Here is a 56,574-nt window from a genome sequence, read left to right on the forward strand (position 1 = left end):
TTGATCGACTGGCCACGGGCGGCCGGGGCACGCCAGCAGATATTGCAGGCGCTGTACCAGGGCTTTATCAAGGGCGAGCAACCGCAGCGCGCCGACTTCGACAGCTTTCGCCACGCCGGCGGCCAGGCGCTGGAAGACCACTGCCGCTTCGAAGCGCTGCTCGATGCCGCCGCCGAACGCGGCGAAAGCCAGGACTGGCGCCAGTGGCCGGCCGCCTGGCTCGACCCGCGCAGCGCCGAGATTGCCGCGTTTGCCGCCGACCACGTCGAGCAGATCGGCTTCTATGCCTTCTGCCAGTGGCTGATCGCACGCAGCCTGGAACGTGCCCAGGAAGCGGCGCGCGGCAGCGGCATGGCGGTGGGCCTGATCGCCGACCTCGCGGTGGGGGCCGACGGCACCGGCAGCCAGGCCTGGAGCCGCCAGGACGAGCTGCTGGCCGAGCTGCACGTCGGCGCCCCGCCCGACATCCTCAACCGATCGGGGCAAAGCTGGGGCATCTGCGCGTTCTCCCCCGAGGGCCTGCGCCGCAACGGCTACCGCGCCTTCATCGAGATGCTGCGGGCCAACTTCGCCCACGCCGGGGGCCTGCGCATCGACCATGTGATGGGCCTGCAGCGCCTGTGGCTGATCCCCCAGGGCGCCGCCCCCAGCGAAGGCGCCTACCTGCACTACCCACTGGACGACCTGCTGCGCCTGCTGGCCCTGGAGTCGGTGCGCCACAAGGCCATCGTGCTCGGCGAAGACCTGGGCACGGTGCCCGAAGGCCTGCGCGAAAAGCTCGCGGCCCGCGCGATCCTGGGCATGCGTGTGCTGCTGTTCGAGCAGGACCCGCCCGGGCAGTTCACCCCCATCCTCGACTGGCCCGACAACGCCCTGGCCACCACCAGCACCCACGACCTGCCCCCGCTGGCAGGCTGGCTGCAGGCCCGCGACATCGACTGGGGCCAGCGCCTGGGGGCGATCGACGCGATCACCGAGCGCGACTGGCGCGACAGCCGCCAGCATGAAATCCAGGGCCTGCGTCGCCTGCTGCACAGCAGCTACGGCGACACCAGCAGCGAAGCCGACACCCTGATCGACGCCAGCCTGCGCCTGCTCGGGCATACCCGCGCGCCGCTGGTGCTGGTACCGCTGGAAGACCTGCTGGGCGTGGACGAACAACCCAACCTGCCCGGCACCGTCGACACCCACCCCAACTGGCGCCGCCGCTTCGCGTTGCCCGCCGCACAGCTGCTGGACGACAGCGATGCGGCGCGACGCCTCGAGCTGCTGGCCCAGGCCCGTGAACAAGCCTTCGAGCGTGACCGATGAACAGCCTCACCGCCACACTGCGCCTGCAATTTCATGCCGACTTCAGCCTCGACGATGCGGTGCCGCTGGTGCCCTACTTCGCCCGGCTGGGCATCAGCCACCTGTACGCCTCGCCCCTGTTGCAGGCGCGGCCCGGTTCGCGCCACGGCTACGACGTGGTCGACCCGACCCGGGTGAGCCCCGAACTGGGTGGCGAGGCGGCGCTGGAACGCCTGGTGGCCGCGCTGCGCCAGCACGGCATGGGCCTGATCCTGGACATCGTGTCCAACCACATGGCCGTGGGCGGCGCACACAACCCCTGGTGGCAGGACCTGCTGGCCTGGGGCCGGCGCAGCCCCTACGCCGAGTTCTTCGACATCCAGTGGCATTCGCCCGACCCGTTGCTCAAAGGCCAGTTGCTGTTGCCGTTCCTGGCCAGCGACTATGGCGCAGTGCTGCAGGCCGGGGAAATCCCGCTGCGTTTCGACGCCCGCCACGGGCGCTTTCACATCGAGCACCACGAGCACCGCTTCCCGATCAGCCCGCCGGACTATGCGCGCATCCTGTGCGTCAGCGGCCACCCCGAGCTGAGCGAGCTGGGGGCACGCTTTGCCGCCTTCGAGGGCCAGCGCCACGCCCCGGCCAACGTCGAGGCGGTGCACCAGGCCCTGGCCGAACTGGCCCGCGAGCTGCGCATCGGCCAGGCCATCGACCAGGTACTGGCCGCCTTCGACGGGCGCACCCCCAGCGGTTTCGAGCACCTGCATCAACTGCTCGAACAGCAGCACTACCGCCTGGCCAGCTGGCGCACCGCCGGTGACGACATCAACTGGCGGCGCTTTTTCGACGTCAACGAGCTGGGCGGCCTGCGCGTGGAGCGCCCGGCGGTGTTCGAGGCCACCCATGCCAAGGTGTTCGAGCTGATCGAGCGCGGCCTGGTCGACGGCCTGCGCATCGACCACATCGACGGCCTGGCCGACCCGCGCGGTTACTGCCGCAAGCTGCGCCGACGCGTCGACGGCCTGCTCCCACGCCGGCCGCTGAGCGCTGCGCTCGAGCACTTTCCGATCTACGTGGAGAAGATCCTCGGCCCCGGCGAGCGCCTGCACGACGACTGGCGGGTGGACGGCAGCACCGGCTACGAATTCATGAACCAGGTCTCGCTGCTGCAGCATGACCCGCAGGGCGAAGCCGAACTGACCGCGCTGTGGCACGACCTGAGCGAGCGCCCGGCGTTCGTCGAGGAACTGCGCCTGGCCCGCCAGCTGGTGCTCAATGCCAGCCTGGCCGGCGACTTCGAATCGGTGGCCCAGGCCCTGCTGCAGGTGGCGCGCAACGACATCATGAGCCGCGACCTGACCCTGGGCGCCATCCGCCGCGCGTTGCAGGCGCTGGTGGAGCACTACCCGGTGTACCGCACCTACATCAATGCCTGCGGGCGCCCGGCGATGGACGAGGGGTTCTTCCAGCAGGCCCTGGCCGATGCGCGTTCGAGCCTGGGCGAAGCCGACTGGCCGCTGCTGGACTACCTGCAGCGCTGGCTGGGCGGCCAGCCCTGGCGCGAGCTGGGCCCGGGGCGGGCGCGCAAGCAGTTGCGCCACGCCTGCGTGCGCTTCCAGCAGCTGACCTCGCCCACCGCCGCCAAGGCCGTCGAAGACACCGCCTTCTATCGCTCGGCGGTGCTGTTGTCGCGCAACGACGTGGGCTTCGACGCCGAGCGCTTCAGCGCACCGGCCGAGGCCTTCCATGCCAGTTGCCAGCAACGCCTGGCGCACTTCCCCGACAACCTGCTGGCCACCGCCACCCATGACCACAAGCGTGGCGAAGACTGCCGCGCACGCCTGGCGGTGATCAGCGAACGCAGCCACTGGTTCTGCCAGCGCGTGGAGCTGTGGCGTGAACTGGCCTCGCCCCTGCGCACACAACTGGCCGATGGCGTGGCACCGAGTGCCGGCGATGAACTGCTGCTGTACCAGACCCTGCTCGGCAGTTGGCCGATGACGCTGCGCTGCGATGACACCCAGGCCTTGCGCGGCTACGCCGAACGCCTGCGCCAATGGCAGCGCAAAGCCCTGCGCGAGGCCAAGCTGCGCAGCAGCTGGAGCGCCCCCAACGAGGCCTACGAGCAGGCCTGCGCACGCTTCATCGACGCCCTGCTGCTGGAGCCGCAATGCCAGCAGCTGCGCCAGTCGGTGGCCCAGGCGGCGCAGGCCCTGGCCTGCCCGGGCGCGCTCAACAGCCTGGTGCAGAGCCTGCTGCGCATGACCGTGCCGGGGGTGCCCGACCTGTACCAGGGCAACGAATGCTGGGACCTGAGCCTGGTCGACCCGGACAACCGCCGCGCGGTGGACTACGCCGCGCGCCGCCAGGCCCTGGACGACAGCCTGCCCCCCACCGAACTGCTCGGGCACTGGCAGGACGGGCGGGTCAAGCAGGCCCTGATCGCCCAGGTGCTGGAGCAGCGCCGGGCCTACCCCGAGCTGTTTCGCCACGGCCGCTACCAACCCCTGGAGGTACGCGGCAAACACGCCGAGCGGGTGCTCGCCTTTGCCCGTATCGGCGAGGCGCAACGTGCGGTGGTGGTGGTACCGCGGCTGGCCTCGGGCCTGCTGGGCAACGCCACGCAACCCTTGATCCCGGCACAGAACTGGGACGATACCCGTGTGCTTTTACCGTTCGCCTTGTGCGCTGCCAATTGCACGGGACTTTTCGCCCAGGGCGCAGTCACACCCTCTAACGAGCTGTGGCTGAGCACTGCGCTCAAAGCCTTCCCCGTCAATCTCTTCATAGAACAGACTGAGTCATCAGGAGCGTCGAGATGAGTGCTGAGGAAAAACGTATCCGCGAATTCGCCTACCAGATCTGGGAGTCGGAAGGTAAACCCGAAGGCCAGGAGGAGCGTCACTGGGAGATGGCACGCAAGTTGGCCGAAGCCGAGGCCATTGCGCCCAAGGCCGCCCCGCGCAAGCCCCGTACCACCCCGCCAGGCGCACCGCCGGTAGCCCCTGGCGCCAAGCCAAAGCCCGGCGCCGCCGCGTCCAAGGCCAAGCCGCCGGCCCCTGCGGCCAAGCCCGACCCGGCAAAGAAGCCGCGTACCGCGAAGAAGCCCGCCACGCCCTGACGCCGCCGTACCTTGCGTCACTACCGCCCCGGGGCAGCGCAACGCTGCCCCGGCGCCCAGTGCGTCGCCTTTCGCCCCCCAAGGATCGCTACAAGGATTGCCATGACCCAGCCCAAGTCCAAACACAACACCCAGCCCGACGCCATTGAACCTTCGCGCATCCGCGAGGGCCTGCCCTTCCCCCTGGGCGCCACCTGGGACGGCCTGGGTGTGAACTTCGCACTGTTCTCGGCCAACGCCACCAAGGTCGAACTGTGCCTGTTCGACGCCAGCGGCGAACATGAGCTCGAGCGCATCGAACTGCCCGAGTACACCGACGAGATCTACCACGGCTACCTGCCCGACGCGCACCCGGGGCAGATCTACGGCTACCGCGTGTACGGCCCCTACGAGCCGCAGAACGGGCACCGTTTCAACCCCAACAAGCTGCTGATCGACCCGTATGCCAAGCAGCTGGTCGGCGAGCTGCGCTGGTCCGAGGCGTTGTTCGGCTACACCATCGGCCACCCCGATGGCGACCTCAGTTTCGACGAGCGTGACAGTGCGCCGTTCGTGCCCAAGTGCAAGGTCATCGACCCGGCCTACACCTGGGGCCGCGACCAGCGCGTGGGCGTGCCGTGGGACCGTACCGTGTTCTACGAAGCGCACGTGCGCGGCATCAGCATGCGTCACCCGGCGGTGCCGGAAGCGGCGCGCGGTACCTTCGCCGGGCTGATGAACGACGAGCTGCTGGGGCACATCAAGGGCCTGGGCGTCAGCTCCATCGAGCTGCTGCCGATCCACGCCTTCGTCAACGACCAGCACCTGCTGCAAAAGGGCCTGAACAACTACTGGGGCTACAACAGCATCGCCTTCTTCGCGCCCCACCCGCGCTACCTGGCCAACGGCAAGATCGCCGAGTTCAAGGAGATGGTCGCGCACCTGCACGACGCCGGCCTGGAGGTGATTCTGGACGTGGTCTACAACCACACCGCCGAAGGCAACGAGCAGGGCCCCACGCTGTCGATGCGCGGTATCGACAACGCCTCGTACTACCGCCTGATGCCCGACGACAAGCGCTACTACATCAACGACTCGGGCACCGGCAACACCCTGGACCTGAGCCACCCCTGCGTACTGCAACTGGTCACCGACTCGCTGCGCTACTGGGCAGGCGAGATGCACGTTGATGGCTTTCGCTTCGACCTGGCGACCATCCTGGGCCGCTACCACGAAGGCTTCGACGAGCGGCACAGCTTTCTGGTGGCCTGTCGCCAGGACCCGCTGCTGAGCCAGGTCAAGCTGATTGCCGAACCCTGGGACTGCGGCCCCGGTGGCTACCAGGTGGGCAACTTCGCGCCGGGCTGGGCCGAATGGAACGACCGCTTTCGCGACACCGTGCGCGCCTTCTGGAAAGGCGACGAAGGCCAGCTGGCAGACTTTGCCGCGCGCATGACCGCCTCCGGCGAGTTGTTCAATCGCCGCGGCCGGCGCCCCTATGCCTCGGTCAACTTCATCACCGCCCACGACGGCTTCACCCTGCGCGACCTGGTGTCGTACAACGACAAGCACAACGAGGACAACGACGAGAACAACCAGGACGGCAGCAACAACAACATCTCCTGGAACCACGGGGTCGAGGGGCCCACCGACGACCCCGAGATCAACAGCCTGCGCCAGCGCCAGATGCGCAACTTCTTCGCCACCCTGCTGCTGGCCCAGGGCACGCCGATGATCGTGGCCGGCGACGAGTTCAGCCGCACCCAGCACGGCAACAACAACGCCTACTGCCAGGACAGCGAGATCGGCTGGATCAACTGGGACCTGGACGAGCAAGGCAGCGCCCTGCTCAAGTTCGTCAAGCGCCTGACCAAGCTGCGCCTGGCCTACCCGATCCTGCGCCGCAGCCGCTTCCTGGTGGGCGACTACAACGAGGCGATCGGGGTCAAGGACGTGACCTGGCTGGCGCCGGACGCCAGCGAGATGAGCGTGGAACAGTGGGAAGACCCGCAAGGGCGCTGCCTGGGCATGCTCATGGACGGGCGCGCGCAGGTCAGCGGCATCCTGCGCCCGGGGGCAGACGCCACCTTGCTGCTGATCGTCAACGCGCACCACGACGGCGTGGACTTCACCCTGCCCGACGTGCCCGAGGGCGAGTACTGGAACTGCCTGATCGACACCGACCGGCCGCAGCTGCGCAAGGCCCAGCGCCTGGAATTCGGCAGCGTGTTCAACGTCACCGGACGCTCGTTGCTGCTGTTGGAACTGCAACGGGACGAGGACGCCTGACGCTTTAGCAATCATTCGAAATAGCCAGCCGCGTTGTCATTCGCAACGCGGCTATGCCCATTCAGTAACCGCTATTTTTCAACCGCTTACCCCCTCCAACACGGCCATCACAAAATAATCACACAATCTTGACGCCTGCCTGCGACTCTCCTTAGCTACACCTAGAACCACCGTGTTCAACTTCATTCCGGGCCTCTGGCACGCGGCTTTGCGCGCGCCATGGGGCAGGTTTGCTGGTTTGGGTCGCTCTCTGTTCCTGCCTTACAGCCCGTGACATCAGGCCAGACCTTTGGCTGTAACACACAGAGGAGATCGGCCATGAAAAGCGCACCCTGCCCTTCGGGGCTCGAGTATGTTTTCTACGCACTGTCGACGTCGCTGCTGCTGGCAACCCCGCTCGAAAGCCTGGCGGCGGGGCTGGAAGACGACGACCCGATGTTCAACCCGGCACACGGCCTGGCGCTGCCGTCGCTGGTCCCGGCCAGCGTGTCGGGGCTGAGCCTGGGCACGCTGGGGGCGTTTTCCGAGCGCCTGGCAGAGCGCACGGCGGTACTCGGCGACGAAGGCATTGCCAGCCAGTGGGCGCAGTTCTTTCCCACCCCGGTCAGGACCGCCCCGCAACGCTTGGATGCCCCCAACCAGAACCTGCAGATCGCCCCCGACCTGTTCGTGCGGGAAACCGCCGGCGGCAACACCCACCGCGCCGGGATCTTCATGGGCCACAGCAACCTGCAGGGCGGTCTGGACAATCGCCGGCCACAGCTGGGCGACAAGCAGAACGCCGTGCGCCTGGAAGGGCAAAGCCTGGGCATGTACTGGAGCCTGCAGCATGACCAGGGCTGGCATGTGGATGCGGTGGCCATGGGCACCCGTTTCGACGCCAGCGGGCGCGGCAGCGACGGCGAACGGCTCGATGGCAACGGCCACGCGCTGACCTTCTCGGTGGAGGGCGGCTTCCCCATCGGCCTGGGCAAGCACTGGGTGATCGAGCCCCAGGCGCAGTTGATCAACCAGCAGTACTACCCCGGCAACGACGCCCAGGCCCAGACCCTGCAGGCCTATGACAGCCAGCCGAGCTGGACCGGCCGGGTGGGGGCGAAGCTGTCGGCCCGCTACGAGGTGCGCGGCATGCCCATCGAACCCTATGTGCGCACCAACGTGTGGTACGACTTCTCGAATGCCGACACGGTGAGCCTGGACAAGGTCGACAAGATCAGCAGCGGACGCAACGCCACCACCGTGGAGGTGGGCCTGGGCCTGGTGGCACGGGTGACGCCCAAGGTGGCGCTGTTTGTCAGTGCCGATTACAGCAGCGACGTGGACGACAACGACTTGAACGGGTTGATCGGCAACCTGGGGGTGCGTGTGCGCTGGTGAGCGGCGCTGAATGCATCGCGGGTCAGGCCCGCGATGCGACACGCATACCCCCGTCAACCTGAGGTTGACAGCTTATGTATACTGGCCGGCCATGCCCTCGCCAAGGACACCCCAGCGCATGACCGAAAACAGCTTCGCCTTTCGCCTCAAGGAACTGCTCGAACACCACAAGCTGACGCTGCAGGCGGTAGGCACGGCCCTGGGGATCTCGCGCACCGCCGTGCACAAATGGACCCGCGGCGGCGAGATCGACTACGCCAACCTGCGCAAGCTGGCCGACTTTCTCAAGGTCAACTGGATCTGGCTGCGCTACGGCGAAGAAGCCCTGCAGGACGTGCAGCAGACCCAGGTGGTGGAGCTGCCGATGACCGACCTGCGCCGGCGCTACACCGCCGAGATCATGGAGAGCGAAACCCGCATGAAGCTGGCCCAGGAAGGCGCCCGCATCGTGACCTGGGAATGGAACCTGATCAGCGACGAACTCACCTACTCGCCCAACGTCGAGGCCGTGTACGGCTGGCAGGTGATCCGCAACGAAGACTTCTGGGTGCACCTGCCCCCCGAGGACGTCGAGATGCTGCAGGCGCTGTACAGCAAGACCCTGCTCGAAGGCGAAGGCTGCGAGTGCGACTTTCGCATCTATCGCCCCGACGGCGAGATGCGCTGGATCGCCTCCCGCGCCACGGTGGTGCGCGACAGCGCCGGGCGCGCGGTGAAGATGGTCGGCATCAGCATGGACAACACCGAGCGCAAGGTCGCCGAAGAGCAACTGCGCAACAGCGAGGAACGTTTTCGCGCCATCTTCGAACTGGCCTGGGGCGCGCTGGCCTACATCGACCCGGACGGCACCTGGCAGCGGGTCAACGGCAGCTTCTGCGAGCTGCTGGGCTACAGCGCCGAAACGCTGTACGGCATGACCTTCCAGCAACTGACCCACCCCGACGACCTGGCCGCCAACCTGCAGTTGCTGCAGCGCCTGCTGGCCGGCGAGATCGAGCGCTACGAAGTGGAAAAGCGCGTGCGCCACAAGCAGGGCCACTACATCTGGGTACGTGCACGTACCGCCCTGCAGCGCCGCCAGGACGGCCAGCCGCAGCATCTGATCAGCGTGTTCGAGGACATCGGCGCCGAACGCCTGGAACGCGAACGCCTGCAGGCACGTATCGAGGCGCTTGAAGCACAGCGCGGGGCTTCGCAGGCATGAGCCGCTTCGTGGGGGTGTTTCACCTGCGAAGCCGGCATGCCGTGGACAGGGGCTTCAAGGTGCACGCGCTACACAGCGACAATCATGCCGATGCGCACCTTGAAGCGGGCGACATACGCAATGAACAGGGCTACCAGGACGATCAGACCTGCGACTTCACCGTGATCGAGATTGCCAGCACTGCCCAGGCGCCCAGGCGCCTGAGCTGGCTGGAGCGCATCACGGGCAAGCTGCATGCATGACCCCATCCCTGATCTGACTGCGGGGCGCACATGAGCCGCTTTGTCGCTGTGTTTCACCACTGGCATATCACCAAACGCAACCTTGGCTTCGAGGTGCACAGCCTGGCAGGTCGCGATCAGGCACAGGCGCACCGCGAAGCCTGCGCACGGTTGGCCGATCAGGAAGTGAGCGATATCGTGCGCTGCGCCTTCACCCTGGTTGAGATCGGCGCGCATGAACACGTTGCGCGCCCGCTGAGCTGGCGCGAGCGCATCACCGGGCGTTTCGAGGGGCGTGGCTAGAGGCAGGTGGCCAACGCCGCCATGCGCCGCTGGGCCAATGCATCGTCCTTGAGGGTGTAGAACTTGACCACCGTGCCGCCGGCTTCGGCGCGCACATCGGCGAAGTATTCGGCATCGCGTGTCGACACCGTGGCCCCACCGTTGGGGCCGGCGTCGAGGTAGCCGCTGGCATCCACGCCGAAGACGGCTTCGTCCTGCCAACCGAACTGGATGCACTCGGCCACCAGCGGCTCGGCCTTGGCCGAGGTGAAGGTCTTGTGCGGTGCGCCCAGGCGAGCCTGGTTCATCGTCGACGAGGCGCATCCGGCCAGCACCAGTGCCGTACCCAATAGCATTGCTGCGCGCATGGTTGTCTCTCCCGTTGGTTGTGTGTCGGCAGTACCGGGCTCTTCGCTGGCCCTGCAGAAGCTGGCCTTGCCAGCGAAGAGGCCTGGCCTGCTGATTGAAAAAGGAGCGACTGTAGCATTGCCCCAGCCCCCGGTGAGAGAATGCCGCGCAGAAAAACGGACCCTCCCCCCCTGTGCCAAGGAACAGCACCATCCGAATCCTCTCGCTCGCCCTCATCGTCTCTACCCTCGCCCTCACCAGCTGCGGCACCATGATGCGCGGTGGGTACTGCGCCGAATGTGCATCCCCAGGCATGTACCGGGGCGTGCGCAACAACTTCTCGTTCCTGTTCAGCGCCACCTCGGCGCAGTTCTGCTGGCCGCTGATCGTGTGCCCGCTGGCGTTTATCGTCACCGCGCCCGTGGATATCGTGATCGATACCGCGATGATCCCCGCCGACCTCTCGCGCTGAGTGCCAAACAATCGAATCCCTCTATAGGTTCATCGACAAGGTCGATTAGTCACAAATTAAGTAAGGGCATAAACTGCCCCCGAATGCGCGCAATTCACCCACGATAGAAAGGGTCTTGGCGCGCACCCTCTGTGACTAGCCTGCATACCACTTACCGATCCTGACGCTGATCTCGGCGGGCCTGCGCGTGCGCGGCCGATTCTGGAGCTCGTTTGTACAAGGAGATAACCATGGGACTGGGCAGAAGACAGTTCTTCAAGCTGTGCACCGTCGGCGCTGCCACCGCCACTGCGGCTAGCCTGGGCTTTGCCCCGGGCATGGCCCAGGCCACCCAATCACGCCAGTACAAGCTGCTGCGCGCCAAGGAAACCCGCAACAACTGCACCTACTGCTCGGTGGGTTGCGGCGTGCTGATGTACAGCCTTGGCGACGGCGCCAAGAACGCCAAGGCGCGTATCTTCCACATCGAAGGCGACCCCGATCACCCGGTCAGCCGCGGCTCGCTGTGCCCCAAGGGCGCGGGCCTGGTGGACTACATCCACAGCGAACAACGCCTGCTCTACCCCGAATACCGCGCCCCTGGCTCGGACAAATGGCAGCGCATCAGCTGGGATCACGCCATCGAGCGCATCGCACGCCTGATGAAGGACGACCGTGACGCCAACTTCATCGAGAAGAACGACAAGGGCACCACGGTCAACCGCTGGCTGAGCACCGGCATGCTGTGCAGCTCGGCCGCCAGCAGCGAAACCGGCTCGCTGGACCAGCGCTTCACCCGCGCCCTGGGCATCCTGGGCACCGACAGCCAGGCCCGTGTGTGCCACGCCCCTACCGTCTCGGCCCTGGCGCCGACCTTCGGGCGCGGCGCCATGACCAACAACTGGGTCGACATCAAGAACGCCAACGTGGTGCTGATCATGGGCGGCAACCCCGCCGAGGCGCACCCGGTGGGCTTCAAGTGGGTGATCGAGGCCAAGATCCGCAATGGCGCCAAGGTCATCGTGGTGGACCCGCGCTTCAACCGCAGCGCCGCCGTGGCCGACATCTACTCGCCGATCCGCGCCGGCTCCGACGTGACCTTCCTGATGGGCGTGGTCAACTACCTGATCACCCACGACAAGATCCAGCACGACTACGTGCGCGCCTACACCAACGCCAGCCTGATCGTGCGCGAGGACTACAGCTTCGACGACGGCCTGTTCAGCGGCTACGACCCGGCCAAGCGCAGTTACGATCGCAGCTCCTGGACCTACGAGCTGGACGCCGACGGCTTCGCCAGGCGCGACATGACCCTGAGCCACCCGCGCTGCGTGTGGAACCTGCTCAAGACCCACGTCAGCCGCTACACCCCGGACATGGTCACCAACATCTGCGGCACGCCCAAGGCCGACTTCCTGCAGATCTGCGAGATCCTCGGTACCACCAGTGCCCCGGACAAGACCGCCACCTTCCTCTACGCCCTGGGCTGGACCCACCACACCAACGGCGCGCAGATGATCCGAGGCTCGGGCATGATCCAGCTGCTGCTGGGCAACATCGGCATGGCCGGTGGCGGGGTCAACGCCCTGCGCGGCCACTCCAACATCCAGGGCTACACCGACCTGGGCCTGCTCTCGCTGCGCCTGCCCGGCTACATGAACCTGCCATCGGATGCGCAGACCGACCTGGCCACCTACCTCAAGCAGACCACGCCCAGCGCGGTGCTGCCCGACCAGGTCAACTACTACAAGCACACCCCCAAGTTCTTCGTCAGCCTGATGAAGAGCCTGTGGGGCGACAAGGCCACCAAGGACAACGACTGGGGCTTCGACTGGCTGCCCAAGTGGGACGACAGCTACGACGTGCTCAACTACAGCAACCGCATGTACGAGGGCAAGGTCAACGGCTACATCGCCCAGGGCTTCAACCCGGTGGCGGCGTTCCCGGACAAGAACAAGGCCCAGGCCGCGCTGGAGAAACTCAAGTTCCTGGTGATCATCGACCCGCTGGCCACCGAGACCTCGAGCTTCTGGCAGAACCACGGCGAGGAGCACGACGTGGACACCGCGGCGATCCAGACCGAAGTGTTCCGCCTGCCCTCCTCCTGCTTTGCCGAGGAAGACGGCTCGATCGTCAACTCTGGGCGCTGGCTGCAATGGCACTGGGCCGGCGCTGCGCCGCCCGGCGAGGCCTGGCACGACGGCAAGATCCTCGGCCACCTGTTCCTGAAGATCCGCGAGCTGTACGAGAAGGAAGGCGGTGCCAACCCCGCGCCGATCCTCAACATGGCCTGGGACTACGCCGACCCGTTCGACCCCAAGCCCGAGGAAGTGGCCAAGGAATCCAACGGCCGCGCCCTGGCCGACCTGCACGACGAACAGGGCAACCTGATTCTGCGCAAGGGCCAGTTGCTCGACGACTTCTCGCAGCTGCGCGACGACGGCACCACTGCCAGCTTCAACTGGATCTTCGCCGGCTCCTGGACCGAAAAGGGCAACCAGATGGCACGGCGCGACAACGCCGACAGCGGCCTGGGCTGCACCCCGGGCTGGGCCTGGGCGTGGCCGCAGAACCGGCGCATTCTCTACAACCGCGCCTCGGCCGACCCCCAGGGCAAGCCGTGGGACCCCAAGCGCAAGCTGATCGGCTGGGACGGGGCGCGCTGGAGCGGCGTGGACGTGCCGGACTTCGCCGTCACCGCTGCACCGGGCAGCAACACCAACCCGTTCATCATGCTGCCTGAAGGCCTGGGCCGGCTGTTCTCGGTGGGCGCGATGAACGACGGGCCGTTCCCCGAACACTACGAGCCCACCGAAAGCCCGCTGGCGAACAACCCGCTGCACCCGAACGTGACCTACAGCCCCACCGCGCGGGTGTACGAAAGCGATCGCAAGCGCATGGGCAGCCGCGAGCAGTTCCCGTATGTGGCCACCACCTACTCGATCACCGAGCTGTTCCGCCACTGGACCAAGCATGCGCGGCTCAACGCCATCGTGCAGCCCGAGCAGTTCATCGAGATCGGCGAGAAGCTGGCCGCCGACAAGGGCATCGTGCAGGGCGACCTGGTGCGCGTCAGCACCCAGCGTGGCTACATCAAGGCCAAGGCCGTGGTGACCAAGCGCATCCGCCGCCTGGCCATCGACGGGCAGGACGTCGACACCATCGGCATCCCCTGCCACTGGGGCTATGAAGGCACCACGCGCAAGGGCTTTCTGGCCAATACCCTGACCCCGGGGGTGGGCGATTCCAATACCCACACGCCGGAATACAAGGCGTTTCTCGTGAACATCGAAAAGGCCTGAGGGAGCGAACTTCATGTCCATGCAATCCCAAGACATCATCAAGCGCTCGGCCACCAACGTGCTGACCCCGGCCCCGCGCGCGCGCGACCACCAGGCCGAAGTGGCCAAGCTGATCGACGTGAGCATCTGCATCGGCTGCAAGGCCTGCCAGGTGGCCTGCAACGAGTGGAACGACCTGCGCGACGAGGTCGGCCACAACGTCGGCGTGTACGACAACCCGGCCGACCTGTCGGCCGAAACCTGGACGCTGATGCGCTTCGATGAAGTCGAAGATGAAAGCGGCAAGCTCGAATGGCTGATCCGCAAGGACGGCTGCATGCACTGCGCCGACCCGGGCTGCCTGAAGGCCTGCCCGCAACCGGGGGCGATCATCCAGTACGCCAACGGCATCGTCGACTTCCAGTCCGACCACTGCATCGGCTGCGGCTACTGCATCGCCGGCTGCCCGTTCGATGTGCCGCGCATCAGCAAGAAGGACAACAAGGCCTACAAGTGCACCCTGTGCGTGGACCGCGTGTCGGTCGGCCAGGAGCCGGCCTGCGTCAAGACCTGCCCCACCGGGGCGATCAACTTCGGCAGCAAGCAGGACATGCTGCACCAGGCCAGCGAGCGCGTGACCGAGCTGCAGGGCCGCGGCTTTGCCGGCGCCGGCATCTACGACCCGCAGGGCGTGGGCGGCACCCACGTGGTGTACGTGCTGCAGCACGCCGACAAGCCGCACCTGTACCACAAGCTGCCCACCGACCCGCGCATCAGCAGCGCCATCCATGGCTGGAAGGGCTGGCTCAAGCCGGTGGCGGCCGTGGCCTTCTTCGCTACCCTGGCCGGCACCCTGTTCCACTACGTGGGCGTGGGGCCGAACGAGGTCGAGGAAGCCGACGAGAAACACGAGGAGGACACCCACGCATGAACAAGGACAAACTGATCCTGCGCACCCGCTTCATCGAGCGTGCCAGCCACTGGGTAATGGTGCTGTGCTTCCTTGCCGTGGCCCTGTCGGGGCTGTCGTGGTTCTTCCCGTCGCTCAACGGGCTCAACGCCGTGTTCGGCACCCCGCAGCTGGCGCGCATCCTGCACCCGTTCTTCGGGGTGGTGGTGTTCCTGCTGCTGGCGTTCCTGTTCGTGCGCTTCGTCAAGTACAACCTGCCCGAACGTGAAGACCTCGCGTGGTTCAGGAACGTGCGCCAGGTGCTGGCCGGCGAGCACGAGCCGGCGCTACAGATCGGCAAGTACAACGCCGGGCAGAAGATCCTGTTCTGGGGAATCATGGGCCTGATCAGCGTGCTGCTGGTCAGTGGCGTGGTGATCTGGCGGCCTTACTTCGCGCCGTGGTTCAGCATCCCGTCGATTCGCATCGGCCTGCTGGTACACGCCATTGCCGGCATCTGCCTGATCCTGCTGATCATCGGCCATGCGTACCTGGCGTTCTGGGTCAAGGGTTCGATTCGCGGCATGGTCACCGGGTATGTGAGCCGCAGCTGGGCCAAGACCCACCATGACCGCTGGTACCGGCAGATCAGCAACAAGCAGAGCGGGAGTGGCAAGCAGCAATGAACAGCATCCAGATGACCCCTGCCGAGCAGCGTAGCGCCGGCGTTGGCGAAATACCTGCCGTGCTGCTGCCGACCCTGGGCGAGCGCTACCGCCAGCGCGCCACCCGCCTGCGTCAGCTGGCCGAGGGGCACCCGATGGCCGACTACCTGCGGTTCGTGGCACAGGTGGCCGATGCCCAGCAGCAATTGCTCGAACGCCTGCCGCTACCGGCAACGCTGGTGAGCAGCCTGGCCGGGCGGGTAGCCGCCGGCAAGGCGCCGCTGGCCTGGGCCAGCCTGCCGCGCGATGCCTACTGGCAGCAACTGTTGCGCGGGCTTGGCGAGCACATCGAACACGCCACCCTGCAGGGCCTGTGTGCGCAGGGCGAGGCCGCCCTGGACGTGGCGGCCGATGCGTTGCTGGCAGGCCGCTTCAGCGAAATCGACAGCGGTCAGGCGCTGTTCCTGTGGGCCGCCCTGTCGCTGTACTTCACCCAGCTGGCGGCGCACCTGCCCGCCATCGGCAATGCCGGCGTGGGCGAGCAGCGCCAGCATTGCCCGGTGTGCACCGGGGCGCCGGTGGCCAGCGTGATCATGACCGGTGCCCAGGCCGGGCTGCGCTACCTGCACTGCGGGTTGTGCGAGAGCCGCTGGCACATGGTGCGGCTCAAGTGCAGCAACTGCGAAGAGACCGGCAGCCTGGACTACTGGTCGCTGGATACCCATGAAACCGCGATCAAGGCCGAGAGCTGCGACGACTGCCACAGCTACCTGAAGGTGTTCTACCCCGAGCACGAGCGCGACCTTGAGCTGGTGGCCGATGACCTGGCCTCGATCGCGCTGGATGCCGAGGTGGAGCGCCAGGGGTTCGATCGCAGCGGCGTGAACCCGTTTCTGTTCCCGGGCTAGAGCGGGTACTGCATCAGCCAGTGTGATTTGCCCCAGGCCTGGAACTGCTCGAGGTACTGCCACCCCCGCTTGTGGTAGTACTCGGCGCGGTCGTGGGTGTGCAGGTAGAGGTGCGTGTGCCCCAGGGCCCTGGCCTTGGTGCAGATGCCCTCGATCAGCGTTTCGGCCAGGCCTTGGCCGCGGGCTTGCGGGCTGACGAACACGCAGGCCAGCCAGGGGCTCAGGTCGGGCCGCAGGGGCAGGTCGTCGCGGGCCAGTGAAGCGCTGCCCAGCAGGTTGTCGTCATCCAGCGCCAACAGGCTGTACAGGCTGCCGTCAGTCTGGCCATGGGCGAATTCCTGTTGCCATTGGGCCAGCGGTACATCGGCGTATTCGTAGGCGAACTGCTCGTGCAGCCAGCGGGCCAGGGTATCGCTGTGGTGTGGGTGGTTGCTGAGCCAGTCGATCATGGGTGTGCTCTGGGCGTTGGGGGGATGCAAAGGTACACCGAATTGGATGAGGGGTGTGGCCACCTGCATCTACACTTGTCAGTGCCACCGCACCTTCCCGGAGGACCGCGCCATGCCCCACTCTGACGTCGTGATCATCGGCGCCGGGCCCACCGGCCTGGTCCTGGCCCTGTGGCTGAGCAAGCTGGGCATCTCGGTACGCATCCTCGACAGGACCAGCGCCGCCGGCACCACCTCCCGCGCGCTCGCCGTGCAAGCCCGCACCCTGGAGCTGTACCGCCAGCTGGACCTGGCCGACGCGGTCGTTGGCGCCGGCCACCAGGTGCCCGCCGCCAACCTCTGGGTCAAGGGCGAGCCCGCCGCACGCCTGCCTTTGGACAGCATCGGCGCCAACCTCACGCCCTACCCCTTTCTCGAAATCTACCCGCAGGACCAGCACGAGAACCTGCTGATCGAGCGCCTGCGCGGCCTTGGCGTGGAGGTCGAACGCAGCACCGAACTGCTCGGTTTCACCCAGCACGACACCACCGTCAGCGCACGCCTGCGCCTGCCCGACGGCAGCGAGCAAGACTGCGAGGCGCATTACCTGGCCGGCTGCGACGGCGCCCATTCGGCCGTGCGCAACGGCCTGCATGTCGACTTCCCCGGCGGCACCTACCAGCAGTTGTTCTACGTGGCCGACGTGGATGCCAGCGGCCCGCCCATGAACGGCGAGCTGCACGTGGACCTGGACGAGGCGGACTTTCTGGCGGTGTTCCCGCTGGCCGGCGCAGGCCGCGCGCGGTTGATCGGCACGGTGCGCGACGCACGCGCCGAACACCCCGAGCAACTGCGTTTCGAGGATGTCAGCCAACGTGCCATCGAGCACCTGCACTTGCAGGTGCTCAAGGTCAACTGGTTTTCCACCTACCGCGTACACCATCGCGTGGCCGGGCATTTCCGCCAGCAGCGCGCCTTCCTGCTCGGCGACGCCGCGCACGTGCACAGCCCGGCCGGCGGCCAGGGCATGAACACCGGCATCGGCGATGCAATCAACCTGGCCTGGAAGCTGTGCAGCGTACTCAAGGGCAAGGCCCACGACGACCTGCTCGACAGCTACCCGGTCGAGCGCATGGCCTTCGCCCGGCGCCTGGTGGCCACCACCGACCAGGTGTTCACCTTCGCTACCGCCGATGGCAGCATCGCCAACCTGTTGCGTACGCGCCTGGCACCGGTGCTGATACCGCGCATGGCGGCATTCGCCAAGGCGCGCAGCCTGCTGTTTCGCACGGTCTCGCAACTGGGCCTGAACTACCGCCTGATGCCGCTGAGCTTCGGCAGCGCCGGCCATGTGCAGGGCGGCGACCGCCTGCCCTGGGTGGTGACGCAGGAACACGACAATTTCAGCGCGCTGTCGCACCTGGGCTGGCAGGTGCACGTGTACGGCCTGGCCAGCAAGGAACTGAGCGCCTGGTGCGCCGCACGCCAGCTGCCACTGCAGGTTTACCCCTGGTCGGCCGCCTGCACGGCGGCCGGCCTGGCACGCAACGCGCTGTACCTGCTGCGCCCCGACAGCTACGTGGCGCTGGCCGAACCCTCGGCCTCCACCGCCGCCGTGGAGCGCTACTTCAGCGAGCGGGGCCTGCGCCCCTGGTGAGGTGCTTACGCCGGTTTGTCGGCGCCCAGCACCCCGGCATAGCGGTAGGTGGTCACGCAACACAGCACCAGGCCGCTGACCGCGACCGCGCCGCCCACCAGGCCGATGTCGCCAAGGCCCATGTGGGTACTGACCAGGCTGCCCAGCAATGCTCCGCCACCGATGCCCACGTTGTACAGCCCCGAGAACATGGCCATGGCCACGTCGGTGGCATCGGAAGCCAGCACCAGTACCTTCGATTGCAGGACCAGGCTGAAACACATGATCGCCATGCCCCATACCATGCTCAGCGCGCAGAGCAGGGTCGGGTTGACTGCCAGCGGGGCCAGCAGCAACAGGCTCAGGGCGATGGCGCCGATGGCGCCAATCGCGAACCCCCGCGGGAAACGCTCGCTGTAGCGACTGAACAGGATCGAGCCGAAGATGCCCGCCCCGCCATACAGCAACAGCAGGATGGTGGTCATTTCGCCGCTCATCGCCGCGACCTGCTGGCTGAACGGCTCGATGTAGCTGTAGGCGGTGAACTGCGCGGTGATGCCCAGCACCACCAACGCATACACCGAGAGCAGCGCCGGCCGCTTGAGCAGCATCGGCAGGCTGCGCAGCGAACCGGAGTTCTGGCTGGGCAGGCGCGGCAGCGAGCGCATCAGCCAAAGCAACGTCAGTACCGAGACCCCGGCGATGCCCATGAAGGTGGTGCGCCAGCCCAGCGCCTCGCCCACCACTCGCCCCAGCGGAATGCCCAGCACCATGGCCAGGGTGGTGCCGGTGGCCAGCACCCCGAGGGCCTTGGCCTGCTTGCCCGGCGGCGCCACCCGCACCGCCAGCGACGCGGTGATGGCCCAGAACACCGCGTGGGCCAGTGCGATACCGATGCGGCTGAACAGCAGCATGCCGAAGCTGGTGGCCATGCTCGACAGCACATGGCTGGCAATGAACAGCACGAACAGGAACGCCAGCAGCTTGCGCCGCTCGATGTTGCGGGTCATCAGCATCATCGGCAGCGAGGCCAGCGACACCACCCAGGCATAGATGGTCAGCATCAGCCCGACCTGGGCGGTGGGCATGTCGAAGCTGCGGCCGATATCGCTGAGCAGGGCCACCGGCACGAACTCGGTGGTGTTGAAGATGAATGCAGCCAGGGCCAGCGCGAAAACGCTGAGCCAGCTGCCATTACGGGTATCTGCGGGGTTGTTCATCGGACGGGGCAAGGCTCCGGGGCGGGCGCGTCAGACGCGACCCTGGGTTCAATGAAACCTGCGCGGCAAAAGGCGCGCAGGCAAAAGCCACCCCTGGGCCGGCGGCCTGGGTGTTGCGCTGCAGAAGGTTGTTATAGGTAGGTGCGGGTCGCAGGCCCGATGGTACGTCATGCGTCGGGGGGGCGACAATAACGCTCGCCGCGCCGCGCCGGCCCCACCGATGAAACTTGCCACGGACATGCAGTGTCTTTGTCATGAGCCCGTAGTAGTGCAAAGCCTGACAAGGGCTGCAGCATTGTCCGATGGTCAGGGTTTACCGACACACGCCTAATCGGGGTCCCTTGAGTACCGGATCTGCCAGGAGGCCGTATGCGCCTAGTTTCGCAACTGCTCCAACGTCTCAGACAAAAAGGCCTGCGTCGCGCCTTGCGCCCGCTATGGCAACGCCACGTGTTCCAGCACTGGCAACTGGTGTGGCTGGACCGCGACCCGTTGGCCAGGGTGCCTCGACAACGCACCCGCCCCTGCCCTCCCGTGCGGCTCGTCCAGATCACCCCGAGCAACACCGACGCGTTCGCGCGCCATTTCCCCGGCCAGTTGCAGGCCATGAACGACCTTGCACGCGAAGGCCACACCGGCCACATGTACCTGGACGAAGCCGGTGACGCGGTGGCGATGGTGTGGGCCAGCACCCGTGACTATCACGACCGGCACTACTACGGCTGCACCTTCCCGGTACAGCCCGGCGAATACTTCCAGTTCGCCGGCGAAGTCGAGCGCGCCTACTTCGGCACCGGCCTGTCCACGCGGGTACAGACCGAGCTGTGGGAGGCCATGCTCGCCAAAGGCTGCACGCGCATCGTGGTGGTGGTGGCGCTGGACAACGCACAGGCAGTCAAGATGCATCTGCACCTGGACTACCACGAACAGGGTCGCATCACCCACGCGTACAGGTTCTTCGGGCGCTGGTACTTCTCCCGCGTGACCCACTACAGCGGCTCGCGCCTGGCCCACCTGGCCCCGCGGGCCAGACGCAAGGCCGACAGCGAGCCGGCGCCGCAGCTGCACGACACCGACGCCTGAGCGCCTACGCCCCGGGTTGCAAGGTCATGCAGCGCGCATGACCTTCAGCTTACCAGGGCTGTAGAGAAGGCCGATGGCATGCAACTGCCGGTGGACGCCTAATCGGAGCTCCTGGAATAAAACCTGTCGGAGTTCTCATGCAATTGATCGAAATCGCCCACCAGCGCATCAGACAAAAAGGCTTGCTGCGTGCGCTTCGCCCGCTGTGGCGCCGCTACATCTTCTCGCACTGGCAACTGGTGTGGTTGCAGCGCAGCCCCCTTGCGCCCGTCGCCGCGCAACGCAGGCGCACCTGCCCGCCAGTGCACCTGGTAGCGATAACACCCCACAATACCGAGGCCTTCAGCCGTTACTTCCCTGGCCAGGTGCAGGCCATGACCGACCTCGCCGAACAGGGCCACACCGGCCACATGTACGTGGACAGCCACGGCAACGCGGTGGCGATGGTGTGGGCCAGCACCCGCGATTACCACGACCGCCATTACTACGGCTGCACCTTCCCGGTGCAGCCGGGCGAATACTTCCAGTTTGCCGGGGAAGTCGACCGCGCCTACTTCGGTACAGGCCTGTCGACCCAGGCCCAGCTCGACCTGTGGTCCGCCATGCTGGCCAAGGGGTGTACGCGCATCGTCAATGTGGTGGCGCTGGACAACGTGCAGGCGGTGAAGATGCACCTGCAGCTGGATTATCAGGAACAGGGTCGCATCACCCACGCCTACAGAGTGTTCGGTTGCTGGCGGTTCTCGCGCACCACCCACTACAGCGGCAAGCGCCTCGCTCACCTGGCGCCGCGGGCCCGGCCACGGGCCCCTGACACCTTCATCGCCTGAGCAGAACCGCGCCTTGATTCAGGCGCCATTAAATCGTCAAAAAAGCGTCAGACCTTTCCGATCAACTGCTCTATGCCGGTAACCTCCGGTGTAGAGCGGTTCACCCTTGTTACACATATTTTGAAACAACCGCTGCGATGGCTTTTTGACACGCCGTCAAAACGCTGGGCTATACCATGAAAAAGATTTCATCAAACCCACCGTTTCATCCGCCCTATCCGGCAAGGAGGCACCATGGGTGCTTTGCAGAACCTGCGCGACAAGATCAGAAGAAAAGGCCTTCGCCGCGTCGCCAGAACCCTCTGGGAACGCCATGTGTTCTATCACTGGGAACTGCTGTGGATGGAGCGCGACCTGGTCAGTGCGGTACCGCCGCACAACCTGCGACCGCACAAGCCGGTGCGCCTGGTGACCATCACCGAGGACAACGCCGTCGCCTTTGCCCGCCACTTCGGCGACCGTGTGCAAACCATGGCCGAGCTTGCCCGCGAAGGCCACACCGGGCACATGTACCTGGACGATGCCGACAATGCGGTGGCGTTCATCTGGGGCAGCAAGCGCGACTACCTGGACCGTCACTATTACGGCTGCACCTTCCCGGTCAAGGAGGGCGAGTTCTTCGAGTTCGGCGGCGAGATGACCCCGTCGTACTTCGGCACCAGCCTGTCGGTGGATGCCCAGGTCAACCTGTGGGCGGCCATGCAGGCCCAGGGCTGCAACAAGGTGGTGGACGTGGTCGAGACGCACAACGTACCGGCCATGAAGCTGCACCTGCGCATGGGTTATCACGAACAGGGGCGCGTGGCGCACGTGTACTGCCTGTTCGGGCGCTGGAAGTTCTTCCGCGAGACCACCTACAGCGGTTCACGCCTGGAACAGCTGCGCAAGCCGCGGGCAGTCAAGACAGCCGCCGCACCGGCATGAACCTGGCAGCCCCTGCGCCCGCGCTGCGGGTGCAGGGGCCTGCTCGACACCCCTGCTCAACCCCGCATCTACCCGCCCTGCGCGGCGCTTGACCGTACCTGGAGCGCATGCAAGCATCCGCCGGCCATGACGCCCACGAATGCAGTTCAGAGACGAATGACCCGGGATGAAGATTCCATTGCAGATCCACGCATTGAAGACGCTCGCCTGGCAGGCCGGGTGCTGCACGGAACGACAATGGCGCGAGAGAGTCTAGGCATTGGCATTACCAATGCCTGCTCACTGCCGACATGAGACCCCGACCATGAATGCCCCCGCCTCCCCTGCGCCCGAACCCGGCCGCTGCCAACGCCTCAAGGCCGCCAGCCGCCGCGAGCACGACAGTGTCGATACGCTGGTGCTGGGCGTTCGACCGTTCGAGAGCCGCGAGCGCTATGCATTGTTTCTGCAAGTGCAGCACCGCTTTCATGGCAGCCTTCAAGCCTTGTATGGCGATGCGCAGTTGAACCGCACATTGCCCGGGCTGGCGGCGCTGTCGCGGTTCGAGGCAGTGCAGGCCGACCTGCGGGACCTTGGCCTGCCGGTGCCCGGTGTACCGGCCCCTGTGCAGCTGTCTGCGCCAGCTGAAGCACTGGGCTGGCTGTACTGCAGCGAGGGCTCGAACCTGGGGGCGGCGTTTCTGTTCAGGCAGACCCAGCAACTGGGGCTGGGCGCGCAGCGTGGCGCCCGGCATCTGGCGCCGCACCCGGACGGGCGTGCGCTGCAGTGGCGCCAGTTCGTGGGGTTGATCGATGCACTGGTGCTGAGTGAGGAACAGGAGCGCCAGGCGGTGGATGGGGCGCTGGCGGCGTTCGAGTTCTATCGCAGCAGCGTGCGCGACATTTTCGGCTGAGGCCTGTGGCGACGTCTTCGCCGGCGCCTGCAGGGGTCACGATGATCCTGCAGGAGCCGGCCTTGCCGGCGATCGAGTGCGCAGCGCGCGCTAACCCTGCTCGGTCATCGCCTGCGGCTGATGCTCGATACGCGCCCGCTTGCGGTAGAACGCGATGCCCAGGATCAACGCCGTCACCGCCGCCGTCATCAAGGTCTCGTAGCGGTAGTCGGGGCTGAACAGCATGTAGCCCAGCACCAGCGAAATCACCACGATCACCAGCCAGGTCAGCCACGGGAACAGCCACATCTTGAACGCCAGCTCGGTGCCCTCGCGCTCGACGATGGCACGCATGCGCAGTTGCGACACGGCGATCACCAGGTACACCAGCAGCGCGATGGCCCCGGTGGTCGACAGCAGGAAGCCGAACACCTTGCCCGGGAAGGCGAAGTTCACGAAGCAACCGACAAACCCGGCCAGGGTCGACAGCAGCACCGCCACGGTGGGCACGCCACTACCGGAAATACGCTTGGTCAGCGGGTGCGCCTCACCGCGCGCGCCCAGCGAATAGAGCATGCGCGAAGCGGTATACAGCCCCGAGTTCATGCAGCTGGTGACCGCCACCAATACCACCACGTCGATCAGGAACTTGGCGCCCGGCACGTTGAGGATTTCCAGCGCGCGCTGGAACGAACCCACCTGCAGCAGGCGCGGGTCATTCCACGGCACCAGCGCGACGATGAAGAAGATCGAGAACACGTAGAAGATCGCGATGCGGTACACCACCAGGTTGGTGGCGCGGCGGATCTTGTCTTTCGGGTTGGCGGTTTCGTCGGCGGCAATGGTGACGATCTCGGCACCGAAGAACGAGAAGATGGTCACCAGCACGCCGGCCAGCACGGCGCCGAAGCCGTTGGGCATGAAGCCGCCATTGGACCACAGGTTCTCGACGCCCGAGGTCTGCGCCAGCGGCCATACACCGCTCACCCCCATCAGGCACACCACCAAAAAGCCGATGATCGCCACCACCTTGACCAGGGCGAACCAGTACTCGAACTTGCCGAAGTTCTTCACGCTGATCAGGTTGCTGCACGACAGCACGATCATGATCAGGAAGGCAAAGGCCCAGGACGGCACGTCGGGGTACCAGGCGTGCAGGATGTCGGCACCGGCGATTGCCTCTACCGGAATGATCAGTACCCAGAACCACCAGTACAGCCAGCCGATGGTGAAGCCTGCCCATGGCCCGATGGCCCGCCCGGCGTAGGTGGAGAACGAGCCGCTGTTGGGGTCGGCGATGGCCATTTCGCCGAGCATGCGCATCACCAGCAGCACCAGCAGGCCGGTAATCATGTAGGAGATGAGGATGGCCGGACCGGCCTTGGCGATGGCGTTGGACGAACCGATGAACAAACCGGCGCCGATGATGCCGGCGATGGAGATCATCGAGACCTGACGCGAGGTCAGGCCGTGCTTGAGCGAGCGTTGCGGTTTTTCTTGTAGGGACGACATGGTTGCCTCTCTGGCCAATGCCTGCTGCACCTGGTTGCGCGATGACCGCGCAGGTCAGGCCAAGGTCTTCATGGAAAATGTGCGGCAGCAGAAATGTAAGGAGCCGTTATTGTTTTTTGGGCATCAAACGTAATGTAACGGGTACTGATCGGCCTCTTTTCGATAAGTTTCGGACGCACTTTTCCCGGTCCCTCGGGGCATCGAAACTAGCAGTTGAAATGATTGACGCAGGTCAGTATTAATCTGCGAACAGGCTGCTTACAAACGACCTTTTATCACCACATGATTCCTCCATGGAATGAACTCAGTCCTTTTCATCTGCCCGGTGCCCTCGATGTCCAAGCGTTTGATGCCCTCCACCACCACCCTGCAATGCTTCGAAGCGGCGGCCCGCCACCTGAGCTTCACCCGCGCCGCGCAGGAGCTGCACCTGACCCAGAGCGCGGTGAGCAAGCAGGTGGCGCAACTCGAGGAGATGCTCTGCCACAACCTGTTCCAGCGCGTGCGCCGGCGCCTACACCTGACACCTGCAGGCTCGCTGTACCTGGCCGAGGTGAACAAGATCCTCACCCAGCTGGACATCTCCAGCCGCTACATCCTGACCTACGGCGGCGAGACCCAGGTGCTGACCGTGGCCACCCAGCCCACCTTCGGCGCACGCTGGCTGGTGCCCAACCTGCACGGTTTCAGCCGGCAGCACCCGAACATCCATCTGGACATCAAGAGCGAGCTGGAACCCTTCGACCTGCTCAACAACAAGGCCGACATCGCGTTTTTCTTCGGCCAGGGCACCTGGCCGGGGGCCACCTGCATCGAGCTGTTCCATGAAGAGGTGGTGCCGGTGTGTCACCCCGAGCTGATCGCGGCAGCGCTGCCACGCAGCGCCGAAGACCTCGCCCGCCACCCGTTGCTGCAATGCACCTCGCGCCCGGAGGCCTGGCACGAGTGGTTCCTGCAGCAGGACCTGCAGTCCCAGCACAGCTACCACGGGCCGCGTTTCGACACCTTCTACCTGTGCATCCGCGCGGCCCAGGCCGGCTGCGGCATCGCCCTGGTGCCACGCTACCTGGTGGCCGAAGAACTGGCCGAGGGCAAGCTGGTGGTGGCCTGGGCGCACACCATGCCCAGCGAGGGCGCGCACTTCATCGCCCATGCCGAGCATGCGGCGCAGGTGCCGAAGGTGAAGGCGTTCGTCGAGTGGATACAGGGCAGGATCACGATTTGACGGAATGATTGCTCGACTTTATTTCGCTTGTGGCGTTTGCCGGATGTTGGCTTAGATATATAAAAACTTCCGTCACCCAGGTACTTGCCCATGACGCACGAAACAATCAGCCGATCTCTTTCCATTGTGCATCCCATTACACTTTCACACGGGCGCAATGCCCAGGTGTGGGATACCGATGGCAAGCACTACATCGACTTCGTGGGCGGTATCGGCGTACTCAACCTGGGGCATTGCAACCCGGCGATCGTCAGCGCCATCCAGCACCAGGCCACGCAACTGACCCATGCGGCGTTCAACGCCGTCCCGCACGGGCCCTATGTGCAGTTCATGCAACGCCTGGAAGCGTTCGTGCCACTGAGCTACCCGATGGCAGGCATGCTCACCAACAGTGGCGCCGAGGCGGCGGAGAACGCCTTGAAAGTGGCCCGCGCCGCCACCGGGCGCACGGCGGTGGTGGCCTTCGATGGCGGCTTCCACGGACGTACCCTGGCCACGCTCAACCTCAATGGCAAGGTGGCACCCTACAAGCAGAAGGTCGGCGTGCTGCCCGGCCCGGTGTTCCACCTGCCCTACCCCAGCGCCGACAACGGCGTGACCGGCGAGCAGGCGATGCAGGCGCTGGAGCGCCTGTTCAGCGTCGAGATCGACGTCAACGAAGTGGCCTGCTTCATCTTCGAGCCGGTGCAGGGCGAAGCCGGCTTCCTGGCAATGGACCCCACCTTTGCCCAGGCCCTGCGCACGCTCTGCGATGCACACGGCATCCTGATCATCATCGACGAGATCCAGTCGGGCTTTGGCCGCACCGGCCAGCGCTTCGGCTTCCCGCGGCTGGGCATCGAGCCGGACCTGCTGCTGTTGGGCAAGAGCATTGCCGGCGGCGTGCCGCTGGGAGCGGTGGTGGGCCGGCGCGAGCTGATGGCCAGCCTGCCCAAGGGTGGCCTGGGCGGCACCTATTCGGGCAACCCGCTGGCCTGTGCGGCAGGGTTGGCGACCCTGGAACTGATGAGCGATGCCAACCTGGCGACCTGGGGCGAGCTGCAGGAGCGCGCCATCGTCGGGCGTTATGAAGCGTGGAAGGCCAGCGGGTTGACACCGTACCTCGGGCGCCTGACCGGTGTGGGCGCCATGCGCGGCATCGAGCTGGTCACGCCACAAGGCAAGCCGGCCACCGCACAACTGGCCGAGGTGCTGGAGAAGGCACGCGCGGCCGGGCTGCTGCTGATGCCGGCGGGCAAGGCGCGGCACATCATCAGGTTGCTGGCGCCATTGACCGCCGAGGCAGACGTGCTGGAGCGTGGGCTGGATATCCTGGAGCGCTGCCTGGCAGAACTGTCATGAGCAAGTGCTTTTGCCCAGCGCAATCAGGCTTTATCCTGCATCGTTTCGCACGCTGGCCCTGGGAGTTCCAATGTACATCGATGTACCGCGCCGCCTGGTGTTCTTCGACAAGGACGACACCGTTCGCCCGCCCTGCCTCGTGCAGTACCATCCCGACACCGGCACCCTGAGCCGGCCGGCTTTCGCCCAGCCCGACGACAGCGTGTGGGACATCGCGCGCGACCAACGCCGCATCGCGCTGAGCGGGGTCAAGTGGCTGGTGGTGCGCGGGGCCAGCCGCTCGCGGCTGAACCTTGTGCACGACGGCGCGCCGCTGCATGCAACCCAGAACCTGCTGTCGTACTGGGCACGCTTCGACCCCAGCGCCCGCTACGCGCTGGTCAGCGTGGCCAATGGCAAGAAACGCCCGGTGATCATCGACCTGGACAGCGGTGAACACAGCGACCCTGTGGAGCGTGACGTGGACGCCAGGTTCGGCAGCATCGACCCGTTGCAGGGCAGGCTCTGGGCCCCCGACGAGCGTGCCCGCAATGGCGTATTGACGGTCGATTGCGCCAGCGGCGAAGTCGGCAGGGTCAGCGTGCCGCTGGAGGCAAAGGTGCGCAGCCTGCGCTTTTCCCGCGACGGGCAGTACCTGTTCGTGACCGGGGAAAACAACCGGCTGTTGTGCTGCGACCGCGAGGGCGCAACGGTATGGACCAAGGACGTCAGTGCGTATGGCCATGTCGGCTCGGGCCGGATCCTGTTCAACGAATCCGGCAGCCACCTGTGCCTGCCGACCTCGCCCACCGACAGCTCCACGCTCGCCGGCAATCTCATCATCGCAACCGCCACCGGCCATACCGAGACCACCATCATGCCCAAGGCGCGACTGGCCGCTGACTGGTTTGGCGACCACGTGCTGAGCCATCGTGGCGAGGTGGTGGACTTCTTCACCGGCGCCATCGTGGCCAAGCTGGACCTGGCCAGCCCCTGCTGATCGTCACCTGACCCGCCCCTTCAACGGCCCCCGCCGCCCCGTGTGCTAGCGTCTATGGGTGGCCTGCGCCTTGCGCACGGCCACGCCCATAAGAAATCAAGACCTGACCGACTGATGACGGGTGAGCCATGCAACTGCGAATCAACCAGACGACCTACGAGGTCGATGCTGACGCGGACACGCCCCTGCTGTGGGTAATCCGCGATGACCTGGGCCTGACCGGTACCAAGTACGGCTGCGGCCTGGCCCAGTGCGGCGCCTGCTCGGTGCTGGTGGACGGCGCCGTGGTGCGTGCCTGCGTGACCCCGGTGGCCGGCGTGGTGGGGCGCGAAATCACCACCATCGAAGCCGTGGAGGCCGACGCCGTGGGCAAGCGCGTGGTCAGCGCCTGGGTCAAGCACCAGGTGGCCCAGTGCGGTTACTGCCAGTCGGGCCAGGTGATGGCGGCCACCGCCCTGCTCAAGCACACCCCGCACCCGAGCGATGCCCAGATTGCTGCCGCAATGGTCAACCTGTGCCGTTGCGGCACCTACAACGCCATCCATGCCGCCGTGCACGACGTGGCCGCCGCGCAGGAGAACGCCTGATGAACGACAGCCTGCGCGTTACCGGCGTGGCCCAGCCCTTCCCTGTGGGCGAGCCGGTCAATATCTCGCGCCGCAGCTTTCTGCTGGCAAGCGCCGGCACGGCAGTGGGCGCACTGGTGCTGGGCTTCGGCCTGCCCCTGGGCCTGAGCCGTGTGCAGGCCGCCACGGGCAACGCAGCGGCGCCCGGCACTCAGGTGCCGGCCTTCCTGGAGATCCGCCCGGACGGCCGCATCCGCCTGCTCAGCCCGTTCATGGAGGGCGGCCAGGGCATCTTCACGGCCATGGCGCAGATCGTGGGCGAAGAGCTCGATGCCGACCCCGCCACCTTTTTGATCGACAGCGCACCGCCCGGCGAGCAGTACGTGGTGATGGACAACGGCATGCGTATCACCGGCGGCAGCATGTCGGTGCGCACCAGCTACCCGACCATGCGCCGCCTCGGCGCCCTGGCCCGCGCCATGCTGCTGCAGGCCGCTGCCGAGCGCCTGGGCGTGCCGGTGGGCGACCTGAGCACCGAGCCCGGCCGGGTGATACACGCCGCGTCGGGGCGCACGCTGGGCTATGGCGAACTGGCAGCCCAGGCCATGGACCTGCCCGTGCCAGACCCTGCCAGCGTGACGCTGCGCGACCCCAGCCAGTTCCGCTGGATCGGCAAGCCGGTGCAACGGGTGGACGCCTATGACAAGTCCACCGGCAAGGCCGTGTACAGCATCGACGTGAAGGTCGACGGCATGCTGCATGCCGCGGTGCAGCATGCACCGCGCCTGGGCATGCGCGTGGGCGAGCTGCGCAACGAGGCGCAGGTGAAAGCCATGAAGGGCGTGCATTCGGTGCATCGGCTGCCCGGTGCGGTGGCCGTGGTGGCCGTGCGCTGGTGGCACGCCAAGCGCGCGGTGGAGGCCGTGCAGGTGCAGTGGCTGGAGGCATCGGCCGACGCGAAGGTGCGCCAGATGCCTGCGGACTTTTCCAGTGACGCCTTTCGCGACCAGTTGGCCGCGGCCACCGGCCCGGCCCGCGACGAAGAGAATGAAGGCGACTTCGGCAAAGCCTTTGCCGACGCCGCCACCCAGGTGGAGGCCACCTACCACAACCAGTTCCTCAACCATGCACAGCTGGAGCCGCCTTCGGCCCTGGCGCGCTTCAACCCCGACGGCACGCTGGAGATGTGGCTGCCCAACCAGGCGCCCGACATGTTCCGCGCCGACATGGCCAAGCGCACCGGCCTGGACCCGTCACAGATCACCCTGCACTCGCCGCTGCTGGGCGGCTTTTTCGGCCGCCACTTCCTGTACGACAGCGCCAACCCCTACCCGCAGGCGATCCTGCTGGCCAAGGCAGTCGGGCGCCCGGTCAAGCTGATCTGGAGCCGCGAAGAGGAGTTTCTGCGTGACGTGCTGCGCCCCATGGCCGTGGTCAAGTTCCGCGCCGCACTCGACGCCCAGGGCCTGCCGGTGGCCATCGAGGCAGTCAGCGCCACCGAAGGCCCCACCGAAGCCATCGCCGGCAAGCAGGGCGAGAAAATCGACCCCACGGCACTCGAAGGGCTGTCGGGCAAGGCCTACGCCATCCCCAGCAAACGTATCGCCCAGGTCTATGTGAAAGGCCCGGCGATGCTCGGTTACTGGCGTTCGGTGGGCAACTCGCTGAATGACTTCTTCTATGAGGCGTTCCTCGATGAGCTGGCCGACAAGGGCAAGCAGGACCCGTTCGAACTGCGCCTGCACCTGCTGCGCGACAACCAGCGCCTGACCAACCTGCTGCAGGCGGTGGGCGATCTGTCCGGTGGCTGGAAGCGTGGCCCGTTCACCGCCGAGGACGGCTCGCGGCGCGCTCGGGGTGTGGCCATGGCCTCGCCGTTCGGCTCGGAGGCGGCGGTGATCGCCGAGGTGTCCATCGAGCAGGGCCAGGTGAAGGTGCACGATATCTGGGAGGCCATCGACCCCGGCAGCATCGTCAACCCGGCGATCATCGAGGCGCAGGTCAATGGCGCGGTGTCGCTGGGGCTGTCGCAGGCACTGGTGGAGGAAGCGGTGTACGTGAACGGCCAGCCGCGCGCGCGCAACTATGACCTGTACCCGATCCTGTCGGCGCAGCGCATGGCGCGGGTGCATGTACGCATCGTCGAGAGCGGCGCGAAGATGGGCGGTATCGGCGAGCCGCCATTGCCGGCGGTGGCCCCGGCGGTGGCCAATGCGGTGGCGCACCTGACCGGCCAGCGCATCCGCAGCATGCCGCTGTCGCGCTACACCTTCAGCTAGGCCTCGATCAGGGACATCGCGCACATGACCAAGAGTCGACTCGCAACAACGCTGGGCTGTTTCGCGCTGCTGTGCCTCGTCATCGCAGCCGTGCTGGCCTGGTACGTGACCCGCACGCCGGCGTCGCCCTTCGCTGCCCAGGCCAGTGCCGCACCGCCAGACCCGGCCCTGGTGCAACGCGGCGAGTACGTGGCGCGGCTGGGCGACTGCGTGGCCTGCCACAGCCTGCCAGAGGCGGCGCCGTTTACCGGCGGGCTGAAGATGGCCACCCCGCTGGGCGCGATCTACGCCACCAACATCACGGCCGACCGCGCCACCGGCATCGGCGCCTACAGCCTGGCCGACTTCGACCGCGCCGTGCGCCATGGGGTGACCCCGGACGGTCGCCGGCTGTACCCGGCCATGCCCTACCCCTCGTACGCCAAGCTCAGTGACGACGATATCCGCGCGCTGTATGCCTTCTTCATGCACGGGGTGAGCCCGGCGGCGCAGGCCAACAAGCCCAGCGAAATCCCCTGGCCACTGAACCTGCGCTGGCCGATTGCGCTGTGGAGCGGCCTGTTCACCGACCCCGCGCCCTACCCGGCCAAGCCGGACCAGGATGCGCAGTGGAACCGCGGTGCCTACATCGTGCAGGGGCCGGGCCACTGCGGCAGTTGCCATACGCCGCGCGGCCTGGCCTTCAACGAGAAGGGCCTGAGCGAGGCCAGCAAGACGTACCTGGCCGGCGGGCTGCTGGATGGCTGGTATGCGCCGAGCCTGCGCAACGACCCCAACACCGGGCTCGGGCGCTGGAACGAGGCGGATATCGTCAGCTTCCTCAAGCACGGGCGCAACCGGCACGCGGTGGTGTACGGCTCGATGACCGAGGCGTTCAACAACTCCACGCAGTTCATGAGCGACGAAGACCTGGGCGCGATCGCGCACTACCTCAAGTCGCTGCCCGGCGACCCCAGCCGCGACGGGCCGGCATGGCAGTACCAGGCGAGCGAGCTGTCGGCCGCATCCACGGCCCCCGGCGCCCACACCTACGTGAGCCGCTGCGCGACCTGCCATGGCCTGGACGGGCGCGGCCAGGCCGAGTGGATGCCACCCCTGGCCGGCGCCACCTCGGCGCTGGCCAGGGAGGACGCATCGGCCATCAACATCACCCTGAACGGCTCGCAGCGCATCGTCGCCGCGGGCGTGCCGGACGCCTACCGCATGCCGGCATTTCGCGAACAGCTGTCGGACCGGGAGATCGCCGAGGTGCTGAGTTTTGTGCGCAGCACCTGGGGCAATCACGGTGGCGCGGTAGAGGCCAAGGCGGTGGGCAAGCTGCGCGAGCACACCGGGCCGGCCAGCAGCAACCCGATCATCTTGCAGATGCGTTGAGCATCACAACCAGGAAGCCCCCATGCCATTGCAACGCCTGTCGAGGACACCCCATGGAAAGCATTGACCTGCTGGTGCTGCGAACTGCCCGGGAGTGGCTTGCCGGCGGCGAGCGCTGCCTGCTGGCCACCGTGGTGCGCACCTGGGGCTCGTCGCCGCGACCGGTGGGCTCGATGATGGTGCTCAGGCAGGACGGGCGCGCGGTGGGCAGTGTGTCGGGCGGGTGCATCGAGGACGACCTGATTGACCGGTACAGCAGCCTCCATGGCGGGCCGGGGATACCCGGCGGCGCGCCACAGGTGGTGCGCTACGGCGTGAGTGCGGACGAGGCGCACCGGTTCGGCCTGCCATGTGGCGGCACCCTGGAACTGGTGCTGGAGTTCGCACCCTGCGCGCAGGCGCTGGGCCGTTTGCTGGCGCTGCTCGATGAGGGAGTACTGATGCGCCGCGAGCTTGACCTGGCCTCGGGCGAGGTGACGGTGCAGGCCGACCAGCCCCATGCACCGTTCAGCTTCGATGGGCAGCGGCTGAGCAACCCGCTGGGGCCGGCTTACCGGATGCTGCTGATCGGCGCCGGTGTGCTGGCCGAGTACGTGGCGGTGATGGCGCTGTTCAACGGGTTCAAGGTGTCGGTGTGTGATCCGCGGCCCGAGCACATGGACGTGTGGATGGTCGCCGGGGTAGAGAAGCTGATGGGCATGCCGGACGACGTAGTGCGCGCGTTTGCGGTGGATGCTCGCACCTGCGTGATTGCCCTGAGCCATGACCCCAGGCTGGATGACCTGGCGCTGATCGAAGCGCTGCGCGGGCCGGCGATGTACATCGGGGCGATTGGCTCGCGGCGCAACAGCGAGAGCCGCCGCCAGCGCTTGATCGGGCATTTTGGCCAGACGCCGGAATCGCTGCGGCGCCTGCATGGGCCCATCGGGCTCTACATCGCCAGCAAGACCCCAGGGGAGATTGCGGTGAGCGTGATGGCCGAGGTGCTGGCGGTGAAGAACGGCTTACCCCTGCCCGGCGCTGTCGGCGCGGGGCCGACCCAGCCCCAGGTGGAGCACCCGCCACTGACTCAGGCATTGTGTTGTGCGCACCCAGGGTGACTGCATCGCCCTGGTGCTGGCTGCAGGCCGTGCCAGGCGCTTTGGCAGCGACAAGCGCCTGGCACGGCTGGCGTCGGGGCAAACGCTGCTGGCAGCCACGCTGGCACGGGCATTGGAGACGTTCGACGACGTCCGGGTGGTACTCAGGCCCGGGGACGATCCCGCGAACCTGGCAATTGACGGGCGGGTACGGGTCCTGTGGGCCGAGCAGGCCGACCAGGGCATGGGCAGCAGCCTGGCAGCCGGGGTGCGTGCGCTGGAACAGTCACCGGCCCCGGCCGTGGCGGTGTTGCTGGGCGATATGCCCTGGGTGCAGGGGCAGACGCTCAAGCAGTTGAAGGCCCTGTGCAACGCCCGGCAGATCGTGCTGCCGCTGCATCACGGGGTGCGTGGGCATCCGGTGATCTTCGGTCGACAGTTCTGGCCGGCCCTGGCATGCCTGCAGGGCGATCAGGGCGGCAAGGACATCGTGCGCGGCGCGCACGACGCCTGCGTCCAGGTGCCGGTGGAGGATGCGGGCGTCCTCAGGGATGTGGATCAGCCGCGGGACATCCCTGCTGGCTCGAGGTGAGCGACGCCACCCGCGCCCAGCCGCCGCTGCGCGCTGGCGCCTTGCTCAAAGCGCCGCATAGACAAGGGCTGACAGCCGGCCGGGGCGCGGATCGATCATGCTGTGGCCGCCCGAGGTCGTGGTGACGAAACCGAAACTCACGCGCCGCTCGGGGTCGGCAAAGCTGATCGGGCCGCCAAGCCCGATATGGCCGAAGGTGTCCGGGCCCATGGCGTGGGTAGCCGCCGGGTCGACCTGCTGCTCCAGCATGCAGCCCAGCCCGTAGCGCATCGGCCGCATCCATACCCGATCCATGCCATGACTGTGCTCTCGGGTGAATTCGTCGAGCAGTTCAGGGCCGATGAAGTGGCCCGCCAGCAGCGCACTGTAGAAACCGGCCAGGCCGTGAGCGGTGGCATGGCCACACACCCCCGGTTGCCGATAGGCCCACCAGCGCGGGTCACTGGTGCGCCGGGGCACCATGCCGGGGTTGGTGAAGGCGAATGTGGCGATATGCGAGGGCTCGCTCTTCACCACCGTGCGCAGCGCTTGCGAGTAGGGGTCGCCAACGCGCCCGGAGGCACTGTCGAAACGAGCGATACGGTGAAACTGCGTCTCGTCCACGCCAAGGTGCACGTCCAGGCCGTGGGGGTCCAGCATCTGTTCATGGATGAAGGCGCAGGGGTCGCGCCCGTCCACCCGACGAATCAGCTCGCCCAGAATCCAGCCAAAGGTGGTGGTGCCGTAGCCCAGGTCGGTGCCCGGTTCCCACCACAGCGGCTCGTCTTCCAGCACCCGCACCATGTGCTCCCAGTCATACATCATCGGGTTATGGTCGGGGCCCCGCAGCGCCGGCAGGCCGGCGGTGTGGTTCATCACCTGACGCACACTGACCCTGGCCTTGCCGTTGCGGGCGAACTCGGGCCAGTAGCGGGCCACCGGCGCATCCAGTTCCAGCCGGCCCGCCTCGACCAGCATCAGGATGGCCACTGCCACATAGGGTTTTACAACACAGAAGGTGTTGGCCAGCGTGTCGTGCGTCCAGGGCCTGCCGCCCTCCTGGTCCGCCACACCGGCCCACAGGTCGACGACCCGCTCCCCGTCCACCTGCACACAGAGCCCGGCACCCCGCTCCTGCGGATCATCGAACATCGCTTCGAAGGCCTGCCGGACCGCCTCGAAGGGCTGGGCACATATCCCTTGCGCTTTCATGCCTCGTCTTCCTCGTCGTTGAAATGTTGCCCTGTAACCGAGCGACGTTGCTGCGTAGCAGACCTGCCAGGCGACAATGATTGTCTCGGCGCCTGACAGACCCGAACGCATTACTGTTGGCTCGTGAACCTGACTACCGACTGCGCCCCCTGGGGCGCCCCCTCAAACACACAGGTTGATGGAACGTTCATCCACGCGAGCGCGTGTGCGTGTGTGCCAGGGAATAACGGTTCGCGCGTTTATAGGTGCCGAAGTCATTGAACCGAACACCGGCCTCGGCCATGACTTGATGCGCATAAGGCGCGGTCATCTGGCGCAGGTAGAACGGGTCCCTGACAACGAAGTGGTGAATACTGTGGGTGCTGCCGAAGTTGAAGCAGAACAATTGGAACGGCCATAGCCACCAGGCGTTCATGACCTGAGTTTGCTGCAGCGCATTGCGCGGTGCCACATCACCGTAATAGTGCATGTTCGAACTGATGAAAAACAGGCAGAACTGCCGGATCAGGTTGGGCGCGACCAGAATCACGACCACACTGTTGACCACGTCCATCACCGCCAAGGTGGTCGCGGAACTGTGCACCTCGTGCCCGCTGACCGCGCCAAGCCAGGCATACAGGTGGTAGCCGAGAAACACATACCAGCAACCCCAGTACAACAGCCCGAAGGGTGTATTGAGCCGGACGATCTTGACCAGCAAGCGGACTTTCTCCCGCCAGCCTGGGGCAAATACCGCATTGAGAAAACCGAAGATGAACCCGTCCACCAGTTTCAACAACCGCAGTACACCCCAGGGGCTGCCACTGGTGGTGATCCAGGCTTCCACATCCGTCTCGGTGCCTGACTCTTTATGGTGATGAAAGTGCAAACTTCGCCTTAACCAGGGGCTGGGCATTCCCGGCCGAGCCAACCAGCATAAAAACATCATGGCATTGTGCGCCAGCGGCTGTTTTCTGAAATAAAGACGATGAATCAGATCGTGTTCTATTTCATGAATGAACGAGGTCAGCAGCGCGTTGATCAGAATGCAGCCCCAGGCAGGAATGGACCCCTGCAGGTAGAGCCCCCCACTCACCACCATGCCGATCAGCGACACCGCCATGACACCTGCGCCCAGCGCATTCTGATGTTGCAGGATCGGATAGCGCTGGCGCAGGTAATTACCATGTTCGGTAATACGCCGGGTAACATGATCAATCTTTTGCTGATCGGTAGTGGGGCGTTCAAGTTCCATTGCTGCCTCCAAGACTTTCATACCTCATCCTCTGTTTGTGTCGGACAATCCCCCGCCAGGACAAACCGGCCGCGTCAATTGTTCGGGCTATACAACGGGTAGGTGAATGCATGCGCGCATTATATAAACGCAAATCGACTGTTTGCGTGAAGCTTGTTAAGATCCTTTCAAGCTTCAAAATGATAAGGCAAGTAAAAGTCTTTGCAACTGTGTATTTTGGGTGGGTTCAGCGTGACAGTTACCTGTAAGGATTTTTAATTTAGTTACAGGTTGTACAGTTATAAAACGACGCCGTACAAGTATTGCCAAGGAGGCACCATGAGATTGCATCGCATCAGATATTGCCGGCTCGCCTCACCGAAACCCGATGCCAGCGTACCCAGCCCAGCCAGCCCCGATGCCTTCGACGCGGTGTTTTACGATGCCCCTGCAGACACGGCCACCCACCGCGCAGGCTTTGAAAAGCTGCTGCGTTACCTGCAGTGCGGGGATACCGTGATCGTGGACAGCATGGCCTCGCTTTCGGCCAATACCGAGCAGTTGTGCAACTTCATTCGCCGCTTGATCGAAAAACAGGTCACGCTCAAGTTTGTGGATGAAAACCTGACATTCCGAGATGACGGCCGTGAAGTTGCGGGCCCCATCGTCGCGGCCATGGAGTTGCTTGCAGAGTTCGAGCGCGCGGCACTGCGCGAAAAACAGGCCGCCGGTATTGCAACTGCAAGAAATCGGGGTTCCTACCGAGGTCGAAAGAAGAAACTGTCCGACAATCAGGTTGTAAGTTTAATTGAGCGCGCCCGCGCGGGAGAAAGTAAATCCCGGCTGGCGCGTGATTTCGATATCAGTCGCCAGACGTTATATCGGTATTTGAAATCGACCTAGGGCTCTTCAGAAGAAGAGCCCTGGGTACTAGTTGTTCCAGGCCGCCTGGACTACCCTCACTGCTTGACCAGGTCGCTCGGCTTCCAGCTCTGGTCGAAGAACGCCTGTTTGGGCCCATACAACCGCACGATCACCAGAAAGCCCTTGTCTGGCAGGGTCTTGATCCAGTTCTTGCCCTCGCCCGGCGAGGTGGGGCCGAAGTAGATGTCGGTGGAGCCGTCGCTGTTGGGCGTCGGCTTGTCCATCTGGTTTAGCGACGGGAACGGCTGGCCGTTGTCCAGGCCCGATGCCGTGAGGTTGTCGTAGGCGGTAACCGACCAGAACAAGGCCGCCGGCACGTTCGCCGGCAGGTTGAGCTTGTAGGTGTGGGCACCGTCGAGGAACTTGCCCTCGGCATCGCGGGTGGTGGCCGGGTATTTGGCACCGGCGCCGACCAGGTTCATCACCATGCCCGGGCTGTCCGAATAGGCCGAGGTGAAGAACGCCACGCGCTGCTCCAGGTTGGTGAAGGTGCCACTGGCCTGGAACTCGGTGTTCTCCCCGGCAAAGGTGTTCACGAACTGGCGATCCTTGTAGTACAGGCCGCCAGGCTCTTTGGGCAGCAGGTGGCTGGTGACCACCTTGCTCATCTTGAACGCGGTGCGCGCCGCTTCATCGAGCAATTTGCGCCGTTCGGCATCCGGGGCGAAGGGCTTGCCCTTCTCGATGCCCAGGGTGTGCAGGAACCCGCGCATGTCCATGTCGGCCGGGTCCACCGCTTCGGCGTCGATGAAGCGCGACAGCATGTCGAAGTAGCGACCGTCCTCGGGGAACAGCATGTTGATCGGTGCGCCGGTGGCATCGGGAAACTGCATCGCCAGTGCCGAGTCCTTCTTGCCCAGCGGATAGATCCTGGTGCGCTCGACCTCGGCCACCGGCACGCTGAGGTCGTTGGGGTCCTTGAAGAAGGTGCGCCAGAACAGGAACACGTTGTTGGTGCGCGAGCGATAGACGTAACCCTCGGTCGGCTCCGGGCCATTGTAGCCCGGCGGCAACAGCACGTAGGTGCCACCCTTGCCCTTGTCAGGGCCGGCCAGGCCCACGTCGCCGCGCCAGGTCTTGCCGTCGATGGTCGGGCCGACGATGGGGCGCTGGAAGAAGTCGTCGAACATGCCCTGCACCCCAGGCGGGGCTTCGACCACCAGCGGGCCGTACTTGGCCAGGTCCAGGTAGCTCATGGCGTAGACCAGGTCGGAGTTGGGCGTGGTCACCAGTGTCTTGGCGTTGATGCGTTTCTTCCAGGTGGGCAGGATGTTGTAGCCGGCGCCGAAGTGCTTCTCGGAGGCCTCCTTCATCGACCAGATGTTGATCGCCGGCAACGCCCACAGGTACGACTGCACGGCGCGCTGGAACACCAGCTCGTCGATGAGGCTGCGTGCGGTTGCTTCGGTCGGGAAGCCCTTTTCGAAGGGCTGGTTGGCCAGTTCTTCGTACCGGGTGGCGGCATTGGCCACGCTGCTCAGGGAAATGGCTACGGCCAGGGCCGTCACGGTGCTGCTCAAGCGGTTCATGAGGTGTCCTCGTGGCGCGATGGGGTAATCCGTTCAGTTGACCTTGACCACTGCCGGCGGCGTCCACTGGCCGTTCATCGCCGCCGCCTGTGGCCAGTAGGCCCGCACGTAGAGCGAGAAGTCGGCCCCCTTGGGCGCGGGCAGCCAGTTGCTCTCCTTGTCCGCGCCGGGCGAATCGCTTTGTACGTAGAGCGTCAGCGAGCCATCGGGGTTGGTCTTGAGCGACGTGTTCTTGGTACCCAGGGAGTAGCGCCCCAAGGGGTTTTCGGCGAAGAAGTGCTGCTGGTTGTACAGCGTCAACGACCAGAACCCCTTGACCGGCGGCAGCGCGCCCTTGGGGAAGGTCACGCTGTAGCGCTGGCCACCGTTGAGCCGGGTGCCGGAGGCATCCAGGTCCTGGTAGAAGTACTTGGTCTCGATCTGCTTGTTGACGAAGATGTTCGAACGGGCCACCGCGGTGCGCAGGAAATAATCGGTGCCGAACGCCGCGCCGTTGCTGATGGTGCTCCAGTGGTGGGGCAACTGCTGGCCGTAGTTGCGAAATTGCAGCAACGGCTTGACCACCTCGCTGTCAGCCTTCTGCGCCTCGTCGATCATGGCTTTCTTCAGCTCGGGATCGCGCTGGGCTATCTGCGCCAGCACCGTCAGTTGCGCATAGCGCGCCTCTTCGCCGGGCAGCGGCCTGGCATCCTTGAGAATCGCCGGCAGTTCGTCGAAGAAGGTTTCCGGGAACACCCAGCGGGTTTCCTCTTCACCCGCCGCCTCGGCCGGGAATTTCGGCGACTGGCTCCAGTCACGCTGCTTGGGCTTGCCGTCGTACTTGGACAAGGGGTACATGTCGATGCCCGACAGATAGTGCTGGATGGCCTTGCGATCGTCGTCGGTATCGTCCTGGAACACCCGTGGAATCACGAACCCGGTGTTGGTGCTGGCGCGGAACACCTGGGTGATGCCCTGCGGCACCTTGCCGTTCCAGTCCGGGCCCACCAGCAGGTAGAAGCCGGGCTTGGTGCCGTACATCTTGCCCAGCTCGGCGAAGCTGTCGGAGCGCAGGTCCACCATCTGGTACACCCAGAAACGGTCGCCGAAGTCCGGTACCTGGATCACCACGGGTTCGATGTCCAGGGCGATGCTGCCTGCGCCATACACCACATCCTGGTTGGGGCAGGCCACGAGCCGTTCCCCGGGCGAGATGTAGTCGGTGAGCATCGACAGGTGGTTGATCGGCGCCACAGGCACGATGCCGCCCATCAACCCCGCCTCGGGCAGGTCCTTGAACTTCTGTCGGCGGTTGAAGATGTTGGCCATGGGCCAACCCCAGAAGTACGCCTCCCTGGCCATCATCCGCACGTAGGTTTCCGTGACCTTCACATCCGCTTCAGGCCCGGAAACCTGCACTACCGGCTGGGTCTGTGCCTGGGCCGCTGTGCTACCGAACAGTACCGCGGTAGCGAGCAATCCACTGAAAAACAGGGGTGTCTTGTTCATCGGGTGCTTCCTTGCCTGTATGCCTGGGGGTGGGGTGACAAAAGGTGATGGTTAGAAACCTAGCAGAGGACGCGGCATCGGCCAGAACGCCGCTATTTATTGCGACACACCTTGACACATCATTTGGTAACGATTCTCATATGTATTATATTTATCACTACCACTGGAACCCTTCATGTCGCGCCCTACCCCGCCGCATTGCTCCGGCCTGCCCCGCAATCTGTTGGCCATGGCCATCTGCATGGCCACCCTGACCCCCGCCCTGGCCGATGACAGCTCTGCGACACCGCAGCCAGCCAAGGCTGCGACCCTGGAGCTGGGCGCCACCGAAATCCTCAACACTCAACTGGGCAGTACCACCGAAGGCACCCAGTCATACACCACCGGCGCCATGTCGACCGCGACCAAGCTGCCGCTGACCCTGCGCGAAACGCCCCAGGCCGTTACCGTGATTACCCGCCAGCGCATGGACGACCAGGCCATGACCAGCATCAACGACGTGGTCAAGGCCACCCCGGGGCTGTTCCTCGACTTCTCCAGCGGCCCTGGCCGGCAGACGTATTCGGCGCGCGGTTTCGATATCGACAACCTGATGTACGACGGCATCCCCAGTGGCTACCAGGGCTGGACCGTGGGCGCCCAGCCGAACCTGGCGATGTTCGACCGGGTGGAGGTGGTGCGCGGCGCCACCGGGCTGGTGACCGGCGCGGGCAACCCTTCGGCTGCCATCAACCTGGTGCGCAAGCGCCCGCTGGCCGAACAGAAGGTCACTCTCACCGGTGCGGCCGGCAGCTGGGACGACTACCGCGGCGAGGTCGATGCCTCCAGCCCGCTCAACGACAGCGGCACCCTGCGCGGTCGGGTGGTGACGTCCTACCGCGACAGCAACAGCTTCGTCGATGGCGTGGAAGAGACCCACGGCCTGTTCTACGCCATCACCGAGGCGGACCTGAGCGACGCCACCACCCTGACCCTCGGCTTCTCCAACCAGAAGGACAAGACCAACTACTTCTGGGGCGCCTCGATGATCGGCCTGGACGGCCATCACCTGAACCTGCCGCGCTCGTACAACCCAGGTACCCCCTGGGAGAACAAGGACCAGGAGATCAACACCGTCTTTGCCGAGGTACGCCAGCGCCTGGCCAACGACTGGAAGCTGCAGGTCAACGCCAACTATTCCGAGCAGAACGCGCTGTTCTCCGGCTCGTACCAGTCGCGCTGGGTCAACAACACGCTGGCACGCACCGTGTACCAGTCGGCCCACGATGAAAACCAGGCCGGCGTGGATGCCTTTGTCAGCGGGCCCTTCGAGGCGCTGGGGCGCACCCATGAACTGGTGGTGGGTGCCAGCAAGCGCATCTACGACATGACCACCCACAACTATGCCCCCTACGACCCCAACTGGCCGATCGATGCCGGCAAGCCGAACTTCACCCACACCGGCAACAGCCGCGAAGTGACCACCCAGGACGGCGTGTACCTGACCACCCGCCTGAGCCTGGCCGACCCGCTCAAGCTGATCCTGGGCGGGCGCCTGGACTGGTATGACTACGACAACCGCGATGGCGACGGCGACTACAAGGTCACCCGCAACGTCACCCGCTATGCCGGGCTGATCTATGACCTGGACGAGCATCACTCGGTCTACGTCAGCTACAGCGACATCTTCACCCCGCAGAGCAGCAAGGGCACCTCCGGCACCCCGGTCAAGCCGATCGTGGGCAAGAACTACGAGGTGGGCATCAAGGGCGAGTACTTCGAGGGTGCGCTCAACGCCAGCCTGGCGCTGTTTCGCATCGACCAGGAAAACCGCGCGGTGCAGGTGTTCGTGCCGAACTGCCCGCAGACCGAATGCTACGAGGCCTCGGGCGAGATCCGCAGCCAGGGTATCGACTTCGAGCTGCAGGGTGCGCTGACCGAGAACTGGCAGGTGGGCGGTGGCTACACCTATGCCCGCGTGCACACCCTCAAGGACGCCGCCAACCCGCAGAACGTCAACCAGCGCTTTGACACCGACACGCCCGAGCACCTGTTCAAGCTGACCACCACCTACCGCTTCCAGGGCCCGCTGGAGAAACTGCGCGTGGGTGGCAACGTGTCGTGGCAGAGCCGCCTGTACAACGACGTGGCGCTGGCCAACGGTGGCAGCTATCGCCTGGAACAGGGTGGCTACGCCGTCACCGATCTGATGGCCGGCTACCGGCTGACCCGCAACCTGGACCTGCAGCTCAACGCCAACAACGTGTTCGACCGCAAGTACTACTCGTCCATCTCCAACTCGACCAGCTACGGCGGCGACACCTACGGCACACCGCGCAACATGATGCTCACGGCCAAGTACAGTTTCTGATGTGAAGTGGCGCAGGGATGCGCCGTGTCGTGACCCGCACCAACGCCACCCGGGCTGACGCGCCGGAGCGCTTCGCCCTGACAGACCGCCGGGGTAGGATGGCGCATGAACAGAACAATGCGTATCGACATTACCGGCGCCTCCTGTGCCGGCGTGACCACCCTGGGTCACAACCTGGCCTGCTCGCTGAACCTGCGGCATGTCGATGTCGATGACTTCTACTGGCTGCCCACCAACCCGCCCTTCACTACCAAGCGACCACCCGCCGAACGTCTGCCTGATCGAACAGGCACTCGGTGATCAGGGCTGGGTACTGACCGGCTCGTTCGATGGCTGGGGTGATGCGCTGATCGCGCATGTCGACCTGATCGTGTTCGTGATCACGCCGACACCTGTTCGCCTGGAACGACTGGCAGCACGAGAACAGCAGCGCTTTGGCAATCGCATCGCGCCCGGTGGCGACATGCATGCCATTCACCTGGCCTTTCGCGAATGGGCTTCCCAGTATGACGACCCGGCGTTTTCCAGCCGAAGCCGTGTGCGGCACGAGGCGTGGCTTTCAAGGCAGACAGCGCCCGTCCTGCGAGTCGACGGTGAGCGCAGCGCTGAAGACATGCTGGCGCACACCCTGCGTGCCGTGGCGCAAGGCCCGCACACCACTGGCCATCGAGGCCTGGCGGGTACCCGGTAGGCGTTCGGCCAGTAAGGCCATACGGCTTGTCCGGGGGGTATGCTCCAGCGACAGGCGCTGCCCCGTGTGTTGCCACGGCAATCACACTCCCCGGTTTTGCGTGCGCCAAGACATCAAGCATCGAAGATGCGCTGGTCTACCTGTCGATCATGATCCAGTGTGTTGATTTTGCTATTAGATAAATTTACAACTCTATCGTGCACTGGCTAGAATCAAGTAAACTTTAAAAAACCATGCCCTGGGCGAGCTCATGAAAAGTATCAACATTGCATATATCCTGTTCGGCTCCGTGCTTTCTTTAAAAGTGATGGCGAGCGGGCTAGACGTCGAGCACACACTAATTGAGCATCGCTGGTACACTTTTGAAGACGTGATAGAAAAGAGAAAAATATACAACAGGGTGGATATTTCGCGAGGGTACATCGAATACTATTTCGAGGGTGATGAATATAAACCCAAGCAGCCAGAAGAGAAATTGACGCCCCGTCAAAAATTCTATTCCAACCATGGCAGCGTTGGAACCTACGCGGCTGCTGATTATGGGACCGCGCTAGACAAGGAGTGCATAGATGTTGTCTCCGGTTCTTTAGGATCATTTATAGGCGACTATGAAAATTCCAAAAGACCTGACAGACAAAAATACAAGCGTACCGTTGTTGGCATAAAATCCTTAATGTACAAAGGCCCTGAGTATAACTTCAAGAGCCCTTCATCCTGGTCGCCTGCAGCGTTGCCCAAGAACAACAAAAGTCTTCTTTGTGAAATCTATGAAGTCAAGAGCAAAGAAAGTGATGTGAAATACATTGTTTATGCTGCTTCAGTGGCAACCGCTATGTTTGACGAAATTCATACGGCCCCATTGCCAGGTAAAAAGGTCGAGTAATTAAAGGACTTCGCACTCATGCTGCGGCCCACTGCTGCGGCATTGGCCGAATGCGGCCCTTCGTGAATGGCTGCTATGGGTCGATTGCTGCCACACGTAGACTGAATAGATGTCAACCCTGACCCTATTCGCCGTCATCGAACCGCTGGGGTAAGCTTCGCGCCAGAGGCTTTACCCACCAAGGAGAATAAACGGCGATGGGCTTGTTCAGTCGATTGTTCGGCGATCGCTTCACACAACCCCCACCCGATGAACCAAGGTTGAGCGATGCCGCGATTATGCGTGAGCTTTATCCATTCGGTGCGCAACTGAAAACGTTCACCCAGGCCCTGTTGGCGCGGCTGCCTGAAAAGGAACGTGCGCGTCTCGTGAGAAGGGTGTCGCGCTATTACAACCTAGGTGAAGACCCGGCCACCGCGTTGGTCAGTGGTCTTTTGGACGCTGATAAAGGCCAGTTACTCAATAATCTGGTTCTAATGGCCGTGGACGTGCACGGCTTCGATGATTTCAAGTACCTGGCACCGAAACTGATTGAAGCCAGCGGCATTGACCAGATTTATGCCTACAAGCTGGAAGAGACGCCATCACTGATGCAAGTGCTGATCGATTTCGATCAATGGCTGACCGGGTTCGGGAAGCGCTTTCTGCATGTGGATACAGGCGGCGCCGATTATGTGGGTTGCATCATTGAGCAAGATTGCGTCGAAAACCTGATCTCGCTGGCTAAGCAGGCTGGCATCGACGCACGGCTCGATCCCTTTTGAGACACGTTGGCTGACCGCTATCGGCCAATAGCGGCCGTTCTGGAATGGCAGGAAACGACCGATAACTGCCTTCGATACGCGACTTTCGCCCACCAGCGGCTCGATTGTAAGAATATGGCGGAGAGCTGCAAAACCGCCTACGCTTATAGAATGATTCCTCGAACGCCTTGCCCATCTGGTGGTATAGAGCCGAGAGATCTGACTTCCTTTGACCGTCCGCTTAACACCCACCCGGACCAACCCGCGCCTATCGCCAGCAACTGCCCCCTGAGTCCGGTCCACACGACCAGCAGTACGGCGCAACGGGTAAAAGCCAGACCCAGTCCCCCCACCTGCCGTTCAAAAGCGACCGATGCCGCAGCACCTCTGGAAACGGGGGCGCTGTTCACGTTCTGCCATGAGGTCAATCCGTATGTATCGGCCGAGCACGATTCCTTACCAGCAGCATCGAGGGTTCAGCCGAACCTTCACTCAGGGGCATTTGAGCCTTGGATTATTCTTTCCCATGGAGGCGTTCGACGGGGACACTCCGAGCATGCTCAACCAGGTCACACTGGCTAAACAAGCCGAGGCGCTGGGCTTCTGCGCGCTCTGGTTTCGCGACGTGCCGCTTCGCGACCCTGGCTTCGGCGATGTCGGCCAAGTCTTCGACCCCTGGGTTTACCTGGGTTATATGGCCGCCCATACCTCGGAGATTGCACTTGGCACCGCCTCCATCGCCATCCCGCTGCACCATCCCCTGCACACGGCCAAGGCGTCTGCCAGCGTAGATCAGTTGAGCACTGGTCGCTTGATTCTGGGGGTTGCTTCGGGAGATCGGCCAGTGGAGTTTTCGGCATTTGGCGTCGATCCCGAAAGGCGTGGAGAGATCTTTCGAGAACACTACGAAGTGATTCGCCGCGCCCACAGCACCAGTTTTGAGCCCATCCACTGGAGCACTGGTGAAATGCAAGGCGCAGACCTGATTCCGAAACCGACCACCCAATTCATTCCAATGCTCGTGACCGGCAACAGTCGCCAGTCACTGGATTGGATCGCGCGTGAGAGCAACGGATGGATCAACTATCCACGCATTCCGAACATGCAGCGGCTGGTCGTGGAAGATTGGCGACTGGAGGTCACGAAACAATGTGGTTCTGTGTATAAGCCCTTTACTCAGTCGCTGTACATCGATCTCGATGAGAATCCGTCAACGCCACCCACACGTATCCATTTGGGGTTCAGACTTGGACGTTACCATCTACGTTTTTTGCTGGAGTCGCTTGAGGAAATCGGCGTGGACCACGTCATTCTCAATCTCAAATACGGCAAGCGCCCTGCGGTGGAAGTTATTGAGGAATTGGGTACGCACATCGTTGCGCAGTTCGGAGTGCAGCCGCGTCAGGCAGCTCATTGAACATCGGTCACTGCTACGCCGACGAATGCTCACTTGGCGAAACCATAAGGTGTCACGGCGCGGATGACCTCCGGTTCTATATCAATGATGGAGATCTTCGCGCCATGAGCGACCGGTGCCCGGCAAACAATCTACCCTACCCAGCCTAAACCCGTGATGAGCACGTTGCCTTGCAGATTCTGTGCGGCTTCCACGCCGTCCCTGGACACGATTTGCGCGCGTATCCTTTCACTTATACCGAGCGCGCAAGCATGGCATGAATCCTGGACACGGCACTTTAGCCATGACATTTATCTTCAATACAAGTGTTTTGATTGATCACCGCCCGGAACAGCAGCAGGCCCAGGCTATCCTGATTTTCACAAAATACATCGTGGGCCTCCCAGTACTGACTGGAGCTTCCTATTGGGTTTGCTTAGCTGGGTAGCTTGGCCGCAAGGACGTCAACCTTCTCGATTGATGGCGGTTCGGCAAATAGCTCGGCAGCGTTTGCCATAAGCGCCGCCGCGACCTTGCCCGAAAGATGAGCCTGCCGGCCCGCTTCATCCGGGAATGCGTCAAAGATGCCAAAGGTGGACGGCCCCAAGCGGATTCCAAACCAGGCTGTAGTGGCTGGCTCCTCCTCCACTAACCGAAGGCCACCCAAAAGAAAGCTCTCTACATCCTTTTCTTTCCCGGGTTTTGCTTTTAGGCGAACGAACAACGCTACTTTGACCATGATGTGGCTCCTGTTGTTACGATGCGGCTGGCGCTATCAGATCGCGATAGCTAAGAGGGGCATCCGAGACTCTTAACTATGGTCGACGATACCAGGATTACAAACCCAAATAGACCAAGGGTAGCGGCGAGTAGCGCACGAGCAGCGAGAACGACGTAGTGGGCAGCATGTAACCGCAAGTCAGCCACTTGCTCACTTGGTCCCACCCTCTGGTCTGATAATGATGATTCAACGATATCTGAAATTTAGAAAAACATAAGAGATCATGGTTGCTGTCAGGCCGACCAATATGTACTCGACGCGGGGTAAAAACACGACTAACCCGCCCAAAGAAAACACTATCAACGTGTTTTGTAGGATGTATTTCCTTATTCTACTCACGGCTATGAAGTAGCCATATTGCTTACCTAGGAAAAACAAGGCCATGCCGGTGATCGACATAATCTGGAAATCGCGTATCGCAATGTCGTTCAGGATCGCATGCCTAATCAAATTTGCCAGAAGTGCCAGCCCCATAAAAAGAAAAAGGTGCGAGTAGATTAAGGCGTGCCCACTCATCCTGCTTTGATGTTTGTTCAGCAAGTAAAAACTATCAAAATAGATCCACCAGATACTGCAAATCATGATAAATCCGGTGATGGCCGCCATCACATTATAATAACCCCATTGAATGTTAGATAAGCCTCCGGAAAGGCTAATAATTGACTCCCCCAATAAGATTAGGGTGAGTAGGCCTATGCGCTCAACCAAGTGCTCTGTGTGTGCTGGCAACGGTTTTAGTTTAGTCCAGAAAAATACAGGAAACAGAATATCAAGAACAATCCCAATATAAGCAACAAGGTAACGCAAGGGCGGGTCAAAAATAACGGATGAAAGGCTAATAACTGCGCTAACTAATAGGGCGAAGCCAAGCCTTGAGGAAAGCTCGCCGCGAGAATCGAGTTTACTAATGGATGAAATATACATAACACTGATGGTTGCACGTATACCAAAATAGCAGACAATAATGAGCGGGTAGTTCACTTCCAAGTCTTCCCCGATCCGTGCCGATAGCACAATGAGCAGGAGCATTATGAATAATGTTGCCAAACGGTGAAGATTGCTGTCTGTATCGAACCTGTTGGAATAAATCGTGTGACTGGACCAGATCCACCACAACGGCACAAAAAGCAGTAAGAATGTCCATAATTGCTTATGTTCAAAGTGCCCATCATGAACATGTCCGAGAGTGTGCGTAACTTGACCTATCGTAACAACGAAAGTCAGGTCAAAAAACAACTCCAACCATGTGGCGTGTCGATTTTCTTCATAATACTTCAAAGATTTCATTAGTTGCCGGCTCCGTGCCCACCTCTTTAATGTAAAAGGAAGCTAACGTTGGTTTTTCCCCGGCTCCGATGTGGGTGATGCCAAGCCGATTTGGCTCTCTAGCGATTTCGTCCACGCACTAACAAAAGCTCAATCATCTGACTCATCCCGATGAACTCTGGAACTCCGTCATACCGAAGCCCGTCAATGTAAAACGCTGGGGTGCCATTCACGCCGCTGCGTACACCGCCATTGAAATCGGCTTGTATTTTGGGAATGTAAGTATCCTCTTGCATTGCAAGATCGAATTCCTCCCTGGAAAGGCCGTGTTTGAGAACGATGGCGCGATACAGCGGCAGGCCCAATCGATCCTGATTTTCGTACAATCCGTCGTGGGCCTCCCAGAAGAATCCTCGACTCCCGGCATACTCAGCGGTGACCGCTGCACCCAATGCATGGGGGTGAGCGGTGGTCAGAGGGAAGTTACGGAACACAAACAGCAAGTCATCGCGAAAATGCTGTTGCAGATTCTTGACCATCCAATAAGCTTCACCGCAATAGGGACATTCATAGTCGCCAAATTCGACCAAGGTGACCTTGGCATGCGCACTTCCCTGGCGATGGTCGTCGGCACTTACCGGGACTTTGAGAGTGGCCATCTAATCACCTGTTAATTTTTGGTTGGCGTGCTTTGTGGCGAATTCGCCAAAGCATCCAGCGCATCCAGAATACCGTCCGCACCAGGGTTGATTGCCATCGGGGAGACGTAGCTCCAGGCAACCATCCCGTCCTTGTCAATCACGAACAGCGCACGCTTACAAACCCCGAGCTGGGACTCGTACGCTCCATACTGTCGTGCCACAGCCCCTTTGGGCTCGAAATCGGCCAGCAGGCTGAAGTGAAAATTCCGATCTTTGGCAAAGGCCTGATGACACCAGGCGCTGTCAACCGAGATACCCAGTAGCGCCGCACCGTATTCTCTGAATGTGGGTAGCAACTGGTTGGACAAAGTCAGTTGGTCACCACACACCGAAGTCCAGTCAGCGGGATAAAACGCCAATATCACGGTATTTCCCTTTAGCTCACGCAGCGACAACTGTTGATCAGGGGTTGCTTGAAGAGTGAAGTCGGGCGCGACAGTGCCGGCCGGCAGCGGCCCCTGAACCCGGTCGCCATTGGTTTTTTGTGCATCATCGAACTCTAAAGTATTCATAACTTGAACCTTGATAGATGGGTGGTTGGGACGTGCTCAGTGGGATGCGACGTGCCCGGCGGGATAACTCCATCCACCATCAAGGGGTTCAAAAAAAGACAACGCTACCTCGATCTCAGCCTGAGCCTGAGTGATTTCGGCAGCGAAACGTTCACGTTCCGCATCAAGGAACACAAGAAGATCCGCCGTGTAATCGCGGAATTGGATTAGGCCAGGTTGGCAGGGGAATGGTCAGATTCGCTCTGGCTCACCAATGACTATAGTCGTTGATGACGCTTACCGTAGTAGCTGAACGATTTTTCGCTACCCTCCAGTGCCAACAACACTCACGCGCTTATCTTGCTGCCATTTCAGGCGGCGTTTTAACACGATGATTTTGGCAGCTATTTCGCCACTTCAGACAAATTTACATCTGCTTTCTGGACGACAACTGCTGCCCCTTACGACAAGCAGAAATCGACCAGAGGCAGACACTGAAACCGCCTTCAGGTCTACAGAATGAAGGTTGCTATGGGAAATGCTCTGGACAAACGAGTCGTTGTCATTAGTGCCGGCATCGTGGGCGCTTCGCTGGCGTAACACCTGGCTGATAAAGGCGCGAATATCACAGCAAAGCTCGGTCGGCAATCGACGCCCGAGCCTCTCAAATCCAGCTCACCGAGCCAGGTCGTCAGGTGCTGGCCTCGCTGGAGCAAGCCGCTCGTGAAGAAGTCGTGTTGATGTTGCAAGGCTTGCCTGAGCGCCAGCAAGAACAATTGATCCAAGCCATGAGACAGATCCAGACTCAATTGGGCGACGGTGATCATTCCTACATCCTGCGCGATTCACAAGCGGGCGATATGGGTATCGTTGTTCAGCAACAAGCGCAACTCTATGCCCGCGAATACGGTTGGAATATGGAGTTCGAAGCGCTGGTGGCGGAAATCGTCGCCAACTACCTTCGTGAGTTCGACCCGTCCTGCGAGCGATGCTGGATCGCGGAAAAAGAGGGCACAGTTATCGGTTCGGTCTTTGTCGTCAAACATGACCAGACGACCGCCAAGCTGCGGATGCTCTACGTTGACGCGAGCGCCAGGGGCATGGGAATCGGCAATCGGTTGCTGGAAGAGAGTATTCGGTTTGCGCGGCTCGCGGGCTACAAGCACATGATCCTCTGGACAACCAGTGTGCTTGTCGATGCCCGAAAGCTCTATCAGAAAGCAGGTTTCCATTTGGTCGAAGAAGAACAGGTACACAGCTTCGGAAAAGACCTCGTCAGCCAGACTTGGGCTCGGGAACTGTAAGTGTCGGGAGCACTGGCCGCGAGGGATCGAAATCTGCCAGTGCTGAACGGCTGCAATGGGTCGGGAGCGGTCAGTCCGGAGCGGCGGCTTTCGACCCATTGCAGCCGTTTAGACAAAGCAGTGGATGCCACGACCTACGCTGCTCACTGATCGGCTAAGCATAGATACTGATGTAACTGCTCTCCAAGAACCTCGAACGCCTGAGCGATCCTGTTAATTTTGCGCAGGTCATTGTGCATTGCGATCCACACCTCAACCTCAAAGCCAAAATCGTGTGGTAGCACATGTACCAGTCGGTGCGATTTTGCGATTTGAGTCGGGCAGAGCCCGAAGCCTAAGCCCGCTCTCAGAGCGGCCAGCTGAGCAAGGTGATGATCGGAGGCAATGGCGAAATGCTGGTCGGCATCGCACAGACCAGAGTCGATAAACCGACGCAAATCCGCTGAGCGTCTGTCTGGCCCGATCAGCGGTCGCTGGCGCAGCGACAGCAGGGAGGTTGGGTTACCGTAGCGCTCCAGGCACCCGGCACTGGCATGGATGCCAATCTGCAAACTGCCGACACGCCGCACCGTGATATCCGCTTCATTGGGCCGCATCAGCCGCACCGCAATATCCGATTGCAGCCTGGCGATGTCTTCAAGGGCATCGCTTATGCTCAGCTCAAGTTTGAGTCCGACGTGTTCGTAATGGAAAGGGCGCAGCAGGTCGGGCAAGACTTCGACGCCAAGCAACTCGCCACAGGTCAGCCGGACTGTACCGTGATCCATCGACGCTTCAGAGCTGGCCATGCGGTTGAAGGTTTGCGCGGCCAGATCCATGGCCTCCACATGTTCGATCAGGCGCTGCGCTCCGGCAGTAGGCGTCAGTCCTTGAGGTGTGCGGGTGAACAGACTCACACCGAGAGCGTGTTCAAGACAGTCGAGGCGCCGGCGCGCAGTGGCCTGGGCGATACCCAGCAGCTTCGCCGCGCCGCTCAGGCTACCAGAGCGCAACACGGCGAGAAATACACGCTGGCTTTCCCATTCAATACCGCTCATACATTCTTGGCCAACAGTTGCTCCTAATTTGATCTTCTGCCAGAGCCCGTGAAAAGCGATCATTCGCCCACATTTTTCCGGGCGTCATTGTAAGGAACTAACGCATGAGAATCACCGGTCAGTGCCGATGTGGGCAAGTCACCCTTGAGATCGTGGCGCGGCAATTGCCGCCGCTGTATGCCTGCCACTGTTTGAACTGCCAGCGCTGGAGCGGCAGTGCGTTTGGTCTGCACATGCTGAGCGCGGCTTCGGCTGTTCAGGTGTCTGGCGAAACGGCGATCTTTGAGCATGAACACCAAGGTCAAACGTCTACCCAACATGCCTGCGGTACATGTCATACCCGGCTGTTCAACGAGACGACGGCAGCACCCGGCATGCGAGTGGTACGGGCCGGCATCCTGGAAGGGGCTGAGCGCTTCGAGCCGGTTGCGCATATCTGGACTCGGCGCAAGCAGCCATGGCTGGTGCTGCCGGGAGCAATCGCACAATGGCAGGAGAGCCCCACGCCAGAAGCATTTGCCGCCGCATTAGGGTAAGAGCTTGCTCTTCCATAAGTGAAGATGTCGCTCGCCGAGCGGCAAATTATCAGGGTTGACTACGTCCGCTTTGGGTCGTAAGCGGTCTTTCACCCAAGACCGCATACGGCCAGAATCTCTAGCTGCCGCAACAGACTGCAACGTATTGGTCAGCCTCAAGCGCAGGCCACTCTGCGCGCCTCAAACCTTTGAATTCAAAAGCAAGCCACATCGTCAAAATGAATGCATCAGCACTCAGACGGTAACGCCTCCTCCTTCCCTCAGCCAGAAACTTGAATCCCCACCCCAACCCCTTTAACCTTGCCCGGTCGCTGTAAACCCAGCGACCAGGTTTGGTCACCTGAAATAAATCAAGGCGCAAAAAGCGCCGAATCCGAATCAGGGTCGGCTCCACTAATCAAGGAGCACCACATGGCTAAGTTCGTCCCGAATCCCCCACTCCCCAACACCCCGCGCAAACCCGCCTACACCTCCTTCGGCTGTTGCCACGGCGATCACCCTCCCCTGTTTTCCGTGCGCGAAGACATCAAGCTCGAAGATGCGCTGGTCTACCTGTCGATCATGATCCAGTGTGCAACGGACACCACCGCACAAGCCTGCGAACGCGCCGATGAGCAGTTCAAAAGCCTGCTGATGGCCTCGCAACACTCGCTGGAATTGAGCAATGCGTTGATCGAGTCGGTGCTTGATGGCATGGAGGCCAAAGCGGTCAGTAGTTGATGACGCAACACACGGGCCGCACACGCGGCCTATCGAAAGCCAAGAGGTGCGAGCGACTGCGTTCGGCCTTGTCTCAAATAGTGCCAAGGCCGCCCAAGATGGCCCACCCGCCCATCCCACTCAGCTTCAGATGGCAGCCGACTGCCTTAACCTGCGACTCAACCCAGGCGTCTTACCCGTAACACGCTTGAACGCCCGACTGAACGCTGCCTGAGACGTATAGCCCAAACGCTGCGCGACCTCTTCAATTGGCAACCTTTCCAGCGTCAGCCACTGGCTGGCAAGCCGCATTCGCACTTCGGTGACGTAGCGCAGCGGGGTCATGCCAATCGTCAATTGAAAACGCTCCGCAAAGACCGAGCGGGACGTATTGCATTGCTCCGCCAACTGCTCGACGGTCCAGTCGCGGCCCGGTTGTTGATGCAGCGCCAGCAGTGCACCGGCCAGGCGCGGATCGCGCAGGGCGGCAACCAGGCCAGAGGCGTTACCGCAGGCGCACTCGACCCAACCTCGAACGACCATGGCGGCGACCACGTCGGCCAATCGCGCGAGGATGCCGGCGAAGCCGATGCGTGCGGCGCTGACCTCGCGCTCCATGGTGGTGAGAATAGGCACCAGTCCTGGGTAACGCTGGCCGCCGGCATCAATCAGCATCAGGCCCGGCATCAGCTTGCCAAGGCCATGCAGGCTGCCCAATTCGAACTCCATGCAGCCACTGAACAAAAGCGTAGCCGGCATGGCGCCGGCATCGGTTCCGGTGTCCACCGCGCTGACGGCGTCGCCCAGCGGCTCGCCGTCCAGAAGGTCGATTTGCTGCACGGGCACGTGTGTATCCGAGAGCAATTGATGGGCCGCGCCATGGGAGATGAAGACGGCGTTACCGGCGCACAGCGCATAGGTTGTGCCGTCTTCCATGCGCAGCACCGCGTTGCCGACCGCCAGGAAGTGGAACCAGGCATGCCCGGGTTTGGCAGCGAAGCCCAAGCCGAAGGCCGGGCCCGCCTGGATACGCCGGTAGTCGACACCGCGCAGGCGCATGCCGCGCAACAGCTCGTTGATGAGATCGGAAGAGAAGGCAGAGGGGTCCGTCGGCATGATTCAGGTGTTCTGGTCAAAAAATCGAGTTTTTCGATCATAGATCATCCGGGTTCTCGCGCCTAGACTGCGGGTCGCAATTGAAGATTGGGAGATCCGTGCAATGACTGACCTTGTTTGCAATGCCGTACCCGACAGCCGTCCCGGCGCCGGGCCGGATGCAGAACCTGCAACCCCCGCGTGGATGGCCGTGTTCTCGCTGGCCATGGGCGTGTTCGGCTTGCTGACCGCGGAGTACCTTCCGGCCAGCCTGTTGACGCCAATGGCGACCGAGCTGGGGGTATCCGAAGCGCTGGCTGGCCAGGCGGTAACGGTGACAGCCGTGGTGGCGCTGTTCGCCGGCCTGTTGGTGCCAGGCCTGACTCGCAGTATCGATCGCCGCTGGGTATTGCTGGGTTTTTCCACGTTGATGATCGCGTCCAATCTGTTGGTCGCCGTTTCCTCCAGTTTCGTGGTGCTGTTGCTGATGCGTATCTTGCTGGGCATCGCGCTTGGCGGGTTCTGGAGCATGGCGGCGGCGGTGGCGATGCGTCTGGTGCCGGGGGCATTGTTGCCGCGAGCGCTCTCGATCATTTTCAGTGGCATCGCCATCGGGACGGTGGTTGCGGTTCCGCTGGGTAGTTATCTGGGTGGGCTATATGGCTGGCGCAGCGCGTTCTTTGCAGCGGCGGCGGTGGGCGTGGTGACCCTGGCGTTCCAGTCAATCACGCTGCCGAGCCTTGCGCCGCGCCGCCCGGCACGCCTGCGCACGGTGCTTGAAGTATTGCTGCGCCCAGGCATTGCCATGGGGATGTTCGGTTGTGTGCTGGTGCACAGCGGCCACTTCGCGATGTTCACGTATGTTCGGCCATTTCTCGAAGGCACGACCGGCATTGGCCCGCAGGGGCTGTCGCTGATGCTGCTGGGTTTTGGTGTGGCGAACTTTGTCGGCACCCTGGTGGCCGGGTGGATGCTTGCTCGTTACCCGCTGGCCACCCTGGTGTCGATGCCCGCGCTGGTGGGCGTTGCGGCACTGGCGCTGGTCCTGTTGCCGGCGTCGGTGCCAGGGCAGGCCGTACTGCTGGCGGTGTGGGGCCTGGCCTTTGGCGGTGTGCCGGTGGCGTGGTCGAACTGGGTCGCCAACGCGGTCCCTGACCAGGCGGAAAGCGCCGGGGGCATGGTGGTAGCGTCGGTACAGTCGGCCATCGCCACAGGCGCAGCCGCGGGTGGGGCAATGTTCAGCCTCGGTGGCAGCGCAGGCGTATTCGTGGCGGCGGCCGTGCTGATGCTGCTGGCCGCGTTGCTGATTGCACTGCGGGTGCGAGTTCCTTCGGTAGAGGCCGCTGTGCTGAACCGGTCGGCACGCCACTGATGATTCAGCTCTGCGGCGCCGATCCGCGATAGCGCCTTGCGCGCCGCCCTCCCCTTGGTCGATACACGCCAGGCGACACGGCAGCGAAGAATCGGTCAGCGGCCCTGGGGGCTATCTGCGAGCCAGTAATAGTCTGGCCAGTAAGGCCAGACATGGCGGTCGCGATGCACATGCTTGAGCGACAGGGTCTGGCCCGGGTGAAAGTGATCAGCCGGGTACTGACCTGACAACAGAACGGTGCGCGTTGTTGCGATCAGCGACTGGCAATAGTCACGCGTGGCTTTGTCGGCCCCCAGCACCTGACTGTGCGCAATTGAAAAGCCGAAGGCCGTCATCGGATGCCCGTCATTTTTCAGCCGGGTGAAGACAGGGGTCGGCTGCCGATACTCGGCAACGGGAACGATCTTGCCACCCAGTTGGCAGGCGAACTCCTGGGCCAACAGCGGTGGGCAGACAAGCAGCAGGCACAGTTTGAGCTTCATGTTCACGTCACAGTTCAAGTGTCCGGCCCGGCGCGTGGCGACTGACAGGCCCAAGCCACGCAGTCTAAGCCCGGCCATGGCGTGTGACCACACCGGGTGCCCCTCACCCGGTGTGCGTCAGGCTCGCCTCAGTAGATATACGCCAACCTGAACTGCAG

The 56,574-nt window shown here is 63.4% G+C and carries 50 protein-coding genes and 3 pseudogenes (2 of these 53 only partly in view); 36 read left to right on the top strand and 17 right to left on the bottom strand.

Annotated features, from left to right (window positions below; all coding sequences use genetic code 11):
• The 8 genes from malQ to LOY33_RS14605 form a co-directional block, all read left to right on the top strand.
• A protein-coding gene (malQ, locus tag LOY33_RS14570; RefSeq protein ID WP_054915393.1) for a 4-alpha-glucanotransferase crosses the window boundary here: on the top strand, positions 1–1,311 show its 3' portion. 762 nt of this gene lie to the left of the window's left edge; the window shows 1,311 of its 2,073 coding nt (coding positions 763–2,073); the start codon falls outside the window, past its left edge; the stop codon is at positions 1,309–1,311.
• Complete coding sequence (locus LOY33_RS14575) at positions 1,308–4,112, top strand: malto-oligosyltrehalose synthase (RefSeq protein WP_258659161.1); 2,805 nt, start codon at positions 1,308–1,310, stop codon at positions 4,110–4,112. Before malQ ends, LOY33_RS14575 begins: the two co-directional genes overlap by 4 nt.
• A complete protein-coding gene (locus tag LOY33_RS14580; protein WP_043862952.1) occupies positions 4,109–4,411 on the top strand; it encodes a DUF2934 domain-containing protein in 303 nt (100 codons plus the stop codon). Before LOY33_RS14575 ends, LOY33_RS14580 begins: the two co-directional genes overlap by 4 nt.
• A gap of 102 nt (positions 4,412–4,513) precedes the next feature.
• Positions 4,514–6,679: a glycogen debranching protein GlgX gene (glgX, locus tag LOY33_RS14585; protein WP_043862953.1), complete on the top strand. Its 2,166-nt coding sequence runs from the start codon at positions 4,514–4,516 to the stop codon at positions 6,677–6,679.
• A gap of 318 nt (positions 6,680–6,997) precedes the next feature.
• The gene (locus LOY33_RS14590) at positions 6,998–8,056 is read left to right on the top strand and encodes an autotransporter outer membrane beta-barrel domain-containing protein (protein WP_253086986.1); all 1,059 of its coding nucleotides are present in this window, start codon (positions 6,998–7,000) and stop codon (positions 8,054–8,056) included.
• 118 nt (positions 8,057–8,174) lie between these two features.
• Positions 8,175–9,260 (top strand): helix-turn-helix transcriptional regulator, encoded by a 1,086-nt coding sequence (locus tag LOY33_RS14595; protein ID WP_054915396.1) that lies wholly within the window; start codon positions 8,175–8,177, stop codon positions 9,258–9,260.
• Positions 9,257–9,502, top strand: a complete 246-nt coding sequence (locus tag LOY33_RS14600) for a hypothetical protein (RefSeq protein WP_043862956.1) — start codon at positions 9,257–9,259, stop codon at positions 9,500–9,502. Before LOY33_RS14595 ends, LOY33_RS14600 begins: the two co-directional genes overlap by 4 nt.
• A gap of 30 nt (positions 9,503–9,532) precedes the next feature.
• Positions 9,533–9,784: a hypothetical protein gene (locus LOY33_RS14605; RefSeq protein ID WP_043862957.1), complete on the top strand. Its 252-nt coding sequence runs from the start codon at positions 9,533–9,535 to the stop codon at positions 9,782–9,784.
• Here LOY33_RS14605 and LOY33_RS14610 read toward each other — a convergent pair.
• Positions 9,781–10,131 carry a hypothetical protein gene (locus tag LOY33_RS14610; protein WP_043862958.1) on the bottom strand — a complete coding sequence of 117 codons (351 nt, stop codon included), beginning with the start codon at positions 10,129–10,131 and terminating at the stop codon, positions 9,781–9,783. The two genes, LOY33_RS14605 and LOY33_RS14610, sit on opposite strands and share 4 nt — an antisense overlap.
• Before the next feature lie 173 nt (positions 10,132–10,304).
• Here LOY33_RS14610 and LOY33_RS14615 point away from each other — a divergent pair, with 173 nt between their 5' ends.
• From LOY33_RS14615 to fdhE, 5 genes are all read left to right on the top strand, one after another.
• A complete protein-coding gene (locus LOY33_RS14615; RefSeq protein WP_116054465.1) occupies positions 10,305–10,583 on the top strand; it encodes a YceK/YidQ family lipoprotein in 279 nt (92 codons plus the stop codon).
• A 230-nt stretch (positions 10,584–10,813) separates the two neighbouring features.
• Positions 10,814–13,864: a formate dehydrogenase-N subunit alpha gene (gene fdnG, locus LOY33_RS14620; protein WP_258659174.1), complete on the top strand. Its 3,051-nt coding sequence runs from the start codon at positions 10,814–10,816 to the stop codon at positions 13,862–13,864.
• Between the two features lie 19 nt (positions 13,865–13,883).
• Complete coding sequence (gene fdxH, locus LOY33_RS14625; RefSeq protein WP_269210608.1) at positions 13,884–14,774, top strand: formate dehydrogenase subunit beta; 891 nt, start codon at positions 13,884–13,886, stop codon at positions 14,772–14,774.
• Complete coding sequence (locus tag LOY33_RS14630) at positions 14,771–15,418, top strand: formate dehydrogenase subunit gamma (protein WP_043862960.1); 648 nt, start codon at positions 14,771–14,773, stop codon at positions 15,416–15,418. Before fdxH ends, LOY33_RS14630 begins: the two co-directional genes overlap by 4 nt.
• Positions 15,415–16,305, top strand: a complete 891-nt coding sequence (gene fdhE, locus LOY33_RS14635; RefSeq protein WP_043862961.1) for a formate dehydrogenase accessory protein FdhE — start codon at positions 15,415–15,417, stop codon at positions 16,303–16,305. Before LOY33_RS14630 ends, fdhE begins: the two co-directional genes overlap by 4 nt.
• Here fdhE and LOY33_RS14640 read toward each other — a convergent pair.
• The gene (locus tag LOY33_RS14640) at positions 16,302–16,754 is read right to left on the bottom strand and encodes a GNAT family N-acetyltransferase (RefSeq protein ID WP_258659176.1); all 453 of its coding nucleotides are present in this window, start codon (positions 16,752–16,754) and stop codon (positions 16,302–16,304) included. The two genes, fdhE and LOY33_RS14640, sit on opposite strands and share 4 nt — an antisense overlap.
• Before the next feature lie 112 nt (positions 16,755–16,866).
• Here LOY33_RS14640 and LOY33_RS14645 point away from each other — a divergent pair, with 112 nt between their 5' ends.
• On the top strand, positions 16,867–18,390 hold the full coding sequence (locus LOY33_RS14645) for an FAD-dependent oxidoreductase (RefSeq protein ID WP_078480176.1): 1,524 nt from the start codon (positions 16,867–16,869) through the stop codon (positions 18,388–18,390).
• Between the two features lie 5 nt (positions 18,391–18,395).
• Here the strand turns inward: LOY33_RS14645 and LOY33_RS14650 are convergent, their stop codons facing one another.
• Positions 18,396–19,589: a sugar transporter gene (locus tag LOY33_RS14650; protein ID WP_088515397.1), complete on the bottom strand. Its 1,194-nt coding sequence runs from the start codon at positions 19,587–19,589 to the stop codon at positions 18,396–18,398.
• A gap of 369 nt (positions 19,590–19,958) precedes the next feature.
• On the opposite strand from LOY33_RS14650, the gene LOY33_RS14655 reads away from it, so the two are divergent.
• The 4 genes from LOY33_RS14655 to LOY33_RS14670 all read left to right on the top strand — a co-directional run bounded on the left by LOY33_RS14655 (position 19,959) and on the right by LOY33_RS14670 (position 23,318).
• Positions 19,959–20,672, top strand: a complete 714-nt coding sequence (locus LOY33_RS14655; RefSeq protein ID WP_229589264.1) for a GNAT family N-acetyltransferase — start codon at positions 19,959–19,961, stop codon at positions 20,670–20,672.
• Positions 20,673–20,809: 137 nt separating this feature from the next.
• Positions 20,810–21,502, top strand: a complete 693-nt coding sequence (locus LOY33_RS14660) for a hypothetical protein (RefSeq protein ID WP_054915399.1) — start codon at positions 20,810–20,812, stop codon at positions 21,500–21,502.
• 234 nt (positions 21,503–21,736) lie between these two features.
• Positions 21,737–22,426 carry an N-acetyltransferase gene (locus LOY33_RS14665; protein WP_258659179.1) on the top strand — a complete coding sequence of 230 codons (690 nt, stop codon included), beginning with the start codon at positions 21,737–21,739 and terminating at the stop codon, positions 22,424–22,426.
• A gap of 304 nt (positions 22,427–22,730) precedes the next feature.
• Positions 22,731–23,318, top strand: a complete 588-nt coding sequence (locus LOY33_RS14670) for a biliverdin-producing heme oxygenase (protein ID WP_058541112.1) — start codon at positions 22,731–22,733, stop codon at positions 23,316–23,318.
• A 90-nt stretch (positions 23,319–23,408) separates the two neighbouring features.
• Here the strand turns inward: LOY33_RS14670 and LOY33_RS14675 are convergent, their stop codons facing one another.
• Positions 23,409–24,809: an amino acid permease gene (locus tag LOY33_RS14675; protein ID WP_054915402.1), complete on the bottom strand. Its 1,401-nt coding sequence runs from the start codon at positions 24,807–24,809 to the stop codon at positions 23,409–23,411.
• A 334-nt stretch (positions 24,810–25,143) separates the two neighbouring features.
• Between LOY33_RS14675 and gcvA the strand changes: the two genes are divergently transcribed.
• The 8 genes from gcvA (at position 25,144) to LOY33_RS14715 (ending at position 34,244) form a co-directional block, all read left to right on the top strand.
• Positions 25,144–26,034 (top strand): transcriptional regulator GcvA, encoded by an 891-nt coding sequence (gcvA, locus tag LOY33_RS14680; RefSeq protein ID WP_043862969.1) that lies wholly within the window; start codon positions 25,144–25,146, stop codon positions 26,032–26,034.
• 90 nt (positions 26,035–26,124) lie between these two features.
• A complete protein-coding gene (locus LOY33_RS14685; protein ID WP_258659181.1) occupies positions 26,125–27,375 on the top strand; it encodes an aspartate aminotransferase family protein in 1,251 nt (416 codons plus the stop codon).
• Between the two features lie 70 nt (positions 27,376–27,445).
• Positions 27,446–28,354: a YncE family protein gene (locus LOY33_RS14690; RefSeq protein ID WP_229589267.1), complete on the top strand. Its 909-nt coding sequence runs from the start codon at positions 27,446–27,448 to the stop codon at positions 28,352–28,354.
• Between the two features lie 128 nt (positions 28,355–28,482).
• Complete coding sequence (locus LOY33_RS14695) at positions 28,483–28,941, top strand: (2Fe-2S)-binding protein (RefSeq protein ID WP_043862972.1); 459 nt, start codon at positions 28,483–28,485, stop codon at positions 28,939–28,941.
• Positions 28,941–31,199, top strand: coding sequence for a xanthine dehydrogenase family protein molybdopterin-binding subunit (locus tag LOY33_RS14700; protein ID WP_258659185.1), 2,259 nt, complete (start codon positions 28,941–28,943; stop codon positions 31,197–31,199). The genes LOY33_RS14695 and LOY33_RS14700 overlap by 1 nt, the downstream gene beginning before the upstream one ends.
• Before the next feature lie 24 nt (positions 31,200–31,223).
• Positions 31,224–32,573 carry a cytochrome c gene (locus LOY33_RS14705; protein WP_258659186.1) on the top strand — a complete coding sequence of 450 codons (1,350 nt, stop codon included), beginning with the start codon at positions 31,224–31,226 and terminating at the stop codon, positions 32,571–32,573.
• 53 nt (positions 32,574–32,626) lie between these two features.
• Positions 32,627–33,673: an XdhC family protein gene (locus LOY33_RS14710; protein ID WP_258659187.1), complete on the top strand. Its 1,047-nt coding sequence runs from the start codon at positions 32,627–32,629 to the stop codon at positions 33,671–33,673.
• Positions 33,657–34,244 (top strand): NTP transferase domain-containing protein, encoded by a 588-nt coding sequence (locus tag LOY33_RS14715; RefSeq protein ID WP_258659190.1) that lies wholly within the window; start codon positions 33,657–33,659, stop codon positions 34,242–34,244. Before LOY33_RS14710 ends, LOY33_RS14715 begins: the two co-directional genes overlap by 17 nt.
• A gap of 45 nt (positions 34,245–34,289) precedes the next feature.
• Here LOY33_RS14715 and LOY33_RS14720 read toward each other — a convergent pair whose 3' ends face one another.
• Together LOY33_RS14720 and LOY33_RS14725 are read right to left on the bottom strand one after the other, a co-directional pair.
• Positions 34,290–35,435 carry a serine hydrolase domain-containing protein gene (locus LOY33_RS14720; protein ID WP_078480182.1) on the bottom strand — a complete coding sequence of 382 codons (1,146 nt, stop codon included), beginning with the start codon at positions 35,433–35,435 and terminating at the stop codon, positions 34,290–34,292.
• 187 nt (positions 35,436–35,622) lie between these two features.
• Positions 35,623–36,690: a fatty acid desaturase gene (locus LOY33_RS14725; RefSeq protein WP_043862977.1), complete on the bottom strand. Its 1,068-nt coding sequence runs from the start codon at positions 36,688–36,690 to the stop codon at positions 35,623–35,625.
• A 297-nt stretch (positions 36,691–36,987) separates the two neighbouring features.
• On the opposite strand from LOY33_RS14725, the gene LOY33_RS14730 reads away from it, so the two are divergent.
• Positions 36,988–37,551: a recombinase family protein gene (locus LOY33_RS14730; protein WP_043862978.1), complete on the top strand. Its 564-nt coding sequence runs from the start codon at positions 36,988–36,990 to the stop codon at positions 37,549–37,551.
• 56 nt (positions 37,552–37,607) lie between these two features.
• Here the strand turns inward: LOY33_RS14730 and LOY33_RS14735 are convergent, their stop codons facing one another.
• Together LOY33_RS14735 and LOY33_RS14740 are read right to left on the bottom strand one after the other, a co-directional pair.
• Positions 37,608–39,101, bottom strand: coding sequence for a DUF1254 domain-containing protein (locus tag LOY33_RS14735; RefSeq protein ID WP_043862979.1), 1,494 nt, complete (start codon positions 39,099–39,101; stop codon positions 37,608–37,610).
• 33 nt (positions 39,102–39,134) lie between these two features.
• Positions 39,135–40,589: a DUF1254 domain-containing protein gene (locus LOY33_RS14740; RefSeq protein ID WP_104573065.1), complete on the bottom strand. Its 1,455-nt coding sequence runs from the start codon at positions 40,587–40,589 to the stop codon at positions 39,135–39,137.
• A 175-nt stretch (positions 40,590–40,764) separates the two neighbouring features.
• On the opposite strand from LOY33_RS14740, the gene LOY33_RS14745 reads away from it, so the two are divergent.
• From LOY33_RS14745 to LOY33_RS14765, 5 genes and pseudogenes are all read left to right on the top strand, one after another.
• Complete coding sequence (locus tag LOY33_RS14745) at positions 40,765–42,939, top strand: TonB-dependent siderophore receptor (protein WP_258659194.1); 2,175 nt, start codon at positions 40,765–40,767, stop codon at positions 42,937–42,939.
• Positions 42,940–43,056: 117 nt separating this feature from the next.
• Positions 43,057–43,630: pseudogene (locus LOY33_RS14750) on the top strand (adenylate kinase).
• 250 nt (positions 43,631–43,880) lie between these two features.
• On the top strand, positions 43,881–44,513 hold the full coding sequence (locus tag LOY33_RS14755; protein ID WP_258659197.1) for a hypothetical protein: 633 nt from the start codon (positions 43,881–43,883) through the stop codon (positions 44,511–44,513).
• A 197-nt stretch (positions 44,514–44,710) separates the two neighbouring features.
• Positions 44,711–45,277: a hypothetical protein gene (locus LOY33_RS14760; RefSeq protein WP_123752480.1), complete on the top strand. Its 567-nt coding sequence runs from the start codon at positions 44,711–44,713 to the stop codon at positions 45,275–45,277.
• Positions 45,278–45,689: 412 nt separating this feature from the next.
• The gene (locus LOY33_RS14765; protein WP_043862986.1) at positions 45,690–46,673 is read left to right on the top strand and encodes an LLM class oxidoreductase; all 984 of its coding nucleotides are present in this window, start codon (positions 45,690–45,692) and stop codon (positions 46,671–46,673) included.
• Between the two features lie 38 nt (positions 46,674–46,711).
• Here LOY33_RS14765 and LOY33_RS14770 read toward each other — a convergent pair.
• From LOY33_RS14770 to LOY33_RS14790, 5 genes and pseudogenes are all read right to left on the bottom strand, one after another.
• Positions 46,712–46,894, bottom strand: a pseudogene (locus tag LOY33_RS14770) (potassium transporter); the annotation flags it as partial.
• 194 nt (positions 46,895–47,088) lie between these two features.
• Complete coding sequence (locus tag LOY33_RS14775; RefSeq protein ID WP_043862987.1) at positions 47,089–47,391, bottom strand: putative quinol monooxygenase; 303 nt, start codon at positions 47,389–47,391, stop codon at positions 47,089–47,091.
• Between the two features lie 228 nt (positions 47,392–47,619).
• Complete coding sequence (locus LOY33_RS14780) at positions 47,620–48,720, bottom strand: low temperature requirement protein A (RefSeq protein ID WP_258659201.1); 1,101 nt, start codon at positions 48,718–48,720, stop codon at positions 47,620–47,622.
• Between the two features lie 98 nt (positions 48,721–48,818).
• Positions 48,819–49,358, bottom strand: coding sequence for a thioredoxin domain-containing protein (locus LOY33_RS14785; protein ID WP_012051936.1), 540 nt, complete (start codon positions 49,356–49,358; stop codon positions 48,819–48,821).
• Positions 49,359–49,369: 11 nt separating this feature from the next.
• On the bottom strand, positions 49,370–49,912 hold the full coding sequence (locus tag LOY33_RS14790) for a redoxin domain-containing protein (protein ID WP_258659205.1): 543 nt from the start codon (positions 49,910–49,912) through the stop codon (positions 49,370–49,372).
• 611 nt (positions 49,913–50,523) lie between these two features.
• Here LOY33_RS14790 and LOY33_RS14795 point away from each other — a divergent pair.
• A pseudogene (locus LOY33_RS14795) lies at positions 50,524–51,195 on the top strand (GNAT family N-acetyltransferase); the annotation flags it as partial.
• 143 nt (positions 51,196–51,338) lie between these two features.
• Here LOY33_RS14795 and LOY33_RS14800 read toward each other — a convergent pair.
• Positions 51,339–52,295: a LysR family transcriptional regulator gene (locus LOY33_RS14800; protein WP_078480192.1), complete on the bottom strand. Its 957-nt coding sequence runs from the start codon at positions 52,293–52,295 to the stop codon at positions 51,339–51,341.
• A gap of 41 nt (positions 52,296–52,336) precedes the next feature.
• Here LOY33_RS14800 and LOY33_RS14805 point away from each other — a divergent pair, with 41 nt between their 5' ends.
• Together LOY33_RS14805 and LOY33_RS14810 are read left to right on the top strand one after the other, a co-directional pair.
• Positions 52,337–52,768 carry a GFA family protein gene (locus LOY33_RS14805; RefSeq protein WP_012051932.1) on the top strand — a complete coding sequence of 144 codons (432 nt, stop codon included), beginning with the start codon at positions 52,337–52,339 and terminating at the stop codon, positions 52,766–52,768.
• Positions 52,769–53,179: 411 nt separating this feature from the next.
• Positions 53,180–53,488: a DUF3077 domain-containing protein gene (locus LOY33_RS14810; protein WP_043862991.1), complete on the top strand. Its 309-nt coding sequence runs from the start codon at positions 53,180–53,182 to the stop codon at positions 53,486–53,488.
• Between the two features lie 126 nt (positions 53,489–53,614).
• Here the strand turns inward: LOY33_RS14810 and LOY33_RS14815 are convergent, their stop codons facing one another.
• A complete protein-coding gene (locus LOY33_RS14815) occupies positions 53,615–54,583 on the bottom strand; it encodes an AraC family transcriptional regulator (protein ID WP_258659211.1) in 969 nt (322 codons plus the stop codon).
• A gap of 103 nt (positions 54,584–54,686) precedes the next feature.
• Here LOY33_RS14815 and LOY33_RS14820 point away from each other — a divergent pair, with 103 nt between their 5' ends.
• Positions 54,687–55,934: an MFS transporter gene (locus tag LOY33_RS14820; protein ID WP_258659213.1), complete on the top strand. Its 1,248-nt coding sequence runs from the start codon at positions 54,687–54,689 to the stop codon at positions 55,932–55,934.
• Positions 55,935–56,029: 95 nt separating this feature from the next.
• On the opposite strand, the gene LOY33_RS14825 is transcribed toward LOY33_RS14820, so the two are convergent.
• Together LOY33_RS14825 and LOY33_RS14830 are read right to left on the bottom strand one after the other, a co-directional pair.
• Positions 56,030–56,416 carry a hypothetical protein gene (locus LOY33_RS14825; protein WP_258659214.1) on the bottom strand — a complete coding sequence of 129 codons (387 nt, stop codon included), beginning with the start codon at positions 56,414–56,416 and terminating at the stop codon, positions 56,030–56,032.
• A gap of 128 nt (positions 56,417–56,544) precedes the next feature.
• A protein-coding gene (locus LOY33_RS14830; protein ID WP_043862995.1) for a transporter crosses the window boundary here: on the bottom strand, positions 56,545–56,574 show its 3' portion. 837 nt of this gene lie beyond the right edge of the window; the window shows 30 of its 867 coding nt (coding positions 838–867); its start codon lies beyond the right edge, outside the window; the stop codon is at positions 56,545–56,547.

The sequence above is a fragment of the Pseudomonas sp. B21-036 genome, from assembly GCF_024748925.1.
Lineage (GTDB): Bacteria > Pseudomonadota > Gammaproteobacteria > Pseudomonadales > Pseudomonadaceae > Aquipseudomonas > Aquipseudomonas palmensis.

What these genes read in the sequence shown, in the direction of transcription:
- LOY33_RS14820 (WP_258659213.1), top strand. Translation starts at nt 54,687, where the DNA reads ATGACTGACCTTGTTTGCAATGCCGTACCCGACAGCCGTCCCGGCGCC.
- LOY33_RS14575 (WP_258659161.1), top strand. Translation starts at nt 1,308, where the DNA reads ATGAACAGCCTCACCGCCACACTGCGCCTGCAATTTCATGCCGACTTC.
- LOY33_RS14755 (WP_258659197.1), top strand. Translation starts at nt 43,881, where the DNA reads ATGAAAAGTATCAACATTGCATATATCCTGTTCGGCTCCGTGCTTTCT.
- LOY33_RS14805 (WP_012051932.1), top strand. Translation starts at nt 52,337, where the DNA reads ATGAGAATCACCGGTCAGTGCCGATGTGGGCAAGTCACCCTTGAGATC.
- LOY33_RS14790 (WP_258659205.1), bottom strand. Translation starts at nt 49,912, where the DNA reads ATGAATACTTTAGAGTTCGATGATGCACAAAAAACCAATGGCGACCGG.
- LOY33_RS14580 (WP_043862952.1), top strand. Translation starts at nt 4,109, where the DNA reads ATGAGTGCTGAGGAAAAACGTATCCGCGAATTCGCCTACCAGATCTGG.
- LOY33_RS14650 (WP_088515397.1), bottom strand. Translation starts at nt 19,589, where the DNA reads ATGAACAACCCCGCAGATACCCGTAATGGCAGCTGGCTCAGCGTTTTC.
- LOY33_RS14640 (WP_258659176.1), bottom strand. Translation starts at nt 16,754, where the DNA reads ATGATCGACTGGCTCAGCAACCACCCACACCACAGCGATACCCTGGCC.
- LOY33_RS14765 (WP_043862986.1), top strand. Translation starts at nt 45,690, where the DNA reads ATGTATCGGCCGAGCACGATTCCTTACCAGCAGCATCGAGGGTTCAGC.
- LOY33_RS14630 (WP_043862960.1), top strand. Translation starts at nt 14,771, where the DNA reads ATGAACAAGGACAAACTGATCCTGCGCACCCGCTTCATCGAGCGTGCC.
- LOY33_RS14675 (WP_054915402.1), bottom strand. Translation starts at nt 24,809, where the DNA reads ATGTCGTCCCTACAAGAAAAACCGCAACGCTCGCTCAAGCACGGCCTG.
- LOY33_RS14685 (WP_258659181.1), top strand. Translation starts at nt 26,125, where the DNA reads ATGACGCACGAAACAATCAGCCGATCTCTTTCCATTGTGCATCCCATT.
- LOY33_RS14690 (WP_229589267.1), top strand. Translation starts at nt 27,446, where the DNA reads ATGTACATCGATGTACCGCGCCGCCTGGTGTTCTTCGACAAGGACGAC.
- LOY33_RS14590 (WP_253086986.1), top strand. Translation starts at nt 6,998, where the DNA reads ATGAAAAGCGCACCCTGCCCTTCGGGGCTCGAGTATGTTTTCTACGCA.
- LOY33_RS14815 (WP_258659211.1), bottom strand. Translation starts at nt 54,583, where the DNA reads ATGCCGACGGACCCCTCTGCCTTCTCTTCCGATCTCATCAACGAGCTG.
- LOY33_RS14720 (WP_078480182.1), bottom strand. Translation starts at nt 35,435, where the DNA reads ATGAAAGCGCAAGGGATATGTGCCCAGCCCTTCGAGGCGGTCCGGCAG.
- LOY33_RS14745 (WP_258659194.1), top strand. Translation starts at nt 40,765, where the DNA reads ATGTCGCGCCCTACCCCGCCGCATTGCTCCGGCCTGCCCCGCAATCTG.
- LOY33_RS14740 (WP_104573065.1), bottom strand. Translation starts at nt 40,589, where the DNA reads ATGAACAAGACACCCCTGTTTTTCAGTGGATTGCTCGCTACCGCGGTA.
- LOY33_RS14775 (WP_043862987.1), bottom strand. Translation starts at nt 47,391, where the DNA reads ATGGTCAAAGTAGCGTTGTTCGTTCGCCTAAAAGCAAAACCCGGGAAA.
- LOY33_RS14780 (WP_258659201.1), bottom strand. Translation starts at nt 48,720, where the DNA reads ATGAAATCTTTGAAGTATTATGAAGAAAATCGACACGCCACATGGTTG.
- LOY33_RS14605 (WP_043862957.1), top strand. Translation starts at nt 9,533, where the DNA reads ATGAGCCGCTTTGTCGCTGTGTTTCACCACTGGCATATCACCAAACGC.
- fdhE (WP_043862961.1), top strand. Translation starts at nt 15,415, where the DNA reads ATGAACAGCATCCAGATGACCCCTGCCGAGCAGCGTAGCGCCGGCGTT.
- LOY33_RS14735 (WP_043862979.1), bottom strand. Translation starts at nt 39,101, where the DNA reads ATGAACCGCTTGAGCAGCACCGTGACGGCCCTGGCCGTAGCCATTTCC.
- LOY33_RS14695 (WP_043862972.1), top strand. Translation starts at nt 28,483, where the DNA reads ATGCAACTGCGAATCAACCAGACGACCTACGAGGTCGATGCTGACGCG.
- fdnG (WP_258659174.1), top strand. Translation starts at nt 10,814, where the DNA reads ATGGGACTGGGCAGAAGACAGTTCTTCAAGCTGTGCACCGTCGGCGCT.
- LOY33_RS14660 (WP_054915399.1), top strand. Translation starts at nt 20,810, where the DNA reads ATGCAATTGATCGAAATCGCCCACCAGCGCATCAGACAAAAAGGCTTG.
- LOY33_RS14595 (WP_054915396.1), top strand. Translation starts at nt 8,175, where the DNA reads ATGACCGAAAACAGCTTCGCCTTTCGCCTCAAGGAACTGCTCGAACAC.
- LOY33_RS14800 (WP_078480192.1), bottom strand. Translation starts at nt 52,295, where the DNA reads ATGATCGCTTTTCACGGGCTCTGGCAGAAGATCAAATTAGGAGCAACT.
- LOY33_RS14600 (WP_043862956.1), top strand. Translation starts at nt 9,257, where the DNA reads ATGAGCCGCTTCGTGGGGGTGTTTCACCTGCGAAGCCGGCATGCCGTG.
- LOY33_RS14700 (WP_258659185.1), top strand. Translation starts at nt 28,941, where the DNA reads ATGAACGACAGCCTGCGCGTTACCGGCGTGGCCCAGCCCTTCCCTGTG.
- LOY33_RS14785 (WP_012051936.1), bottom strand. Translation starts at nt 49,358, where the DNA reads ATGGCCACTCTCAAAGTCCCGGTAAGTGCCGACGACCATCGCCAGGGA.
- gcvA (WP_043862969.1), top strand. Translation starts at nt 25,144, where the DNA reads ATGTCCAAGCGTTTGATGCCCTCCACCACCACCCTGCAATGCTTCGAA.
- fdxH (WP_269210608.1), top strand. Translation starts at nt 13,884, where the DNA reads ATGCAATCCCAAGACATCATCAAGCGCTCGGCCACCAACGTGCTGACC.
- LOY33_RS14655 (WP_229589264.1), top strand. Translation starts at nt 19,959, where the DNA reads ATGCGCCTAGTTTCGCAACTGCTCCAACGTCTCAGACAAAAAGGCCTG.
- LOY33_RS14670 (WP_058541112.1), top strand. Translation starts at nt 22,731, where the DNA reads ATGAATGCCCCCGCCTCCCCTGCGCCCGAACCCGGCCGCTGCCAACGC.
- LOY33_RS14760 (WP_123752480.1), top strand. Translation starts at nt 44,711, where the DNA reads ATGGGCTTGTTCAGTCGATTGTTCGGCGATCGCTTCACACAACCCCCA.
- LOY33_RS14665 (WP_258659179.1), top strand. Translation starts at nt 21,737, where the DNA reads ATGGGTGCTTTGCAGAACCTGCGCGACAAGATCAGAAGAAAAGGCCTT.
- LOY33_RS14725 (WP_043862977.1), bottom strand. Translation starts at nt 36,690, where the DNA reads ATGAAAGTCTTGGAGGCAGCAATGGAACTTGAACGCCCCACTACCGAT.
- LOY33_RS14710 (WP_258659187.1), top strand. Translation starts at nt 32,627, where the DNA reads ATGGAAAGCATTGACCTGCTGGTGCTGCGAACTGCCCGGGAGTGGCTT.
- LOY33_RS14610 (WP_043862958.1), bottom strand. Translation starts at nt 10,131, where the DNA reads ATGCGCGCAGCAATGCTATTGGGTACGGCACTGGTGCTGGCCGGATGC.
- LOY33_RS14645 (WP_078480176.1), top strand. Translation starts at nt 16,867, where the DNA reads ATGCCCCACTCTGACGTCGTGATCATCGGCGCCGGGCCCACCGGCCTG.
- LOY33_RS14825 (WP_258659214.1), bottom strand. Translation starts at nt 56,416, where the DNA reads ATGAAGCTCAAACTGTGCCTGCTGCTTGTCTGCCCACCGCTGTTGGCC.
- glgX (WP_043862953.1), top strand. Translation starts at nt 4,514, where the DNA reads ATGACCCAGCCCAAGTCCAAACACAACACCCAGCCCGACGCCATTGAA.
- LOY33_RS14730 (WP_043862978.1), top strand. Translation starts at nt 36,988, where the DNA reads ATGAGATTGCATCGCATCAGATATTGCCGGCTCGCCTCACCGAAACCC.
- LOY33_RS14705 (WP_258659186.1), top strand. Translation starts at nt 31,224, where the DNA reads ATGACCAAGAGTCGACTCGCAACAACGCTGGGCTGTTTCGCGCTGCTG.
- LOY33_RS14810 (WP_043862991.1), top strand. Translation starts at nt 53,180, where the DNA reads ATGGCTAAGTTCGTCCCGAATCCCCCACTCCCCAACACCCCGCGCAAA.